Genomic DNA, 57,671 nt, shown 5'->3' with positions numbered 1-57,671 from the left:
TCGCCGCGCGGACCCTGGGAAGGCGCACCCGTCAACCCTCTGCTGTCCCACAGCGGTACTGGCCGCTCCATCCAGAACACCGGCCACGCCGACCTGGTGGAGGCCACCGACGGCAGTTGGTGGATGGTGCTGCTCGGCGTCCGGCCCCGCGGCTTCACACCCGACGTGCACGTGCTCGGCCGCGAGACGTTCCTGACGCCCGTGGAGTGGGACCAGAACGGCTGGCCCGTCGTCGCGCCCGTTCCCGAGAGTCACGCGGCCCCGGGCGGTGTCTGGCACCCCGTTCCGCCCCTGCCCGCCCGCGACGACTTCGACGAGTCCGCTCTCGCGCCGCACTGGGTCTCGCCGTTCACCCGCCCTGAGGGCTCCTGGTCACTCACCGAGCGCCCTGGCTGGCTGAGCCTCAGCGCCACCGGCGCCACGCTCGACCGCCCCGGGTACACCTTCGTCGGCCGCCGCCAGCAGCACCACGACTGCCGCGTCACCGCTGCGATCGACCCGGGGTCGGGACGCGGCGGCCTCTGCGTGCGCCTGGACGAAGCCCACCACTACGAACTGGAGGTCGGGAACGGAGAGGCCGGCGTCGTCGCCCGGATCGGTCCGCTGCGCCAGACCGTGGCCAGCCGACCGGTCCCGTCCGGGCCGCTGACCCTCACCGTCGCGATCCGCACGTCCGACCTTGTGCCCGCGTCGCCCGAACTCACCGATGGCGGGACCACCGGCCCTGACACCGTCGCCTTCTGGCTCGGTGATCCCGACGCCCCGGACGCCCAGCCACTCGTCGAACTGGACGGGCGCTACCTGTCCACCGAGGTAGCCTGCGGCTTCACCGGCCGCGTTATCGGCATGTACGCCACCGAGGGCGCGGTCGCCTTCGACTGGTTCGAATACACCCCGGCCCCGGTGCCCTTTGCTTGACGCTCGGCCTTCGGCCGCGTGCGACAGGCCGTGCCGGGTGAGGATGCGTTTCAGGTGGAGGCGGGCAGGCCCAGGATCGTCCGGTACGTGCCGGGCCCAGCTTGCGGTCCTGCCGCAGCCTCGCTTGTTGATCAGGAAGCGGCCGTAGACCGCCGGCGCCCGGCCGCACCGACCCAGGTGCCGGGCGCGGTTGAACCGGCCCGAGGGCGCCGGTGACGACGCCCCCGCGCTCGTCGATGTGAGCCTGGGGCATGCAGTCGTGGTCCGCGACGGAGGTGTCCGACCTGTTCAGCGGTTGAACGTCAGGCGCGGTACCGCATTGCGGGCCAACGTGTGGGCCTGGTCGGGCCACCACGTGCCGGCGGGCGGGTCGGCGATGCCGTATTCGGGGTCGATCGTGCCGCCGGTGTTGCGGGTGCAGCTGCCGTCGGATTCACCGGGGGTCTTGATCCACAGGTAGGCGTCGACGAGCGGGACGCCGGTGTCGGCGGTCGGGCGTGGGCCGAGACCGCGCCCGGGCGCGTTGCACCAGGTCTCCGGGTCTCCGCTGTACTTGCCCGGCGGTGGGGTCCAGGCGCCCCGGCCGTTGCGGCTGGTGTCGATCACGAAGTGGTGCAGCTCGTCGGTCGGCGGGGTGCCCACGTTCTGGTCGAACCAGGCGTCGGTCCACCGCCACGTGGTGGGGTCAGTGGGGGAGACGGCGTCGCCGGGTGCGCCGTCGTTGGGGGCGGCGGACGAGTAGTACTGGCTGGCACACCAGTCGGTGTGGCCGCGCGCCTGCTCGGGGCCTTCGGTGGCGTACCAGACGCACTTGGCGATCCAGGTGCCGTATCTGGCGTTGTGCTCGGTGGGGTGGTTGTTGGACACGTTCAGGGCGAAGCCGTCGCTGTGCTGGACCCCGGCGTCCAGCAGTCGATGGGCGATGTCTCCGACGGCCCGCCACTGTACGTTGCCGGCGTCCAGGTAGACCGCGGTGCGGGGGCGGGCCTTCAGGGTTTTCACGGCGTATGCGAGGTCGGCGATGCGGGCAGCCGTGAGATCGCCGGTCGGGTCGGTGGTGGGCCCGGAGTCACTGGGAAGGTTGGCCAGGCCGTCGGGTTCGACGACGACCACCGCTTTGGCGTCGCCGATGCCTGCGGTGAAGGCGTCGATCCACTGGCGGTAGGCGGCGGAGGATGCGGCTCCACCGCTGGAGTACTGCGAGCAGTCCCGGCCGGGTATGTCGTAGGCGACCAGGACGGGGGTCCGGTCGACGGCCCGGGCCCGGCGGACTAGCCTGTTCACCTTGACGCGCACCTCGTCGGGCGTGCCCTCGGTGAACCATTCGGCCTGCGGCCAGCTCGCGAGTGCGGCCATGTTCGCGGCGTCCTCGATGTCGCCCTTCCCGAAGTCGACGAGGGCCTGCTTCGCGGCCTTGCTGTGCGGGTCGACGTAGAACTTCGTGGTCGGAGTGATGACGTCCTGCGCGGGTGTGGCCCGCGCCTGCGTCGCGGTGAGGGCGGCGCAGACGGTGAGCGCCGCGATGACGGCGGCCGCGCGGCGCCGTAGGCTGCGTGTGTGCATGGCTGCTCCTGATCGGTGGATGGATGGGGGAGCGTCTGCCACCGGGGCGGTCTGTCGACCGCCTGTGCGGTAGGCGGCGATCGTCGGACCCGGCCGGGCTGTGACGGACGGTGCTCGTGGCCCGGTGGCGGGGCAGGGGCGTACCGGGCCCACGGGCCCCGGGCTCAGTAGCCGTAGATCATCTTGTAGGCGACCTCGGGGAGGAACTGTCCGGCCGAGGAGCCGGCTCCGACGCCGCAATCGCCGTCGGACTCGCCAGGGGTCTTGATCCACAGCAGCATCTCGGCGCCTCCGCCCGTCCGCGTCGGGGTGCCGGTGCGGCGGCCCGAGGGGTTGCACCACTGGCCGTTGGAGCCGTTGCCGTTGCGGCTGGTGTCCACCACGAACGGCTTGGTGTAGCCGTAGCGGGCGCCCAGTTCGCTGTTGACGGCGTTGCCGTAGGCGATGTTCTCGGCCGTGGTGTAGTAGTTCGAGATGTTGAGCGAGAAGCCGTGGGCCTGTCGCAGGCCGGCTTCGTTCAGGCGCTGGGCCATGGTCGCCGGGCTCGCCCAGCCCGGGTTGCCGGCGTCCAGATAGACCCAGGTGTTGGGTGTCTGGCGGTTGAATTGCGTGAGGGCGCCGGTGATCATGCTCTCGCGTTCACCGATCTGAGCCCCGGTCATGCAGCCGTAGTCCGCCAGGGAGTCCGGTTCGAGCAGGACGATGGACGGACGGTCGGCGATGCCGCCGGCGAACTGGGCGATCCAGCTCGCATAGGCGGACGGCGAGGCGGCTCCGCCGGCGGAGTGTCCGCCGCAGTAGTCGCGGTTGTAGATGTTGTACGCGACGAGAATGGGCAGCTTGTGCTGGTACTCCGCCGCGCCGACGTAGGCGCCCGTGGCGGTGCCGATGGTGCCGCTCCATGAGCCGAACCAGTGGGCCATCGGGGTGTTGGCGACGGAGGAGTTGATCGCCAGCGCCCGGCCGTCGCCGGGGTTGGCGGCCACCCACCGCTTCGCGCTGGAGTCAGGGTCCACGTAGAACCCGTTGGTCATGGTGGTCGGGTCGGCGGCGTGGGCGGACGGTGCGGCAGCGAGTGCCAGCGGCAGGGCGACGAACGCTGCCACGAGGCCGCGGAGTCTGCGGCGCATGACTGTACCTCGGTTTCCTGGCAGGGACGCGCCGCATGTTCTCGTCCCAAGGATGCGACGCGCTGAGGAAGTGCGGTGGTACGGCGTACGATGTGGGAGCGCTCCCAATGGAAGCGCTCCCTGTAGCGCTGGGAACGTTTTGGGGTGTGGCCGGTATCGTGTTGTGCCCTGATGAAGCTGTCAAGAGCCGCTGCGGAAGCCGCACTTCACAGGACGAGGGCAAGTCTCTACAGTTCAAAACGGGAAGCGCTTCCAGCCACACCGGGCAGGGGCGGGACGCTTTCGGCGAAGTCGGGAGGGAAAGGCTCGGAGTTCATGGCTGAGGATGTGTCACGTCGGCAGCCGACGCTCGACGAGGTGGCGGAACGCGCCGGCGTCTCCCGCTCGGTGGCCTCCCGTGTCCTCAACAACGCCCCGCACGTCAGCCGCGCCAAACGAGAGGCGGTCGAGCGGGCCGTCCGGCAACTCGGCTACGTGCCCGATCCGACCGCACGCGCGCCGGCCAAGACACCACCTCGGTGGGCCGCCGGTCAGTCCAGGCTGCTCAGCAGCCTTCGGCCCTCTTCCCGGGCGGCGGCCACCGCCGGCTCCCCGAGCCCGCACAGGCGCAGGCACGACGACGCGATGGCCTCCGTGTCAGCCGCGTCCGGCGCACGGGAGCGCCGTATCTGGATGACGACCTCCACCAGCTGGATCAGCAGTTCGCCGAGCCGCTCGGCGGGCAGGCCGCGCGCGACGTCCTCGGTCGCCGCCAGGGCGCCCAGCGTGCCGTAGCTCGACTGCAGACGGCCCCGCTCGGCCCGGAAGGCGTCGAACCGCTCGGCCCGCACTTCCGGCAGCAGATAGAGCGTGCCGATGTTGTACGGGGTGCGGGAGAGGGTGCGTACGTCCATGGCGGCCACGGCGTAGAGTGCGGCGGCCGCGTCCGCACGCTCGGGCACCAGAGCCCGGATCCGGTCCACCATCTGCAGACTGGGCCGCACGGACGTCGCCAGCAGCTCGGCGAGGATCTCCTCCTTGGTGGCGAAGTGGTAGTAGAGCGAGGCCTGCCTGATGCCGACCCGCTCGGCGATCATGCGGGTGCTGGTGCTGGTGATCCCGTGGTCGACGAAGAGCGCCCCGGCGGCGTCGAGGATCTGTTCCCGGGCGGAGGTGCCGGGGTCGGACGGCGGCGTGTGCCGGGGCCTGCCTTGACGGGGACGCGTCGTCGTCATGGTCCCATCCTGCCACCGGGTGTCCGCCCCGCGGCCTCCGGTCACGCGGACGCCGTGTACGCCCGCCAGCCACCGAAGCGGGTGATGTCGGGCGCGCCCTCGACGGCGTACGGCTCGACGAGGAAGCCGGAGACCTGCCGCCCGTCGGCCAGTTCGACGGTGCCGATGGTCATCGGCGCGGGCACGGCGGCGGTGAACGCCCCGAACCCGGAAGCCGGCAGCCGCCAGATCTCGCCTTCGATTCCCATGCCCACGTCGTCGCCTGACGCCGTGGCGTGCCCCGCCCCGGCGCCGGCGTCCCGCCCGCCCTCGGTGACCCGGAGCAGGCCGGGCTTGGGCGGCTCGGTGGCCAGGGCGTACAGCCGGTAGCCGTCTGCGGTGCGGGCCGGGCCGGTCAGGGTGCCGCCGGCCTGCACCAACTGGGCATTGAGGGGCTGACCGGTGAGGTGGGCGCCGACCACGAACAGGTCGACGCCGGGGTTGGCGAACCGCTCGGCCAGCGCGGCCAGGGCGCGGTCGGAGAAGGCCGGTCCGGTGAACATCACGCCGAACGGCAGGCCGTCCACGAACCCGGCGGGAACGGCGAGCGAGGCGCAGTCGAGGAGGTTGGCGAAGTTGGTGAACCGTCCCAACCGGGCGTTGGCGCCGACCGGGTCGGCCGCCACCTCGTCGAGGGTGGGATGCCCGGTGGTGGTCGGCGTCAGGAGAGCCGTACAGCCGTCGAGCACCGCGCGTCCGGCGGCGCCGAGCGCGGCGAGCCTGGCGGCGTCGGCGGCCCAGTCGGCGGCGGTCTTCTCCCGGCCTGCCAGCACGATGGCGGCGACGGTCGGATCGATGTCCGCCCCGATCAGGTCGCGGTGCTTCTCCAGATGCGCGCCCACGGCGGCGTACCGCTCGGCGACGAACGCGCCGCCGTACAGCAGTTCCGCGGCCTGGAGCAGCGGGGTGACGTCGGTTTCGACGATCTCCGCCCCGGTGCTCGCCATGCGGGCGACGGCGGCGTCGAAGGCTTCGCGCCAGCCGTCGGCCATGCCGTTCAGATGCTCACCGGCCGGTACGGCGATCCGCGGGCGCGCGGGGGGTGGCGGAAGCTGGGTGCCGGTGCGGGAGAGCGGATCGGCCGGATCGGGGCCTTCGACGAACTCCGCAGCCGTGCGGGCGAGTTGCAGGTCGCGGGCGAAGACGGTCACGCAGTCGAGGGTGTAGCAGGCGGGGACCACCCCGGTCACGGGCACCAGGCCCTTGGTGGGCTTGACGCCGACGATCCCGTTGAGGGCGGCGGGCACCCGCCCGGAGCCGGCCGTGTCGGTGCCGAGCGCGATGTCGGCGATGCCCAGCGCCACCGCGACGGCGGATCCGGAGGACGACCCGCCCGAGATGCGGGCCGCGTCCCAGGCGTTGCGCACCGCGCCGTAGGGGCTGCGGGTGCCGACCAGGCCGGTGGCGAACTGGTCCAGGTTGGTCTTTCCGAGCACCACCGCGCCGGCCGCGCGCAGCCGTGCCACGGCGGGCGCGTCGGCCTGCGGTTCGTAGGCGTACGACGGGGCGCCCGCGGTGGTCGGGAGGCCGGCCACGTCGATGTTGTCCTTGACGGCCACCACCAGGCCGGCCAGCGGCAGCGCCGGGTCGATCCCGGCCGCCTCGGCGAGGACCTCTTCGCACGGCCTGAGGCTGATCCAGATCTCGGGCCGGCCGGCGCCCTCGATGCGGTCGTAGGCGGCCTGGACGCGGGCGGCCGGTGTCATGGCGTTCATGCCCGCACCGCCGCGAGGATCTGGCCGGGGGCGACCTGTTCACCGGGCTTGACGTAGATCTCCAGCAGTGTCCCGGCGGCGGGGGCGTTCACGGTGGACTCCATTTTCATCGCCTCCAGGGAGAGGATCGCCTCGCCGCTCGCGATGGTGGCGCCCGGCTCGGCGGCGATCTGCCAGACGGTGGCGGTGAACGGCGCGGTGACGGGGACCGCGCCGTCCGGCACGGTGACGGCAGCGGGGGCGGTGGCGGGGCCGGGATCGTCGTCGCGGTCGAACTCTCCGGCGGCTCGCCAGCGTTGCTTCTCGGCCTCGAAGGCGGTGCTCTGCCGCCGGCGGAACGCGGCGATCGAGTCGGCCTCCGCGGTCAGGAAGGCGTTGTACTCGGCGAGGGAGAAGGTGCCCTCCTCGGTCGGAAAGTCGCCGCGGCCGGCGTCGGTCTCGGCCCGCAGTTCGAGCAGTTCCTCCGCGGTGACGGGATACCACTCGATGCGGTCGAAGAAGCGCAGCGCCCACGGCGAGTCCTGGAACAGGCCGCCCTTGCGGAACCGGTTCCAGATCTGCACGGTGCGGCCGACGAACTGGTAGCCGCCGGGGCCTTCCATGCCGTAGATGCACAGGTAGGCGCCGCCGATGCCGACGGAGTTCTCCGCGGTCCAGGTGCGGGCCGGGTTGTACTTGGTGGTCACCAGGCGGTGCCGCGGGTCGAGCGGGGTGGCGACGGGGGCGCCGAGATAGACGTCACCGAGGCCGAGCACCAGGTAGGAGGCGTCGAAAACGGTGCGGTAGACGTCGTCGGCGGTCCGAAGGCCGTTGACCCGGCGGATGAACTCGATGTTCCACGGGCACCACGGGGCGTCGTCGCGCACCCCGGCCATGTACCGCTCGATGGCGAGCCGGGTCGCCGGGTCGTCCCAGCTGAGCGGCAGCCGCACCGTGCGGGAGGGGACCACCAGTTCGTCGCTGGGCGGGACTTCGTCCTCCAGCTCGCGCAGCAGGGCGGTGAGATCACGGGCCTTCAGCCGGCGGGCGTCGGTGTGGATCTGGAGGGAGCGGATGCCCGGGGTGACGTCGAGGACGCCGTCGGGCGTGTGCCCGGCGAGGGTCTCCTGCAGGGCGTGGACCCGCATCCTCAGGCCGAGGTCGAGCACCATGGGGCCGTACTCGACCAGGACGTTGTCGTCGCCGTCCCGGCGGTAGGTGACGGCGGGGCGGGCATCGGTGGCCTCCAGGCGGCCGAGTACGCCGTCGTCGCCGTCTCCGCCCGTGCTGATCAGCGTGGGGGAGGAGCGGCGGGCGTCGAGGGCGGCAGCCTCGGCTTCCCTGACCGGTACAAAGCGGACGGTGTCGCCGGGGCGCAGCTGGCCGAGTTTCCACAGTTCGCCGCTGGCGACCACCGCCGGGCAGACGAACCCGCCGAGAGACGGCCCGTCGGGGCCCAGGATGATCGGCGTGTCGCCGGTGAAGTCGAGGGCACCCACCGCGTACGGAGTGTCGTGGATGTTGGAGGGGTGCAGCCCGGCCTCACCGCCGTCCTGGCGCGCCCACCGCGGCTTGGGCCCGATCAGGCGGATGCCGGTGCGGGCCGAGTTGTGGTGGACCTTGTAGTCGGTGGCGTAGAGGGTGTCGATGTCCTCGCGGGTGAAGAACTCGGGCGCCGCGTGCGGACCTTCGGTGACACCGATCTGCCAGTGCGAGGTGATCGCCGGCCGGTGCTCGGGCGGGGTGGGGCCGCCGTCCGCGGCCGACGAAGCTCCGGGTCGCAGTACGTCTCCGGCGCGCAGCGCCCGACCGGCGTGCCCGCCGAAGCCGCCGAGGGTGAACGTGGAGGCGCTGCCCAGGTATTGGGGTACGTCGATGCCGCCCCGGACGGCCACATAGCTGCGCAGGCCCGGCCCCCGGCAGGCGCCGAGCGCCAGAGTGGCGCCGGCCGTGACCGTGACCGGCTCCCACAGGGCTACCGGGCTGCCGTCGACCGTGACCGGGAGGGGAGCGCCGGTGACGGCGACCACGGTGGCGGCCGAGAAACGCAGGCTCAGCCCGCCCGCGGTGACCTCCAGGCCAGGGGCCTGCGCCGGGTTGCCGACGGCCAGGTTGGCCTCGGCGAAGGAGACGGCGTCGAAGGGGCCGCTCGGCGGCACGCCCACGTGCCAGTGGCCGAGCCGGCCCGGAAGGTCCTGGACGGTGGTCATCGCGCCCGGCACCAGGACGTCGATGCGCGGATCGGGGTCGGCCGTGGTGGCGAGCGTGCTGGTGCTGTGCACGGCCTCGCGCACCTCGGCCCGCGAGGTCAGCTCGCGCAGCAGGCCCAGGTTGGTGACGATGCCGTCGACCCGGCTCGCGGCCAGGGCCCGGCCGAGCACGTCGAACGCGGCCTCCCGGGTGGGCCCCTTCGCGATCACCTTGGCGAGCATGGGGTCGTAGTACGGCGAGACCTCCAGACCGGTTTCGGCGAAGCCGTCGACGCGTACGCCGGGCATGGTGTCGGCGCCCTGGCCGGGGAAGACCGCCCGGGTGATCAGGCCCGGGGACGGCAGCGAGTCCTTGCCGGGGTCCTCGGCGTAGACGCGGGCCTCCACGGCATGGCCGGCGGGCGTCCACTCCCGCTCGAACACCGCGTCCTCGACCTCGCCGTCGCGGGCCAGGACGAGCATCAGTTCGACGAGGTCGACGCCGTACGCCTCCTCGGTCACCGGGTGCTCGACCTGGAGGCGGGTGTTGACCTCCAAGAAGGCGGCCTCCTCGCGCACGGGGTCGTAGACGAACTCCACGGTCCCCGCGCCCCGGTAGCCGACCGAGGCGAGCAGCCGGCGGGAGGAGTCGTGCAGCAGGGCCCGCACACGAGGAGGCAGGGCCGGGGCCGGGGCCTCCTCGATCACCTTCTGGTTGCGGCGCTGCAACGAGCAGTCCCGGTCGCCGAGGACGGCGATCCGGCCGGTGCCGTCGCCGAAGACCTGCACCTCGACATGGCGGGCGGGGCGCACGAGGCGCTCCAGGAACACCCCTGCGGATCCGAAGTTGGACTCCGCGAGCGCCGCGACGCGGGCGAAGGCCCCGCGTACCTCGTCGGCGGTGGTGCAGGCCTGCATACCGATGCCGCCGCCACCGCCGGTGGCCTTGACCATCACGGGCAGCCCGATGGAGGAGGCCGCGGTGACGGCCTCCTCGGCACTCGCGAGCAACTCCGTCCCGGCCAGCAGCGGCACTCCGGCGGCCTTGGCCAGGGCGCGCGCGGTGTGCTTCTCACCGAAGGCCGTGATCTGGTCGGCGGTCGGTCCCGCGAAACGCAGGCCGGCCTCCTCCACGGCACGGGCGAAGGCGGTGTTCTCGGAGAGGAAGCCGTAGCCGGGGTGGATGATGCCCGCGCCATGGGCGAGCGCGGCCTCGATGATCGCCTCCCCGCGCAGATACGACGCGCGGGCGGGCGCCGGACCGAGGCGGACCGCGTGATCGGCCTCGCGGACGTGCGGGGCGGCCCGGTCGGCGTCGGAGAAGACGGCGACGGTGCCCAGGCCCATCCTCCTGGCGGTGCGGATCACACGGCGGGCTATCTCACCGCGGTTGGCGACGAGAACGGCGGTGGGGCGGCTCACGCGCCCTCCTTCGCGGTGCGAGCGGCTTGCGCGGACCGTGCGTCGACGTCGGCCGGTGCCGGCTCCACGACGATCATCCGCAGCGGGGTGGGGTTGAAGTCGTTGCACGGGTTGTTCATCTGCGGGCAGTTGGACACCATCACCAGCACGTCCGTCTCGGCGCGCACCGCGACCCGGCGGCCCGGCGCCGACATGCCGTCCACGATGCCCAGCGCGCCGTCCGCCTCGACGGGCACGTTCATGAACCAGTTGAGGTTGGAGACGATGTCCCGCACACCGAGGCCACGCCGCCCGGCCTCGGCGAGGAAGTTCTCACGGCAGCCGTGCTGGAACATCACATGATGGCCGTAGCGCAGGGTGTTGGACTCCTTGCCGCACGCGCCACCGATGGTGTCCTGGCGGTCGACCTCGTTGGCGACGACGGTCATCAACGGGCGGCCCTCGCTGCTGCGCAGCACGGTGCCGGTGCGCACATAGGCGTTGCCCTGCCAGGCCAGGGTGTCGGGGACGCTGTAGCGCTCCTCGGGATCGTCGGCGTTGTAGAGCAGACAGTCGGCCGACTGGTTGCCGCCGACGTCGACGATCGTCAGGACGTGCCCCGTCCGCACCACCGCCGACCAGGGCGCGTTGGGGGCCACCGTCTCGTCCAGGACGACGGCGCCCTCGACCAGGCTCGCACCCCAGTCCAGGGGGGAGCCCTCCGCGTACACGGCGCCCACGGGGACGGTGGAGGCGACTGTGCCGCCGGCGGCGGTCGGGTGGTTGACGGGCCTGGTCTCGGTCCGCGTGCTCGCCATGTCACAGCCCCCGGGCTTCGCAGTAGTCGACGGTGTTGAGGTAGGCCCGGTGCAGTTCCGGAGTCGCCGTGAACCGCGGCTCGCCGGGGCCGGTCGGGGCACCACGCCAGGCGTGCACCCGCAGTGGGCCGACCACATAGCCGGGGCGAGGATCCAGTGGGTGGGCGACATTCGCGACCAGCACCAGCAGGGGCATCTCCGCGACGAGTTCGACATGCGTGCCCGCCCCCGCGCTGCCCTGCCAGGCCAGGGTGCCGTCCGGCTCGACGCGCACGCCCTGGAAGAAGGAGAGACTGGGCGGGAGGTCGCGTCGGCTCAGACCGTGCTTGGCGGCCGCCTTGAGGAAGAGCCCGCGGCCGGACGGCGACGGCCCCTCGGGGCGGGCGTCACCGTACTTGCGCTCGTTCCAGGCGTCGGTGGTGGTGCCGCAGAACGCGTCGTGCCGGCCGGAGGAATCACCGCTGACCACGGCCAGGACCCGGCCGTCGCCGGAGAGCAGCGGATGGTCCTGGCCCGGATACGCCTGCCACGGCACCTTCTGGGTGTCGGCGACGTTCAGCCGCTCCACCGGCTCCAGGGCGTTGAAGAGCAGCAGGTGGGCGCAGGCGTCACCGCTCGGGTCGTCGAAGCGCAGCCGCGTACCGCGGGCGAGGACCTTGTGCGTGTAGCCGCCGGGTGCCACCGTCTCCGCCCACACCAGGGCGGCCGCGTCCACACCCGGCGGGCAGTACGGGCTGTCCGACGCCGGAAGGTACGGCATCCACGTGCCGGCCCGCCCACCCTGGGCGCGGGCGTCGTCGCGGGCGCTTCGGACGCTGTCGGTCAGGTGCAGATCACGGGCGCGGGCGGGAGCCTGCCCGGTCGGGTAGCCGCCGTGCTGCGGTACTGCCGTCGAGCTCTCGGTGGTGGTCATGGATGTCCCGTCGTCCCTTCGTCGGTACGTCATCGATGCGTCCCCTCGCGTCACACGGGCCCTCAGGCGGGCTCGGCGACGGCCTGCGCGTCCAGGGGCGGCTCGGTGTGCGTGTGCGGTACGTGCCTCAGCTCGATACGGCGGTGCAGCCGGCGGGCGAGGAAGTAACCGGCACCGGCGGCGAGGCTGAGCCCGATGAACAGCGGGGCGCTCCACCGCAGCCACCACGTGCCGCCGGTGAGGTCGTAGATCTCCGCACGGGGCCAGATCAGATTGACCGTCATGCCGGCCTGGTAGAGCACGGCGAGCGTGTTGACCGCCACTCCCCACCGGCCCAGCGAGAACAGGGGCCGGCCGGTCTCGTCGACGCCCGCCGGCAGCCCGCCGCTGCCCCTTCGCCGGATCCGGGTGACCAGCAGGGGCACCGTCACGCCCAGATAGGCCAGGTACAGCAGGGCGATGCAGAGACTGGACAGGGCGGTGAAGATCGCCGACTGGCGGATGTTGACCACGAGCGCGATCGCGGCGCCGACGCCCACCACGATCGACGTCGTGATCGGCGTACCGGTGCGGGCCGACACCTTGCCGAGGCGCCGGTGGAAGGGCAGGGCGCCTTCGCGCGCCATGGAGTACATCATCCGCGCCCCGGAGGTCTGCACGGCCAGGGTGCAGGCGAACACCGCGACCGCCACGCAGCACAGCAGCAGGCGGCCCAGAACCCCGCCGAGCCGGTCGGTGAGCACCCAGGACAGACCACCGGCCGCCAGTTTTCCGTCGGTCAGGCTGCGCGCCGCCATCAGCCCCGACAGGATCAGCAACGCACCGCCGACACCCGAGGTGATCAGGGCCCGCAGGATGGTCCGGGGAGTGGTCCGGCGCGGGCTGTGGGTCTCCTCCGCCAGCTCGCCCGCCGAGTCGAAGCCGACCATCACGTACGCCGCCATCAGTGAGGACGCGAGGAAGGCGCCGAAGTAACCGCCGTGACCGGCCCAGCCGGTGGGGTGGGCCACCACCCGCGGACCCCGCTCGGGCAGGAAGAACAGGATCAGCACCAGTGCGAGCACGCCGATGATCTCGACGGTGACGCCGAAGCTGGTGGCGGCGGCCATCTGGCGGATGCCCAGGATGTTCACCACCGTGGTGATGACCAGCAGGACGCATCCCAGCAGGACCGCGTTCTGCGCGCCGGTCGGGGAGGCGACCGACGGATCGGCGCCCGGACCGCCGACGATCTGGAACCCGGACCAGATACCGGGCAGCACCGCCTGTGCCGCGATCGCGGCCGCCGCGACCGTGAGTATCTGCCCGATGATCATGATCCAGCCGACGAACCAGCCCGTCGTGGTGCCGGCCAGCCGGCTCGACCACTGGTAGATGGCCCCGGATATGGGCCAGCGCGCGGCCAGTTCGGCGAAACACAGTGCGACGAGGAGTTGGCCCGCGAAGACCAGCGGCCAGGTCCAGAGGAACGCGGCGCCGCCGAGACCGAAGCCCAGCCCGAACAGCTGGAAGACGGTGGTGAGGATCGACACGAAGGAGAACCCCGCGGCGAACGACGCGAAGCTGCCTACGCCGCGGCGGAGTTCCTGCTGGTAGCCGAAGAGGGCGTGGCCGGTCGTGCCACCGCCGACAGGGTCCTGTGCAAGGGGGAGTTCGGGCCGGCTCATCGCCGCACCTCCGATCGGTCGACAGATACCTGTCGCTTGATAGGTATTGCGATCGTCGGCCGGACCGGTCTCACACCCGAGTCCGGGGAGTTAACTTCGTGTATCCGCGGGCCCGCCGGGGAGATGACTGCGTGCCGGCATCGGACTGTTCGGCTACTTCGTGGTCGCGGGTGGGCACGAGGGTGCCGTCCACGATCAGCACGGTGTCCTTGGGGAACCGGCGCCGTGGCCGCAGAGACATCAGCGGGCCGGGGTGGTCGGTGATCCGGTCTGCCGCGGACTCCGAGATGCCGGACAGCAGGGCCAGCTGGCGCATCGTCACGTTCGAGCGTCGGTGCTTGCGCTTTCCGTTGCGGCAACTTCTACGGTCATGTGGGTGGCCGGAGAGACCGGCCCGGCGAGGGAGGCACCGGTAATGGCCTGGTCGATCGCGGAGGTGGCGCGGATGTCCAAGGTGACATCGCGGGCGCTGCGGCATTACGACGAGATCGGCCTGCTGCCGCCTGCATGGATCGGGAGCAACGGGCACCGCTACTACGAGGAGGCCGATCTGCTGCGGTTGCAGCAGATCCTGCTGATGCGGGAGCTGGGCCTGGGGCTGCGCGAGATCCAGGCGGTGCTGGACAGCCGGCTCGACCGGGTGGCCGTGCTGCGTGAGCACCACGAACGGCTGCTCGCGGAACGGGACCGGCTGGAGACGCTGGCCCGTACGGTCGGGCGCACCATCGCCGAACTGGAAGAAGGTAGGGACAACGGGAAGATGACGAAGATCAACAAGCCGGAGAACCTGTTCGAGGGATTCCAGGCGCCCTCCGAGGCCGAGGCCGAGGTGCGGGAGCGGTGGCCACAGGCGTGGGAGCAGTCCCGGCAGGCCGTCGAGGCGATGAACTCCGAGGAGATGGAGAGCTGGCAGCGTGAGGTGACGGCGCAGATGATCCGTATGGCGGAGTTCATGGTGGCCGGCACGCCGGTCTCCGACCCTGCGGTACAGGCCGAGGTGGACGCCAACTACCAGGGCATCTGCCGGTTCTGGACCCCGACCGCGGCCGCGTACAAGGGAGTGGGCCAGACCTATGTCGACGACCCGCAGATGCGGGCGAACTTCGACAAGATCGCCGAAGGTCTCGCCGTCTACCAGCGCGATGCCATGATCGTGTACGCCGATGCCCGGCTGAGCTGACCGCACGCGCCCAAGGGCCGTGCGGGGGGTCATGAGCGCAGCCAGAGGCGAATGGCTGCGACGGTCACGGTGCCTTCGATGTCGAGGTCGACGGGGAAGGTGCGCGCATCGTGCTGCAGTACGAGGCGGAGGCGTGGCGAGCAGAGCACGCTGCCGCCTTCGCCGAGTCGCTCGCCTCCTCGATCAGGAGGCTGCCCGACGGAGGCAGGGTGAGCGACCGCACGCACACGCTGCGTCAGCTGCACCCTCTCGGCTGAATCCGCGAGTTGGCGATTGCGCGGTCCTCCTGACCATCCCGTCACGGACGACACCATCCCTGTGCCGGGTGGCCTCCGTGGGCGACCGAACCGGCAGGCCGGCGGGCACTCGACGTCCCCGTACGGCTGTTCTCCACTGCTGGTCGGCTCGCCCCAAAGGATCTGGTCCGAGCGACCCCTCGACCCATTCGACCGGGTAAATCCGTCTCTGAGGGAACTGGGTCCTCACCCCACCTCGCGCACTATGCGGTTGCAACGCCCAGGAAGCGCAGCACCGCCAGGACGCGGCGGTGGTCGGCGTCGGCCTTGGGCAGGTCGAGCTTGGTGAAGATGCTGTTGATGTGCTTGGCGACCGCGCTCTCGCTCACGACCAGCTCGGCGGCGATGCCGGAGTTGGACCGGCCGCCCGCCATCAGCTCCAGCACCTCCCGCTCGCGCGGTGTAAGCCGGTCGAGTGGATCGCTGTGCCGGCGGACCAGCAACTGCGCGACGACCTGCGGGTCGAGCGCGGTGCCGCCGGCCGCCACCCGGCGTACCGCCTCGGCGAACTCCTCGACGTCGGCGACGCGTTGCTTGAGCAGATAGCCGACGCCCGAGGTGTTGGCGGCGAGCAGATCGGCCGCGTACCGCTCCTCCACGTACTGCGACAGCAGGAGCACGGCGGTACGCGGGTACTGGCGGCGGATCACCAGCGCGGCGCGTACTCCCTCGTCGGTGAAGCCGGGCGGCATGCGCACGTCGACCACGGCGATGTCGGGCCGGTGCTCCTCGACGGCGGCCAGCAGTCCTTCTGCGTCGGCGACCTGCGCGCACATCTCGAAGCCGGCCGCCTCCAGCACCTTGACCACGCCGATGCGCAGCAAGAGGGAATCCTCGGCGATCACGGCGCGCACGGCAGCTCCACGGTGATGACGGTCGGGCCCCCGGCGGGGCTGCGGCAGGAGAACGTGCCGTCGACGGACGCGACGCGCTTGGCGAGCCCGGCGAGCCCGGTGCCACCGCCGGCCGCCGCGAGATCCGCGCCGCCCGCGCCGTCGTCCGCGACGACCACCAGCAGTGTCTCCCCGATCCGCTCCACGGTCACGTCCGCCCGGGTCGCCTGGGCGTGTTTGACCACGTTCGTCAAGGCTTCGGAGACCACGAAGTACGCGACGGCCTCGACCGTGGGTGAGGGGCGCCGCGGCAGGTCCACCGCCACGCGCACCGGGATCGGGAGGCGGGCGGCGACCCCGGACAGCGCGGCGTCGAGGCCGCGGTCCTCAAGGACGGCCGGATGCAGGCCGCGCACCAGGGTGTTCAGCTCGGCGATCGCCTCCTTCGCCTCGCGGTGCGCCTCGTCGATCACCTTGCGGGCGCCCTCCGGCAGGTCGCCGAGGGTGGACCTGGCCAGGCCCAGGTTGACGGCGAGTGAGACGAGGCGCTGCTGTGCGCCGTCGTGCAGGTCGCGCTCGATCCGCCGCCGCTCGGCGTCGGCGGCGTCGAGCACGCCGGCCCGGCTCTCGGCGAGGTCGGCGACCCGACGGGCCAGCTTCTCCGTGCGGCTGGGGCCGAGCAGGACCTCGGCCGCCCGGGTCTCCAGCCGCACCAGAGCGCCGGTCAGCCGGGGCCCGAGGAACAGGAGGGCGAGGCCGCCGACGGTGATGTACACGGCCTGCGTGGTGTACCCGAGGTCGGTGACCCGCCACTGCGGGGGCAGCGCCCAGATCCACACGTAGAGGGAGGCGGCCACGAGAGCGGCGGCCCAGACGGCGAGGACGGCGAGGTCCAGGACGGCGAGCAGCGGACCCGCCACGGCGTGGTAGCAGACCTGCCGCCACAAGGCCCGCGTGGTCAGCCGGCGCACCGCCGACTTCCCGTTGCGTCCCGGCCCGGGTGCGGCGGGGCGTGGGAGGTCCTTGCCGACGAGCGCCCGGTAGCGTCGCCGCTGCCCGACGGTCAGCAGGGGTGTCATCACCAGCGTGAGCAGCAGGGGCAGCGGAGTCACGGCCACCGCGCCGGGCGCGCGCACCAACGCCGCCATCGCGCCGAGCAGCCAGAGCCACAGTGGCACCACGGCGAGGTGGAGCGGCAGGCCGGCGGCGACGAGCGCGGTCCGGTGTCCCGCTCTGCGGAACGGCCGACCCAGCACCAGCCGCAGCCACGTTGTGAGTTGCATGCGTCAAACGGTAAAGCCGCAGGCCATCCCCGTGCCATGACGCTTCCGCCCGGTTCGGGGCTGCACTTGTCTCCACCCCGGATCGGAACCCTGCGTGACTGACGGCGCCCTGGTGTGCGGCGGAGGGTGGAGCACGTGAAGGGGAGAGTCGGCAGAGAGCGGGGGAAGGCGATGCGTCAACTGGTCTTGTGCGATGAGGAATTGGACGGCGCCGAGGGCTTCGACCGCGCCGAGGTCATCCCGCTCCACGAAGAGGCGGAGGAGCCGCGCCCGGCGCGGGGCATGCGGCGGGCCGGGTGGATGCTGGTCGCCTGCGGGCTCGCCCTGCTGCCGTGGCTGTACGTGCTGGCCACCGGCCTGCCGGCCACCGCGACCGTGGCGCACTGGCCGGTCGCCTGGGTCGGGCTCGACGCGCTGGAGGCGCTCGGCCTGATCGTCACCGGCCTCCTCGCCGCCCGCGGCGACCGGCGGCACGCCCTGGCAGCCGCCGCGACGGCGACGCTGCTTGTGGTGGACGCCTGGTTCGACACCACGACCGCGGCCCTGGGCGGCGACTTCGCCACCGCGGTCGCCATGGCGCTCGGCGCCGAGCTGCCGCTCGCCGCGCTGTGCGGCCGGCTGGCGCTGCGGGCGCTGAGCCGGCCCGCGTGACGCCGACCGCCCGACTACGTACCACGGACCGAATCGATCCACCGGAGAACACCATGCACCGCATCACCACCGCCCCCGTCGCCGCGATCCCGGCCCGGACCCGCTGGGCGGTCGCCGCCGGCGCGGGCGCCGCGTTGGCCGCCGCCTGGTGGCTGGGCGACACGGCGCCCTATCCGTACGCCCAACGCGGCCTCCTCGACGTGCCGTTGCCGTTCCTGACCGCCGGCCGGATGGACGCCGTACTGCGGCCGCGACCGGGGGAGCGGATGCTGGAGATCGGCCCGGGGACCGGCCTGCAGTCGATGCACGTCGCCCCGCAGCTCGGGCCGCAGGGACGGCTCGATGTGCTCGACATCCAGCAGGAGATGCTCGACCACGTGATGTGCCGCGCCGAGCGCGACGGCCTGGCGACGATCACGCCCACCCGCTCGGACGCACGTGAACTGCCCTACGCCGACGGGACATTCGACGCGGTATACGCCGTGACCGCGCTCGGCGAGATCCCCGAGCCGGATCGGGTACTGCGCGAGGCGGCACGGGTGCTGGCACCAGGCGGGCGGCTGGTGATCGGCGAGTTCTTCGACCGGCACTGGATCCCCTTCGGTCGGCTGCACCGGCTCGCCGACGCCGCCGGCCTCCACCTGACCGAGCGCCGAGGCCCAAGCCCGGCATACCTCGCCCGCTTCCGACCCTGCGGAGCCGACGCGCCAGGTCACCAGAGCGAGCGCCTCGCCCACAGCTCTCTGGTGTGGCCGTGGGCGCACCGGTAGCCGGAACGGTGGTGGGTCCAGCGGGATTCGATGCGCCGGCCCTGGACACGTAACGCAGCAGCCCTGTTGGGAGACAGATGTGCTCGGGAGCGCGCGCTCACTGCCTTCTGGGGTGGGTGGCTTGGGAGGTGTCCTGCGGATACGAGCCCGGAGAGCGGTGCAGGTCGGTCGGCTTACCGATCCTGCCTCAGCGGTCGTAGCATCGCCTCGCCGGCGCGCACGAGTGCGGACAGCGGTTGGCCGGCCCAGCCGGTGAGGTCACGTGCGAAGGTGAGGTCCAGTTCGACGGTCACCTTGACGTAGCGGGTATCCAGCCGAGTGACTCTGGTGGGAGCGGAAGCGGGCGCCGTCGTGTCCGGTCGACGCTGCAGTGCGGCCCGATAGGCGTCCTTGCGCTGGTTCATACCCTGCCCTGACGGTTGATGAGTTCCTCGGCGAGGTCCATGTACGCCGTTCCTCGCGCCTCGACGGGGCTGCCGAAGGACTGGGAGTACAGGTCGAGCCGCGGGATATGCGTGAGCAATACATCGAAACCCCGCTCGGTGAGGGCTTCGCGGGCGTCGGCGTCGGGACCGGTACGCGTGGCGTCGGGACGGTTCGTGCGGTTCAGCAGGACGGCGGCGCGGGCCGGGTGGGAACGCAGGGACTGCATGTCATCCATTTCGCGGTCGATCGGCGCCATGCGGTCCAACTCGATCGGGGCCGGGGTCACGGGCACGATCCACTCGCTCGCGTACCGCATGACGCCCCGGGCGATGTGGGCGTGGTCTTCCAGTTGCGGGGCGTCGAACACCACTGCCCTTCGGTTGTCGAGAAAGTCGTTGACCCGCCGGTGTACGTCGCCCACCGGAAGGGCGAGCACGGGGAACGGAAAACCGCCGGCCAGTTCGCTCCAACGCAACGAAGAAGAGGCGGGGTCGCTGTCCACGAGCAAGGGTGACAGGCCCGCTGCGTGCAGTGCGTGGGCCAACCAGACGGCGCTGGTCGTCTTCCCCACTCCCGGTTTGAGGTTCACGAATGCGTAGCTCGGCGGCACAGGAGCCGACGCTAACGGCCGAGCGCCGGCGCCTGCCGTTGACGCGGTGCCACCGTGCACGGTTCACCCAGGAGCACCGGTGAATCATTCCCGCGGGCTAACCTCCCGGTTCGAGGTGCAAGTGTGCTGCGTCGCCTCGCGTGCTTCGGTGAGGGCTCGCTGCCTGAGGTTGCCGCCGAACAACTGAATCGTGGTGGCGGCCAGGATGTCATCCCTGCCGATGGTCCGCCCGTCCCCCCTGTCGATGGTCCGCCCGTCCCCCCTGCGGGTGGACGGGGCCTGGAGGGGATACTTGAGGAACGGGGGTGGGGCCGGTTCGCCCGACATCACCGGGGTGGCCGTACCAAAACGTTCTACCCCGCCCTCGCGGACGACCGCGGCCGCGTCCCGGGCGAGGTCTGTCAGGAACACGCTCGCGATTCCGTCCAGGTCGCGGACCATCGCTGGGACGGCCGTCGCCCCCTGGCTCCGCAGCAGTTTCCTGACCCCGGCCTCGAACCTGTGGGCGCCGACCACAGCACTCGGTTTGCGCGACCTGCTGCGCCTACGAGAAGGCACGATGACCCCCTCGGCGTCGTACAGGACACCGGTCAGGCCTCGAAACGTCGGGCTGTGGTCGTACCACTTGTTCCCCACCTCGAGCTCGGCGTTCCGGTCGATCGCCGAGAGAAGGTCACCGGGTGTCAGCTTCTTCCGGGCCTCCTCCGCCGCCGCTCTCCTCGCGCCGTCGATGATCTCCGTCAGCACTGTCCGCGTCACCGACGCGGCGGCCCACGCGGCCGACCGGGAGACGTGCATCGAGGTCACGTCCCTGAACACCGCTTTGACGAGAGAAGGTTTGAACGGCGAGGCATCCATGACCGAGGCGGTCTCGGGACCGCTGCGCTCCGGGCGTGCGGGCTGTGTGGTCATCGGAAAGAACGCTCCCTGCTGTCACAGTTGTCAAAGGCCCACACTTCACCACGCAGACCCGCTCTCTTCCCTCATCCTCCGTCGAAGCGGCACCACCCGGTCAAGGGCCTGACGGGGACATCCCGACGGCCGGGCCGCTGACTACTGGACTTGAACTCGTGATGCCGGCTCAGGGTCTTGCTGTGCCGCGGGACGGCCAACTCCTTTTGGACACGCAGCGTTTACATGCGTTCGACCCGTCGACCCGGGGGACTTGTTATGGTGTTACTCATTGGTAGCAAGCTGAGTGGGGGGACGCGGGGAGACCTGCGGCCATCTCGCCGCCGGGCGAGTGGCGAGACGGATGACCTGGCAAGGGGGCCCGGTCAACGGCTTCTGCGCGTGCGCGTCACGCGGCCGTCGAACTCCAGTTCCCTCACCCGCTGACCCTGACAGGTGGGACTCGTCACATGGCTCGTTCCCTGGTCGAACTACTGACCGCGCACGCCCAGCAACAGCCCGACCGTACCGCCTACCGGTACCTCCTCACCGGCGACTGCGAGGGGGACATCCAGGAGATCTCCTACGGACAACTGGCCCACCGCTCCCGGGCCGTGGCCGCCTGGCTGCAGGACCGCGGCCTGGCCGGCTCGCGCGCCCTGCTGCTCCATCCGCCCGGCCTGGAGTTCGTCTCCGCCTTTCTGGGCTGCCTCGCCGCCGGCGTGGTCGCCGTGCCGGGCGTGCCCCCGCAGGGGCGGTCGCAGAACCACCGCGCTCTCCTGCGGATGAAGCGTCTGATGACCGACTCCGACGCCAAGGTGATCCTCGGCGGCCGCGAGGTCATCGGTGCCCTGCGCACATGGTCCGAGCACCTGCCCGAACTGGAGGTGGTCCCCGGCGTCGCCACCGAGGACATCCCCGACGACGCAGCCGGCTCCTGGCACGCCCCCGACCTCACCGCCGACTCGGTGGCCTTCCTGCAGTACACCTCCGGCTCCACCTCCGCCCCGCGCGGTGTGGCGGTCACCCACGGCAACCTGCTGGACAACGAGCGGATCATCACCGAGCGGATGGGGCACACCCCGGACGTCCTCGCGGAGCACGACCGGGAACTGATCCTCAGCTGGCTCCCCGTCTACCACGACATGGGTCTCATGGGCCCGGTGCTGAACACGCTGTACCTGGGCGCCACGGCCACGCTCTTCTCGCCACTGCACTTCCTGCAGAGCCCCGATCGCTGGCTGACCGCGATCAGCCGTTACCGGCCGCACACCAGCGGCGGCCCCAACTTCGCCTACGAGCTGTGCCTGAAGCACGCCACCGCCGACCTGGTCGACAGTCTCGACCTGAGCGCGTGGAAGGTCGCCTTCAACGGCGCCGAACCGGTGCGCGCGGCCACGCTGCGACGGTTCACCGAGACCTTCCGCGCGGCCGGCTTCCGCCCTGAGGCCTTCTACCCCTGCTACGGACTGGCCGAAGCCACCTTGATGGTCACCGGCGGTGCGGTGGACGTCCTGCCCACCCTGCTGGAGGCCGCCGAGACCGGCCCGCACGCCGGCGAGGCGGACGCGGCCGCCGTGGGCTGCGGCCGGCCCGGGGCCGGGGTCACCGTGGTGATCGCCGACCCCGAACGGCAGGAGGAACTGCCCGAGGGCGAGGTCGGCGAGATATGGGTCGCCGGCGCGAGCGTGGCCAAGGGCTACTGGCGCAACACCCTTGCCACCCGCGAGACCTTCCGCGCCACCCTGACCGGCCGCGAGGGCCGCTTCCTGCGCACCGGCGACCTCGGCTTCCTGCGGGACGGCGAACTGTTCGTCACCGGCCGCCTCAAGGACCTCGTCGTCATCGACGGGCGCAATCACTACCCGCAGGACCTGGAGCTGTCCGCGGAGTTGTCCCACCCGGCACTGCGGCCCGGCTGCACCGCGGCGTTCTCCGTGGACGACGGCGGTGCGGAGGGCGAACAGGTTGTCGTGGTGGCCGAGGTGGCGCCCGAGGCGGCCGGCGAGGCCGAGAAGATCACCGACCTGGTGCGCAGCGCGATCGGCGAGGCCCACGGCCTGTCGGTACGGGACGTGGTGCTGGTCCGCCCCGGGACCATCCCGAAGACGTCCAGCGGGAAGATCCAGCGCCGCGCCTCCCGGGCGGCCTACCTCGACGGCACCCTCGCCCTGGTGGACGTGCCCGTCACGGCATGACCCCGCCGCCGGCGCGCCCGCCCGCGCCGGCCGCACGTCCGTCGGCTCCGGCCGTACGTCACCCGATGTCAGCCGTACGCCGCTGCCGCATGCGGTCGTACGGAATCCGCCCGCACCACCGTTGCTTGAGGACACCTGCCCAGATGCCTGCGAACGAGCCCCGGAAGCAGTCCACCAACACGCACCTCACCACCGCCGAGGACGTACGGGCCTGGCTGGGGTCGGCCGTCGCCGAGGCCGCCGGGCTCGACCCGCTGGCCGTCGACCCGGACCGGCCGATCGCAGAATTCGGGCTGGGATCACGCCGGTTGGTGACGCTGGCCGCGGAACTCTCCGCACGGACCGGCCGGCCACTGGAGCCGTCGCTCGTCTTCGACCACCCCACGATCGCCGCGCTGGCCGACGCGGCCCTCGGCGAGCCACCCGCCCCGGCGGCCGGCCCGGTCTCCGCCGAGGCTCCGCCGCGGGCGGCGGACGACGACATCGCCATCGTCTCCATGGCCTGCCGCTTCCCCGGCGGCGCCGACGACCCCGAGGGGCTGTGGCGGCTGCTCGCCGCCGGCGAGGACGCCATCTCCGAGGTACCGGCGGGCCGTTGGGACACCCAGAACCTCTACGACCCCGACCCCGAGGCCACCGGCAAGGCGTACACACTGCGCGGCGGCTTCCTCGACGGCATCGACCGCTTCGACGCCCCCTTCTTCGGCATCTCGCCCCGCGAGGCCGACGCCATGGACCCGCAGCAGCGGCTGCTGCTGCAGACCAGCTGGGAGGCGATCGAGCGGGCCGGGATCGTCCCCGAGACGCTGCACGGCAGCTCCACCGGCGTCTACATCGGCCTGTACGACAGCGGATACCTCGCCTCCGCCTCGCTGGCCCAGCTCGACGGGCACGTCGGCACGGGCTCGGCACCCAGCGTGGCCTCCGGGCGCATCGCCTACACCCTCGGTCTGCAGGGCCCGGCGGTCACCGTCGACACCGCCTGCTCCTCCTCCCTCGTCGCCCTGCACCTGGCGGCCCGCGCGCTGGCCGCAGGCGAGTGCGACCTCGCGCTCGCGGGCGGCGCGAGCCTGCTGGTGACCCCGCGGGCACACGTGGAGTTCAGCAGGCTGCGCGGGCTGTCGCCGTCCGGGCGGTGCAGCCCCTTCTCGGCCGACGCCGACGGCGTGGTGTGGGCCGAGGGCTGCGGTGTGGTGCTGCTCAAGCGGCTCGCCGACGCCCGCCGCGACGGCGACCGGGTGCTCGCCGTGGTCACGGGCTCGGCCGTCAACCAGGACGGCCGCAGCCAGGGGCTGAGCGCCCCCAACGGCCCGGCGCAGGAACGGGTGCTGCGCGCCGCCCTCGACGCCGCCGGACTGGCACCGCACGACGTGGACCACGTCGAGGCGCACGGCACCGGCACCCGGCTCGGCGACCCCATCGAGGGGCGTGCACTGGCCGCCGTCTTCGGACCGGGCCGCCCCGCCGACCGGCCTCTCGGCCTCGGCTCGCTGAAGTCCAACATCGGTCACACTCAGGCCGCCGCGGGCATCGCCGGCGTGATCAAGACGGTGCTCGCCCTCGGGCACGAGCTCATACCGCCGTCCCTGCACGCGGAGAACCCCACCGAACACATCGACTGGGCGGGCAGCGGCCTGGCCGTGCACGGCAGCGCCCGGGCGTGGCCGCGCGGCGGCGACCGCGTACGGCGGGCCGGGGTGAGCGCGTTCGGTATCAGCGGCACCAACGCACACGTCGTCCTGGAGGAGGCACCGCAGGACGCCGCGGCACCGGCCGGGGCGGAGACGGAGTTGCCCGGCCCGACGCTCTTCCCGCTCTCCGCCCGCACGCTCCCCGCGCTCCAGGCGCAGGCCGACCGACTTCACGCACGTCTCGTCGCGCGGCCGGAGTCGCCCCTGCCCGCCGTGGCCGCGACGCTGGCCCACCACCGCACCCACTTCGAGCACCGTGCCGTCGTGCAGGCGGCCGGCCGGGACGAGCTGCTGACCGCGCTGCGGACCCTTGCGGAGGGCCGGCCCGACACCGCGCTGGTTGCCGGCCCCCGGCGGACGCTGCCCGCGGGCAAGGTGGCCTTCGTCTTCCCCGGCCAGGGCGCCCAGTGGGCCGGCATGGCCCGTGACCTGCTCGACCGCGATCCCGTGTTCGCCGACGAACTCGACCGCTGCGACGCCGCCCTGCGACCGTTCACCGGCTGGTCCGCGGCGGCGGTCCTGCGCGGCGAGGCGGGAGCCCCGTCCCTGGACCGCGTGGACGTCGTCCAGCCGGTGCTCTTCGCGGTGATGGTGTCCCTGGCCGCGGTGTGGCGGGCCCGTGGCGTCCGGCCGGACGCCGTGATCGGGCACAGCCAGGGCGAAGTGGCCGCGGCCTGCGTCGCCGGCGCGCTCAGCCTCAACGACGCGGCCGCGGTGGTCGCCCTGCGCAGCCGGGCCCTGACCGAGCTGTCCGGCACCGGCGCCATGGCCGTCGTCGCCCTGCCGCACGCCGAGGTCGCGACCCGCCTCGAGGGTCTCGGCGGCCGGGTCTCGGTCGCCGCCGTGAACAGCGGCCGGGCGACCGTGATCGCCGGTGACGTGGCGCCGCTGGAGGGCCTGCTCGCCGACCTCGACCGGGAACAGGTCTTCGTCCGCCGCCTCGACGTCGACTACGCCTCCCACAGCGCCGGGGTCGAGCAGGTGCGCGCGACGATCCTCGACGAGCTCGACGGCGTGACCACGTACCCCACGTCGGTCGCCTGGTACTCCACCGTCACCGGTGAGCCGGTCACCGAGGAGCTGGAGGCCGACTACTGGTACACCAACCTGCGCGAACCCGTCCGCTTCGCGCCCGCGGTGGAGCGCATGGCGGCCGACGGCTACCGCCACTTCGTCGAACTCGGCCCGCATCCGTCCCTGCTCACCGCCCTGCACACGATCGGCGAGGACTGCGGCCACGAGTTGGTCGCCGTCGGCTCCCTGCGCCGGGACGAGGACGGACCCGCCTGCCTGGACCGCGCCGCCGCCGAACTGCACGTCCACGGACGGCGGACGGACTGGCGGCGCCTGGTCGCGGGCACCGTCCGGACGGACCTGCCGACCTACGCCTGGGACGCCCGTCGCCACTGGATCGCACCCGAGTCCGCTTCGGGCGGGCCCGGCCTGTTCGACCGCGCCGCGCACCCGTTGCTCGGCGTCCAGCTGCAGTCGGCCGACGAGACCCGCTGGACCTTCCGCAACGAATGGTCCCCGGCCACCGCCGACTGGCTGTCCGACCACACCGTGTTCGGCCGGACCGTCGTGTCCGGCACGACCCTGCTGGAGCTGTGCCGGGCCGCCCTCGCTGTGGCCCGCCCGGACGACCCGGCCGACGTGACCGACCTGCTGTTGCTCGCGCCCCTCGTGCTGCCCGCCTCCGGCACGGTGGAGGTGTCCGTCGAGGTGGTCACCGCCGGCCCGGCACCTGAGATCACCGTGCACAGCCGCCCGCGCGGCCAGGAGACCACCGGCTGGACCCTGCACGCCACCGCCTCGGCGGCCGCGGCGACCGAGGTGGCGGGGCGGCCGCCGGTGTGGCCTCGGGCGGCGGAGCCCGCTTGGAGCCCGGACACCTACGAGCGGCTGACCGGACTCGGCCTCGGTTACGGTCCGGCCTTCCAGGGCGTACGGGAGGCGGTGGTGACCGGCGCCGGCGAGCTGCTGGCCCGGCTGGCGCTGCCCTCCGTGGCCCACGACCTGACCGACCCCTACCCCGTCCACCCGGCGCTGCTGGACGCCGCGCTGCACGTGACCGCGGCCCTCGAAGAGGGCGCCGCCTCCGACGGCCGGGTGCTCCTTCCGGTCGCCGTGGGCCGCGCCGCGCTGTCGCCGGGCGGCGCCGACGACCTCACCGTGTCCGTGCGGCGCACTGGTGCCATCGGCACGGATCCCACGCTGGACGTGACGCTGTGGGATGCCGACGGTCTCCCTGCGGGCCGGCTGGAAGGGGTACGGCTGCGGGCCGCGAGCCCGGCGGACCTCGCCGCCGGTTCGGGCAACGGGCGGCACCTGTACGAGGTGGTCTGGACGGCCGCGCCCGAACCGCCCGCCGAGGCACCGGCCGGTGACTGGACCGTCGTCGGTGACCCGTCCGACCCCGACGTCGACGCGGCCCTGCGCGGCCTCGAAGCCGCGGGGATCCGGTGCCGCGACACGGGTGGCGACGTGCTCGTACGGTTCTGGCCGCAACCGGCCGAGGACGCCGGGACGGAGGCCGCCGCACGGGAGGTGACCGAAACCGCGCTGGCCGAACTGCAGGCCCTCGCCGCACAGGAGGAGGCACCCGCCCGGACCGTCTGGGTGACCCGCGGCGCGGTCGCGGCCGACGACCGGGACACCGTCCCGGGCCTCGCCCGGTCGGCGCTGTGGGGCCTGGCCCGCGGCGCCCGTGCCGAGCATCCGGACCTCGGGCTGACGCTGCTCGACCTCGAGGACACCGATCCCGCGGCTGCCCTGCTCGCCGCCGTCGCCCACCGGGACGAGCCCGAACTCGCCGGGCGCGCGGGCACCTTGCTCGTGCCCCGGCTCGTGCGCGCCCGCGCCGCCGACACGGACCGTGCCCGGACACCCGTCGACGGCACCGTGCTGATCACCGGAGGCCTCGGCGCCGTCGGACGCCACATCGCCCGGCTCCTCGCCGAACGGGGCGTGCCCCGCCTGCTGCTGACGTCCCGGCGCGGAGCCGACGACCCGCGCACGGCCGAGGCCACCGCGGAACTGACGGCGCTCGGCGCCGAGGTCGAGGTGACGGCGTGCGACGTCGCCGACCCGGCGGCCCTGGCCGCCGTGATCGGTCCCGTCGCGGGCGAACTCCGCGGCGTCGTGCACTGCGCCGGCGTCCTGGACGACGGGGTGGTCGCCGAGCTGACCCCCGAACGCCTCGCGCGGGTCATGCGCCCCAAGGCCGACGGTGCCGCCCACCTGCACCGGCTCACCGCGGACGCCCAGCTCGACCTGTTCCTGCTGGTCTCCTCCGCCGCCGGTGTCGTCGGCAACGCGGGCCAGGCCAACTACGCCGCCGCCAACGCCTTCCTCGACCAACTCGCCCACCACCGGCGCGCCTTGGGGCTGCCCGCGGTGTCGATCTCCTTCGGCGCCTGGGCGGGCGAGGGCCTCGCCGCCGAACACGCCGACCTGGAGCGGATGGCCCGCCTCGGTCACCGCGCTCTCACCCCGGAACAGGGCCGCGACCTCGTCGAACTCGCGCTGCGCCGGGACGCCCCGCACCTGGTCGCCTGGGCGCTGGACCTGCCCCGCCTGCGCGAGACCACGGCCGGCGCGGGCGGCGCTGCGGCCGCCCTGTGGCGCTCACTGCTGCCCGCGCCCCGCACCGGGCAGGACGGCGCGGACGGCCTGGCGGACCGGCTGGCGCGGCTGCCGGAGGCCGAGCGCGCCGACCGCGTCCTGGCCCTGGTCCGCGAGGAGGCCTCCCGCGCCCTCGGTCTGCGCTCGGCGGAGTCCGTCCGCGCCGACCAGCCGCTGCGCGACCTCGGCATGGACTCGGTGACGGCGGTGGAGCTCCGTAACCGCATCGGTGCCCGCCTCGGCTCCCGGCTCCCGGCCACCCTGCTGTTCGACCACCCCACCCCGGGCCGCCTCGCCCAGCACCTGCTGGCCACTGTGATCGCGACGGGCGGCCCCGCCGCCCGCCGTCCCGCGCCCGCCGCGCCGCACACCCGCACCGCGGCGCACGACGAGCCGGTCGCCCTGGTGGCCATGGCCTGCCGCCTGCCGGGCGGCGTGGGCGACCCGGAGGAGCTGTGGCAGCTGGTCGCCGAGGGCCGTGACGCGGTCGGCCCGTTCCCGGCCGGGCGCTGGGACGTCGAGTCGCTGTACGACCCCGACCCGGAGGCGCCGGGCAAGTCGTACGCCCGGGAGGGCGGCTTCCTGGACGACATCGAGTCCTTCGACGCGGGTTTCTTCGGCATCACCCCGAAGGAGGCCGCCGCCATGGACCCGCAGCAGCGGCTGCTGCTGGAGACCGCGTGGGAGGCGCTGGAGCGCGCCGGGATCGTCCCCGCCGAACTGGCGGGCAGCACCACCGGCGTGTACGTCGGCATGTTCGGCAGCGACTACCTGTCGGGCTCCCGGCTCGACCAGCTGGACGGGTACGTCGGCACCGGGTCGGCGCTCAGCGTGGCCTCGGGCCGGCTGGCGTACGCGCTCGGGCTGCACGGCCCGGCGCTGACGGTGGACACGGCGTGCTCGTCGTCGCTGGTCGCGGTGCACCTGGCGGCCCAGGCACTGCGGTCGGGCGAGTGCGACCTCGCGCTGGCCGGCGGTGTGACGCTCATGGTGACCCCGCAGACCTTCGTGGAGTTCAGCCGGCTGCGGGGCCTGTCCCCGACCGGCCGCTGCCGCTCCTTCTCCGACGACGCCGACGGCGCCGTCTGGGCCGAGGGCGCCGACATGCTCGTACTGAAGCGGCTGAGCGACGCGCGGCGGGACGGCGACGAGGTGCTGGCGGTGCTGCGCGGCACGGCCGTCAACCAGGACGGCCGCAGCCAGGGCCTGTCCGCCCCCAACGGCCCGGCGCAGGAACAGGTGATCCGGCGGGCCCTGGAGCTGTCCGGTCTCGAACCCGCCGACATCGACCACGTGGAGGCGCACGGCACGGGCACGACGCTGGGCGACCCGATCGAGGCGAACGCCCTGATGCAGGTCTTCGGTGACTCCCGTGCCCCGCACCGCCCGCTGTACCTGGGCTCGCTCAAGTCCAACCTCGGGCACACGCAGGCCGCCTCGGGCGTCGCCGGGCTGATCAAGGTGGTGCAGTCGCTGCGCCACGGGATGCTGCCGGCCACCCTGCACGCCGGCACACCCAGCCGGCACGTCGAGTGGGACGGCAGCGGCCTGCACCTGCTGCGGGAGGCCGTGCCCTGGCCGGCGGCGGGGGAGCGGGTGCGGCGGGCCGGGGTCAGCGCCTTCGGGATCAGCGGGACCAACGCCCATGTGATCGTCGAGGAGGCCCCGCCGCCTGCGTCAGAGCCCGAGCCGGCAGACGAACTCCCTTCCGGTAAACGGCTGTTCGTGCTGTCCGGGCGGAGCGAGGCCGCGCTGCGCGGGCAGGCCGCACGGCTGGCCCGGCACCTGACCGGGGACACCGCGCTGCCGGACGTCGCCCACACCCTGGCCCGGCACCGCAGCCACTTCGCCCGGCGGGCGGCGGTCACGGCGGGCGACGTGGACGAACTGCGCGCCGCGCTGGACGCGTTGGGCAGCGGGCGGGTGCAGCCGGCCGGGCCACGCGAGGAGGAGACGGGCAAGGTGGCCTTCGTCTTCTCCGGGCACGGCGGCCAATGGCCCGGCATGGGCCTGGAGTTGCTGGCCGGTTCCCAGGCGTTCCGCGAGGAGCTGACCCGGATCGACGAGGCGGTCCAGCGGCACGTCGGCTGGTCGGTGCTCAACGCGCTGCGGGCACCGGAGGAGTTCTCCCCGCTGCACCGGACCGAGTGCCTGCAACCGGTGCTCTTCGCGGTCAACGCGGCGCTGGCCGCCGCGTGGCGGGCCCTCGGCGTGGTCCCGGACGCCGTGGTCGGACACAGCCTGGGCGAGATCGCCGCCGCCTACAGCGCGGGCGCCCTCGGCCTGGACGACGCCGTGACCGTGGTGACCGGACGGGCCCGGGCCGTCGTCCCGCTGGTCGGGCAGGGCGGCATGGTCGCGGTGGAGCTGCCGCGGGCGCGGGTCGAGGAACTGCTCGCCCCCTACGCGGACCGGCTGTTCGTCGCCGCGGTCAACAGCGCGGGCGCCACGGCCGTCTCCGGCGCCGCCGACGCGCTGGCCGAGCTGCGCCGCCACCTCGAGGAGCGGGGGATCACCGTACGACCGCTGTCGACGCCGTTCGCCTCGCACACCCCGCTGATGGAACCCCTGCGCGAGGAGTTGCTCGACCGCTTCTCCGGCATCCGGGGCGCACAGGCTCCGACCCCGCTGTACTCGACGGTGCTGGCCGAACCCGTCTCCGGTGACCGGCTGGACGCCGACTACTGGTACGCCAACCTCAGCCGGCCCGTGCGCTTCGCCGACACCGTCCGGCGGATGCTGGACGACGGCTACCGCTACTTCGTCGAACTCAGCCCGCACCCGTCGCTGCTGTCCTCCATCGAGGCGGTCGCGGCCGAGGCCGGGATCGACGTGGCCGGCGTGGGCTCGCTGCGCCGTCAGCAGGACGGATCCGACCTCCTGCTGCGCAGGGTCGGCGAGTTGTACGTCGCGGGCCACACACCCGACTGGCCGGCGCTGTTCCCGCGAGGCCGACGCGTCGACCTGCCGACGTACGCCTTCGCCCGCGAACGCCACTGGCTCACGCCCGCCCCGGCCACCGCCACGGGCTCCTCACCTCTCCTCGGCACGCACGTCGAGTCCAGCGACGAGCCCGGCCGGCACCTCTTCCAGAGCGACATCGACCTGCGCGACAGCCGCTTCGCCTATCTGAGCGACCACCGGGTGGACGGCGAGGTCTGGCTGCCCGGCGCCGTCTTCCTCGACATGGTGCTGGAGGCCGCCACCGCGGTGCAGGACGGCCGCCAAGTACACCTGCACGAGATCGAGTTCGTGCAGCCGTTGCGGCTGGATCCCGAACGGCCCGTCCGGGTGCAGCTGGTGCTGCGGCCCGCCCGGGACGGCTTCCGGTCCTTCACCGTCGCCTCCGCGGCCGCCGGTGAGCGGCGCCCGCGGTGGGAGCGGCACGTCGGCGGACGCGTCGCGGTGACCGGCGAGCAGCCACCGGCCGACGTGCGCCCCGACGACGTGCGGTTCGACGAGGCGCCGCTCGACACCATGCGTGAGCGGTGCACGCAGGACGTGGACCTGGCCGCGGTGTACGCCGGGCTGACCGCCCTCGGCATCGACTACGGCCCCGCCTTCCGGGGCCTGGAGCAGGGCCGCCGCGGCCACTCGGCGGCCCTGGGCCGGCTGGCCGCCAGGCCCGCCGCGGGTCATCTGCTGCACCCCGCGGTCCTCGACGCCGCGTTCCACACGGCCGCCCTGCCCCAGGGCGCGCCCGAGGGCCGGGCGTTCGTGCCCGCCGGGGTGGGACGGCTGCGCTTCACCGGCCTGCGCACCGCGCCTGCCTGGACCGGCTGCGAACTGCGTTCCGTGTCCGGCGACACCGCCACCCTGGACCTCAGGATCTGGGACGAGGAGGGGCAACTCGTCCTGGAGATGGAGGAGTTCCGGCTGGCCGCGCTCTCGCCGCTGGACGGCGCCCTCTTCGAGACCCGCTGGCGCCCGCGCCCGGTGGCGCAGGAACCACCGGTGAAGGGCAGCTGGCTGATCCTGGCCGACGACACGGGGGTGGCGGACGCGCTCGGCGAACGGCTCGGCTCCTCGGTGCCGCACGTGGTCGCCCGCAGGGGCAACGCCTTCGCCGTCGAGGCACCGGGACGCTACGTCCTCGATCCGGCCGACCCCGACCACCTGGCCCGGCTGCTGGAGGAGGCCTTCGCGGACGGACAGCCCGAGCGGGTGGTCCAGTTGGCCGCGCTCGACGCCCCGGCGATCGGCGATCCCGGATCGGCGGAGCAGGCGGCGCGCCTGTGCTGTCTGAGCACCCTGCACCTGGTGCGCGCCCTCGCCGGCCGGCCGCAGGGCCGGGCTCCGCGCCTGTTCGTGGTCGTACGCGGCAGCCAGGCGGCCGGTGACAGCACCTGGGTGACCAACCCGCAGCAGGCGCTCGCCTGGGGCTTCGGGCTCACGGTGGCGCAGGAGTACCCGGAGCTGTCGACCACGCTGATCGACCTGCCGCCCACCGACGGCGTCGACGCCCTGTGGACCCAGCTCAGGCACGCCGACGACGAACGGCTCGTCGCGCTGCGCGGCACCGGCCGCCTGGTGCCGCGCCTGGCCCACACCCGCCCGGACGACGGCGGTCACGGCGAGACCTCCGTCGACGGGGTGCACCTGATCACCGGCGGTCTGGGCGGCCTCGGCCGCGTCGTCGCCGAGCGGCTGGTCCGCCGCGGGGCCCGCCGACTGGCTCTCATGAACCGGGGCACGCCCGACGCGGAGGCCAGGAACTGGATCACGGGTCTGGAAGAGCGAGGCGTCACCGTGCACCTGGCCCGGGCCGACGTCGCCGACCGGGACAGCCTCACGGCCGCCCTGGACGCCGTACGGCACGCCTGCGGGCCGGTCGCCACGGTCGTGCACACCGCCGGTGTGCTCGACGACGCCACGGTGGCGAACCTGACCGACGAACGCGTCCTGCGCGTCCTCGCCCCGAAGGTCCTGGGCACCGCTCTGCTCACCGAGCTGGTCCCGGAGGCCCGGAACCTGGTGCTGTTCGCCTCCGCGGCCGGACTCCTCGGGTCGGCCGGGCAGAGCCCGTACTCGGCGGCGAACGCCTTCCTCGACGCCTGGGCACACCACCTCTCCCGCTCCGACCGCCGGGCACTGAGCCTGGACTGGGGCGCCTGGGCCGGTGTCGGCATGGTCGCCGGGTCCGGCACCCGGGCCGCCGAGACCAGCCGTTCGGGCCTGATCGCCTTCTCGCCGCAGGAGGGAGGCGAGCTGTTCGAGCGGGTCCTGGCCACCGCCCGCCGCCAGCTCGCGCCGATCGCCCTGGACCGGGAGATGCTCACGCTCGTCCCCGACGCCGTGCGCACCCGCCCGATCCTGGGCGACCTGGTCACCGTCCCGACGGGCACGGCCGCCTCGGACGACCTGGTCAAGAAGGTGTTCGCGGCGACGACCGACCAGGACCGCGCCACCTGGCTCGAGGCGTACGTCCGGGCCCGGGTCGGCGAGGTCTCCGGCGGAGCGGTCGACGTGTCGGCGACCACGGCCCTGAAGGAACTGGGCCTGGACTCCCTGATGCTGGTGCGGCTGCGCAACGCCTTCGTCCGCGAACTGGGCGTGGAGCTCCCGGCCGCGGACGTGTTCGCGGCGTCCGACATCCGCGGCCTCGCCCAGGCCCTGGCCGAGGGCCTTCCGGAGCGGGGCGCCGTGCTGCGGCAGGACCCCGGCGACCTCGCCGGGGAGGTCCCCCAGACCGAACTGCGGCCCGCGACGCGCGACGTCGTACGACTGCTGCGCAGCGCCCGGCCGGGCATGCCCGGCGCCGCGCACGGCATCGGCCTCGCCCTACGCCTGACCGCGCCGACCACCCCCGAGACGCTCACCGGCATCCTCACGCGGCTCGTCGCGCGACACGCGGCCCTGCGCACCGCGATCGTCACCGGGGAGGAAGGCGTCCGGCAGCTGCGGGTGGACCGGGAGCCGGCGGAACCGGTGCTGCGCTGCACGGCCGTCGAAGGCCCACTCGACGGCGCGGAGCGCCTGCGCGCCCTGCTGGAGCCGCCGTTCGACCTGGCGACGACACCACTGTGGCGGTTCGAGCTGGTGGACGGCGGCGCACACGGCCAGATCCTGGTGTTCGGCGCCCACCACGCGGTCAGCGACCTGCAGTCGCTGCTGCTCGTGGCCGGCGAGATCGACGCGGAACTGTCCGGCACCCCCCTCGACACCGCCGTCACCAACCGCGACATCGCCCTGCTCATCGAGGCCCAGCAGGGCGGCGAGGGGGCGGGCGCGGAGTGGCGCGAACACTTCCACGGCAGCGAACGGCTCGACCTGGAGCTGTCCCGGCCGCGCCCGGCGACCCGGTCGTACCGGGCCGGCAGCGTGACCGTGACGATTCCCGACGGGCTGACGGAACGGGTCGCGGCGGCCGCGAGCAGGCTGGCCGTCACTCCCGCCGCCTTCTGCCTCGGCACCCTGACGGTGCTGCTGGCCAGGAAGCGGGAACGGGAGCGGTTCGTGCTCGCCGTGCCCGTGGACACCCGCATCCACGCCGACGCGTACGAAGCGGTGGGCTTCTTCGGCGTGCCGGTGCCGTTCCCCGCCGAGGCCCGCGCGGGCGAACAGGTCGCCGAGGTGCTGCGCCGCACCGACGCGCGCCTGCAGCGCCTCCTCGCCAAGGGCGCCGTGTTCTCCGACGTCCTGGCCACCCTGGCCCGGCAGGGCCTGCACCAGGAGAACGCACCGCTCGTCGAGGTCTACTTCAACTACGTACGGTCCTCGCGCCGGCTCACCCGGCTGGAGGTGCTGCCGGCCGGCACCGGCTACTCCGACCTCGACCTGATGATCACCATGACCCCGGACGCGGCCCGCATCCGGCTCGACCACAACCTCGACATCCTGGACGCCGCGACCACCGCCGAGCTGGGGGAGGAGTTCCTGCGGTTGCTCGCGGAGACGGCCGAGGACCCCGCGGTGCCGGCGCGCGCCGGCACCCGGGCCTCCGCGGTTACGGCGCCCGCACCTCGCCGGTCCCTGGCCCTCGCCGCCACCTTCGCCCTCGGCAACCTCCCGCTGATGTGCGAGGCGGCCGTCGGGAACGGGGCCGGGGACGACGGAACGGCGATCGCCGAGGCGCCGTACCACCACGTGCTCGCGAGCCTCCAGGATCCCTCGGGTGTCTTCGCCGACCCGTCGACGGCGGTGGGTGCGGTACTGCTGCGGGCGGTGGACCTGGAGCGCTTCGGCCCGGTCGACGACGCGCTGCTCGCCGAGCTGCGCACCGCCTACCCGGCCGCCCTGAAGGCCCTGTCCGAACGCACCGGCAAGCCGCTGCTCGTCGGGTTCCTGCCCGCCGCCCGTCAGGAGGACCGACTGGCGCAGTGGGAGCGAGACGTGGCCGCCGACCTGGCCGGCCTGCCCGGCATCGCGGTGCTCGGCCCCGACGACTGGACCCGGCACCACCCCGTCGCGGAACGCTTCGACGAGCGGACCGAGCGGCTGGCCCACCTGCCCTTCACCCCGCCCTTCCAGGCGGCCGTGGCACTGCGGCTCGCCGAGGTCGTACGTGCGGTACTGCGCCCCGCGCCCAAGGTGATCGCGGTGGACGGCGACGAGACCCTGTGGGGCGGGGTCGCCGGCGAGACCGGCCCCGAGGCCGTGGACCTGACCGGCCCGCGTGCTCTGCTCGCGCGCAGGCTGCTGCAGTGGCGCGAGGCGGGCGCGCTGCTGGCACTCGTCAGCAACAATGACGAGGCCACGGTCCGCGCCGTCCTGGACCGCCCGGACAGCCTGCTGAAGGCGCAGCACTTCAGTGTCCTGTCGGCCGCCTGGGGACCGAAGCCGGGCCGCCTGGCCGACGCCGCGCGCACGCTCGGCCTCGGCCTGGACAGCTTCCTGTTCCTGGACGACAACCCGGCCGAGATCGCCAAGGTGCGCTCCGCGCTGCCGCAGGTGCTGTCGGTGACCTGCCCGCCCGCGGACGAACTGGAGGAGTTCCTCGGCCGGTTGTGGCCGCTGATCCCCGCCGCGGCGACCGCCGAGGACGCGCTGCGGGCACGGTTCTACACGCAGGAGCGGGAGCGGGAGACCGTACGCGAAGGCGCCGGGTTCGAGGAGTTCCTCGCACAACTGGGGCTGGAGGTCGACATCCGGGCGCTGGCCGAGGCCGACGTGCCGCGGGCCGAACAACTCGTCCGCCGCACCAACCAGTTCACGCTCCGCCACCGGTCGGCCGACGGCGGCGACGTCGCCCGGTGGCGACAGCGGGGCGAGGTGTGGACGGCGGTGGCCCGGGACCGGTTCGGCGACTACGGCCAGATCGCGGTTCTCGCGCTCTGCGCTGAAGGCGATCAACTGGACGTTCCGGGCTGGCTGATGAGCTGCCGGGCGCTCGGCCGAGGGGTGGAGGAACACCTGTTGCGGTGGCTGGCCGGCCGTGCCGAGGAACTGGGCTGCGCGAAGGTCCGGCTGACGGCGGAGCGCACGGAGCGCAACGTACCGGCACGGCGACTGGTGGCCGCGCTCGGCGGCGGTGACCAGGACGACGAGCGTCTGGAGGCCGTGGTCACACCGGACCACCTGAGGGCGTTCCGGTCCTGGGAGCAGCAGTGAGGACGTCCGCAGCAGCAGGTGAGGACCTCACCGGAGGCAAGGACCTGGTCGGAAGGCACGGGCCTCGCCGGAAGGCGACGGAAAGGACGGGGACATCGTGGAAGGGCTCTCATGCGTGACGTGACGGAGGACTCCGGGCAGCGGGCGACCGCCGAGGCGATCGAGCGCGGTGGCGGTGGGCTCGGCGTGGACGACCTGCTGACCAGGGTGATGCAGGCCGCCACCGGTGCGGACCCCGGCGCCACCGGCGCCCCGCCGGTCCGGGACGTGGCCGAGGTGGCCGCGGCCATCGCCGCCGCGGCGGGCCGCTACCTGCCCGCGGGACACCTGCCGCCCGACGCCGACTTCTTCGACGCGGGGGGCACGTCCGTGCACGCCGTGGAGCTCGTCGCGGAGCTGGAGGGCGAGCTGGGCATCGAGTTCGATCTGGACGAGGTGTTCGCCGACGCCCGTCCGATCAGCCTCGCGCGGCGCTGGCTGGAGGCGACCGGGGCCGAAGCGTCGCGCGAGGCCGCCGCGCCCGCCGTGCCCGCAGGCACTCCGGGGCCCGCCCCCGGCAGCGATCCGTCGGCCCCGACCGCGAGTGTGCCTCCGGGCGCGCTTTCGCCGTCCGCCGGCACTGTCGCGGACACCGCCCCCGGCACGCTTCCGCTCGCCGCGGCGGCCGCTCCTCCGGCCCCGGCCCCGCACACCCTTCCGACGGCGACTCCGCGTACCCCACCGGCGCTCCGCCCCCGTGCCGGCAACGGCGACGACCGGTATTCCAGGGCCCGCCGCGAGGACCTCGACCAGATCCTCGCCGACCTGGCCCTCGCCGACCGCCTGCCGTTCGCCGACGTGCCCGAGCCGCTGCCGCCCCGCCGGATCCTGCTGACCGGCGCCACCGGCTTCCTCGGCGGTCACATGCTGCTCGACCTGCTCCGGCACAGCGACGCGCACGTCCATTGCCTGGTGCGCGCGGACGACGAGGAGGCGGCCGTCGCCCGGCTCGGCGAGGCGCTGAAGAGCTACCGGCTGCCCTGGTCGTCGGAGGTGCGGCGCCGGGTGACCGTGCTGCCCGGCGACATCCGGCGACCGCGGCTCGGCCTGTCCGACGACCTGTGGCACACGCTGGCCCACGAACTGGACAGCGTCGTCGGCGTGGCCGCGGCCGTGGACTTCCTGCGCGGCTACCAGTCGCTGCGGGCGAGCAACGTCCTCGGCGCGCTCACCCTCGCCGAGCTCGCGGCCACCGGCCGGCCCAAGCCGCTGCACCACATCTCCTCGATCGCCGTCTTCAACGAGGTCGGCATCACCTCCATGGGCGAGGACGACCCGCTCGCCCACGCCGACCGGCTCATCTCGGGCTACGACCAGTCGAAGTGGGCCGCCGAGGTCGCCCTGCGCCGTGCCCGCGACCACGGCCTGGTCGTCACCGCGCTGCGCCCCGGCGGCATCGGCGGCCACACGAAGACCGGCGCCTACAACCCGCAGGACCTCAGCAGCGGCCTGATCTCGGCCTTCGGCCGCTTCCGCACCGTACCCGCCTTCCGCCACCTGAACGCGGCCCCGGTGGACTGGGTGAGCCGGGTCGCCGTCGCCGCGATCTGCGAGCCCGACGCCTGGGGCTACGACTACAACCTCAGCGGCGTGCCCAACACCCTCGACGACGTCGTACGCGACATGGCGCTCGGCGGCATGCACGTGCGCGTCCAGGACTGGGACGAGTGGCGCACCGACGCCCTGGCCCGTCTGGCGGCCGAACCGGTCCCCGAACTCGCCTTCCTGTCCAGGGTGTTGCAGAGTCCCACCGCCCTCAAGCTGTGCGAGGCGACCCTGAAGGGCCCGGCGGCGGAAGGCGCACGCACCGCCGCGCTGGTCGCGGCGCTGGGGCTGCCGCCCGCGGCCCGCTACGACGCGCAGGCCCAGCTGAGGACCTTCGAGCGGCTCGCCGAGGACGGCCTCGCCCGGCTGCCGCACAAGGACGACCAGCCCTACCTGTGGTTCCCGGAGACGACACAGGGCAGCGTGGGACCGGTGGGCGCCCCCGCCGACAGCCCCTGCTCCATGGCGCTCACCCTCTCCATCGCGAGCATGTACCAGCTGGTGAAGGAGCGCCGGGTGGACGTGACCGGCGAGGTCGTCTGCGCCGCCGTACATCCCGATCCGCTGACCGTCGAGCGCGGCGACGTATGGATCCGCCCCGAGGAGGGGATCCCGCAGCAGCACGGGCTCAGGCACCAACTCCTGCGCTACCGGCTCCGGTTGCGCGACGCCGACGGCGGCCACTGGTGGCTGGAGGGCCACAAGTACGCCCGGGCCCGCCGCGACCTGTGGCGGCAGACCCGCACGCTGACCGTGCGGATCGGCCGGGAGGGCGAGGTGGCGAGCCTGGAGGGCGAGGTCGTGGTGCCCGCGGACTCCTACGTCCGCGACCAGATCGACGGCATCAAGGTCGACCCGCGTCTGACCAGCCAGGAGAAGCGGGCCGCCAAGCTGACCTGGCTCGCCTGGTTCGGCCTGGAGACGGGCCGAGGCCTGCTCGGCCCCTTCGCCCGCGCCGCCGCGGACCTGCTCGACCTGCGCCGCACCCCGACCCTCACGGAGCACCACCGATGATCTTCAGGACGACCACCTCGCGCCCGACCCGGCCGGCGCTGCGCCGGGTCAGGACCACCGCGGCCCTGCGCCCGCTCCACCACCGTCTCGACCCGGCCCGCGTCGAGGAGATCCCCTTCCGGGCGGACGACGGCGTCCGCCTCGGCCTGACCCGCGTCGACACGGGTGCCACGGATCGCCCCGCCGTGCTGCTCCTGCACGGACACACCGCGTCCGCCGACATGTTCCTGCTGCCGGAGACCCGCAATCTGGTCGACGTCCTCCTCGACGACGGCTACGAGCCCTGGCTGCTGGACTGGCGGGGCAGCTGCCGGCTGCCGTACAACGAGACCGGCCAGAGGTACACGTACGACGACGTGGCCCTGTACGACATCCCCGCAGCCGTCGCCCGTGTCCGCGAACGCATCGGCGACCGCCCGCTGTTCGTGGTCGCGCACTGCATCGGCTCGCTCACGCTGTCCCTGAGCATGGCGGCGGGACTGGTGCCGGGCCTCGCCGGCGTGGTGTCCCAGGGCGTGTTCCTGACGCCGAAGCTGGCCGGCCGCACCTCGCTGCGGATGTCGCTGGCGGGGGAGCTGCTGAAGACGCGGATCGACCACATCCCGGTCGACTTCCGCAAGGTGGGCCTGTGGTCGAAGTACACCCCGCTGTTCGCACTGGCGTCACGGAAGGCGAGCTGCCCGGACCCGACCTGCCAGATCCTGCACAACTCCGCCTGGGGCACCGGCGCCTCGCTCTTCCGGCACGAGAACCTCTCCGAGACCACCCACGCCCGCCTCGCCGACCTCCTCGGCCCCGCGCCCCTGTGGATCCTGCCCCACCTGCGCCGCATCGAACTGGCCCGCAGCGTGGTCCGCTGGCACGACACCGACCACCGCTACCGCGCCCTGCCGCCCAACGCGCTGGACGCGGCCGGCCGCATCGACACGCCCGTGCTGCTCCTCGCGGGCAGCGAGAACGGCCTGTGGCTGGACTCCCAGCGCCTCTGCCACGACGTACTCGCCCGCCGCCAGCCCCAGTTGGACGTGACCTACACCGAGATCCCCGGCTACGGCCACCTGGACACATTCCTCGGCCGGGGCGCCGCCCTGGACGTCTTCGGTCACATCCTCGATTTTCTCGGCGGACGGCGGTGACGGTCGACGCCGGTGTGCCGTCGCGGTGGGTGACCGGTGACGAGGTCAGTCGATACAGAATTCGTTGCCCTCGATGTCCAGCATGGGGATGCACGATTCGTTCTCCTCATCGGCATACAGCGTTCGCACGTGGGTCGCACCGAGCGCGACCAGTCGTGCGCACTCGGCTTCGAGCGTGGCGAGGCGCTCGTCCCCCACGAGCCCGGTGCCGACCCGGACGTCGAGATGCACCCGATTCTTGACGATCTTGCCTTCGGGGACGCGCTGGAAGAACAGGCGCGGACCCACACCTGAGGGATCACTGCAGGCGGACCACGCACCCTGCTTCTCAGGAGGCAGGGTGCGGTTGAAATCCTCCCAGGTGGTGAACCCCTCCGGCGGCGACGGTACGACGTACCCCAGGACCTCGCACCAGAAACGAGCCAGGCGCTCAGGTTCTGCGCAGTCGAAGGTGACTTGGAAGTTCTTGATCGCTGACATCGGCGCACCGTACCGCGTACCACGGGGACCCTGCCGCTCATTTCCGGCATCGGCGGCACCGCTGTCGTGCCGCTGTCGGACGGCGCGGTTACCGGACCCAGCCGGAGTAGACACCACCGGACTTGTAGGACCGGCCCGCCGGGCATGCGGCGTAGGAGCCGCGCCGGTCGCCCGCCCAGCGGTGGGGCCCGAAGTAGCGGGTGTTGCCGGAGCAGTTGACGTAGCCCCAGTACTGCCAGTTGGGACCGTTGCCGTCGCACCATCCACCGGCCCAGTTCGTGCCGGCCTTGTGGTACGGGTGGCACTTCCCGAGCCAGCTGCCGGCCGGTTTCCTGTCCTGGCTGCCGGTGTCCGGAGCTGCCGGGGACAGGGCTCCGCCGGGCAACGTCCTCGGCGCGCCGAGTGGGCTGTCCGCCGCTGCTGGGGTCGCTGCCGACGTGCGTTGCTGATGAGCCTGTGCCGAGCTGGAGAGGACGGCTCCTCCCCCGAGTGTGAGAGCGGCGATCGCGGCTGCGGCGGCGATGCTGTTGCGTGCCTTCAAGGTTCACCTTCCTGGCCGTGGTGGGGCGGCGCGACCGGCGCCGCTCGCTTGCGTCACCGAGGTTGCAGGCCGCGATCCGCGGCGTCGAGCGGCTGAGCAGATGTGGGGTGATTGCGGGACGTCCCGGCCTGCGATCTGCGGAAACCGTCGACGAAGTGACGTTCTCCCGGGACGTCCCGGACCTTCACCCGCCCCGGGACGAGCAGGCCGGCGCTGCCATGGCGACGCCGACACGGGCGGCCTCGACCCGACGGTCGCGGTCCTCGTCGCGTTCCGGTGCTGCGGCCCGCGGGCACGTCATGCCTGCCGTGGGGCCTCCTGGATGCGGCGGAAGAGCGGGGTCGCGGTCGGCAGGACTCCGTTCACCGGTGTCACCTGGTCCTCGATTCGCGCGGCGGACCCGGGGATGAAGGGGCGCAGCTCCACGGCCAGGACCCGGCACGCGCTGACCAGCGCGGCGAGGACCGCGTCGAGGCGTTCCGCGGCGTCGGCGTTGCCGTGGCGTTCCGCCCGGGCCAGTTCCCAGGGCCGGGTGGTGTCGATGCAGCGGTTGGCCTCCTCCACGATGTTCCAGGCGGCGGCCGTGGCGCGGCGGAAGTCGAAGGCGGCCAGCGCGGCGTCGATCCGGGCGGGCGCCTCCCCGCACGCGTCCAGCAGCGTCGCCACTGCGAACCGGTCGGCACCGAGCGCGGGCACCTCCCCGCCGCGGTAGCGGTGGACCATCGTCACGATGCGGTGCACGAGGTTGCCCAGCCCGCCGGCGAAGTCCGCGTCGGCGCGGGCGATCAGCCGCTCTGTGGTGAAGTCCGCGTCACCGACCCTCGGGACCTCCCTGAGCAGCCACCAGCGCACCGCGTCGGTTCCCCACGCCGCGGCGAGCGTGACCGGATCGACACTGACCCCGCCGGACTTGCTGATCTTGCGGCCGTCGACCGTGAGGTAGTCGTGGACCAGGATGTCGGTGGGCAGCGGCAGACCCGCCGACAGCAGCATCGCCGGCCAGTACACGGCGTGGAAGCGCACCACGCCCTTGCCGGCCAGGTGGATACGGCGCTCGCTGGTCACCCACCACCTCTCGTACGCCTCCTCGTCGCTGCCGTAGCCGAGGCTGGTGACGTAGTTGCCGAGCGCGTCCCACCACACGTAGACGACCTGGGAAGGGTCGTCGGGCACGGGGATGCCCCAGCCGCGGGCGCGGGTGTGCGAGCGGGAGACGGAGAAGTCGTGCAGCCCGCCCGCGATCAGGGCGAGGACCTCGTTGCGCCGGGCGGCGGGTTCGATGCGCAGGGTGCCGTCCGTGATCAGCTCGTGGAGCCGGCCGGCGTACCGGGAGAGCCGGAAGAACCAGTTCACCTCGGCGACGCGCTGCGGTGTGCTTCCGTGCTCGGCACAGCGCCCGTCGACCAGCTCGTCCTCGGTGTAGAACTGCTCGCAGCCGACGCAGTACAGACCCTCGTAGTGCTTGCGGTACAGGTCTCCCGCCGCAGCGCACCGACGCCACAGCCGCTCTACGCCGACGCGGTGGCGGGGGTCGCGGCTGGTGCGGATGAAGTCGTCCAGTGACAGCGTCAGCGGACCGCGCAGCGCGGCGAACTGCTCGGCGTTCCGGTCGACCAGAGCCTGTACGTCGATGCCCTCGGCCTCGGCGGCGAGCACGTTCTTGAGCGAGTTGTCGTCGGTGCCGCTCAGCAGGCGGACGTCATCGCCTCGAAGGCGGCGGTGCCGCGCCAGCGTGTCCGCCTGCACGAGCTCCAGGGCGAAGCCCAGGTGCGGGCGGGCGTTGACGTACGGGATCGTGGTGGTGATGTAGTGGCGGGGTGCGGTCATCGCGAACCTCCTCCTGTCAGGGAGACGGGCCCGCTGTCACACCATGTCGAGGCCCCGTCCCCGGGGCCTCGGATGTCTCACGCGTCCATGCTCAGCAGCCCCGTCGACGGGGCATCATCCGGTGCTGAGGCAAGGGCGTGATCATGGAGCCGATGCTAGCAACCGGGTCTGCCGCGGGGCCCGCGGTTTTCGTGAGGTCTCATCCCAGGTCGAAGGTGTTGGGCAGCCCCAGACGATGGCGCACCTCGTCGACCCGCTTCAGGGGCTCCAGCTCCGGAGGACGGAACAGCTCCCAGACGCGGCACCGCTCGGCACCCGAACCGTCCGCGTCCAGAAGCGCGTTGACCGCCCGGCGTGCGGACTCGTTGGCGCCCTCCATCGTCGCCAGGTCCACGTCCGTACGGACGTAGTCGCCGGCGAGGAAGAAGTTCGGCACCCTGGTGCGGGCCGAGGGCCGGTTGTAGAGGGTGCCCGTGGGGTGGATGAGGAGCTGCTCGCGGTTGCGCGGGTCGGGGCCGCCGAGACCCGTCACGGCCGGGTCCATGAACCAGCCGAGTCGGTCCTCGTCGGTGAGGGTCGTCTTGCCGGAGTCGTTCAATGCGTCCTTCAGCTGGGCCCAGAGTTCGGCGACGATCTCGTCCTTGGTGCACTCGCGGGCGGTCTTGCCGTACAGGATCCCGGGCTTGTCCCATTCGGAGATGATCGTGGACAGGCATTCATGGGCCCGTCCGTCCCCGTAGTCGCGCGAGAAGTCCCGCACGTCCCAGAACTGGGACTGCCCGATGCCGGTCACCGCCCAGGGCGAGTCGAGGCAGTTGATGTGCCCGTGCACGACGGGGGTGGGCGTGCGCAGATAGAACATCACGCCGGTCATCCAGTCCGTCTTCAGCGCGTCGCACCGGCCGAGTTGCGGGTCGGCCGCGCGCAGGGCCCGGCCCCAGGTGGCGCGGGCGTGTTCCACGGGCATCGCCGAGACGTAGTGGTCGGCGGTGACCGTGCGCTCGGGGCCGCCGTCTCGGGGCGCGACCCGGACACCGGTCACGCGGCCGCCCTCGTACAGCACCTCCCGGACCTCCGTGCCGAGCACGAACTCGACGCCGAGTGAGCGCAGACACCGTTCCCAGGGATCGATCCAGGCCTCGCTCGTCGGGGCGTCGAGGACCCGGTCGACGTCCGCGTCGCCGTCCATGCCCCGGCCGAGCAGGCCCCACAGGAGCAGCGCCTCGATGATGACGCGGCCGACCGTGCGCGTGGAGGCGATCTCCGCACGGGTGGCGACCAGGTTGCGGGTCTGGCCGATGCCGAGGAGCACCTGGTACTCGGCGCTCATCTCGCCGGCCCGGATGAAGTCCCACCACGGGGTCTTCTCCCACTGGTCCTCACGGCGGGCGTCGCAGCTGGTGAGGTGGACCAGCACACGGTCGGCGAAGTACGCCGCCTCATGGGCGGGCAGCCGGGTGCCGAGGTCGAGGACGGACAGGATCTGGTCGCGCAGCCAGGCCGGGGTGATGTCACCGGGCGCGGGCGGGGTGGTGACCCGGCGCAGGGGGAAGTGCAGGTCCGGGCGGCCGGAGCCGCGCGCGAACAGCGCCTCGGTTCCGCTGCGCAGGTTGTCGTGGACGCCGCCGGCATTGCCCGGGAAGGGGATGCGCCGCATGGTGTCCGGCAGGTTCCGGTAGAAGCCGGGGAAGAAACGGAAGCCGTGCTCTGCGGGCAGCGGTGCGCGACCGCCGGCGGCCGTGCCGGGGACGTCCATGGAGCGGGCCTTGCCACCGAGGGCGTCGTAGTACTCGTAGACGGTGACGGCGTAGCCCCGTTCGGCGAGTTCATGGGCGGCGCTGAGGCCGGAGACGCCGCCGCCGAGGACAGCGACGCGTTTGCCGGACGACGCGGCCGCGGCGGTGCCGGCGGGCCATAAGGCGGTGGCCGCGACCGCCCCACCGGCGACCGTCGCCCCGGCGGCGGCCAGGAAGCGTCTGCGGGAGTGTCCGGCGTTCTCCTGGGAGTGCTGCGCGTGTTCTGTTGTCATGTGAACCGGAGCGTAGGGAGGGCTCCTGGAGCGGGAAAGCCGTTTCCCCCGCCACCCACAGCATCCTCACAATCGCAAGGAGTGTGGCGTCCGCGCAGGCGGCGGCAGTCGTCTCCCGGCCGGCAGGCTAGACCTTCGGGCCGGCCTTCCAGTCCCGGACGAGGAGTCCGAGCAGCACCTCGTCCAGGAACTCGCCCATCACCCAGGCCGAGGAGCGCAGCACGCCCTCGCGGACGAAGCCGTTGCGCTCGGCGGAGCGCAGCATCGCGGCGTTGTCCGACAGCGTCTCGATCTGCAGCCGCTGCAGGCCGCGCACGACGAAACCGTAGTGGCACAGCACCGCGACCACGTCGGTGCCGTAGCCCTTGCCGCGGGAGGACGGCAGCAACCCCAGCCCGATGTGCGCGGACCGGTTGTGGTTGTCGATGCCCCACAGTGACGCGGTGCCGACCAGGGTGCCGCCCTCCAACTCCACCACGGAGAACGGGACGTGCCCCTGGTCCTTGTCGTCCACCACGAGCCGCGGATCCTTCGAGCCGGGCGTGACCGGCCGCCACGGCCCGCTTTCGGCCCGCGAGGAGTTGACCACGTCGTCGTAGAGCTCGGCCCGCAGGACCGGGATGTCGTCCTCATGCCGGGCCCTGAGCCCGACCTTGCCGCCTTTGAGCATGCAGGCTTCCTATCCGGCCGGACCGGCCGGCGGCAAACCGATAAGCGGTCGCCTCAGGGGGTCACGGCGTCGCGCTGCCCGCGACCCACTCGCTCCACGGCATGTTCCAGTCGCTGAGGCCGTTGTCCGGGGCCAGCGCGGTCTTGTCCTCGGAGTTCTTGACGATCACGACGTCACCGGTCATCGAGTGGTCGAAGAACCACGCGGCGGGCTGCCTGGCGTCGCCGCCGCCCTTGACGTCCTTCAGGCCCACGCAGCCGTGGCTGGTGTTGACCTTGCCGAAGACCGAGTCGGCACCCCAGTAGTTGCCGTGGATGAACGTGCCCGAGTCGGTCAGGCGCATGGCGTGCGGTACGGCGCCGATGTCGTACGCGGGCTTGCCGTCCTTCTTCTTGAGGCCGACGCTCGCACCGTTCATGTGGATCTGCCGGTACTTCTCGGAGATGACCATCCGGCCGTTGTACGTCGGGTGCTCGGGGCTGCCGGACGAGATCGGGACGGTCTTGATCGTCTTGCCGTCCCGTACGACGGTCATCTGCTTCGTCCTGGCGTCGACGGTGCTGATCTGGCTCCGGCCGATCTTGAACGTGACCGTCTTCCGGATGCCGTGGCGGGTGAGCTCGACGGTGACCGTGGAGCCGGGCTTCCAGTAGTTCTCGGGCCGGAAGTCCAGGCGGTGGTCGTTGAACCAGTGACCGACGACCCGCTGGCCGCTGCTGGAGCTGACCTGGATCTCCGACTGCACGGCGGCCTTGTCGCCGATCGCCTTGTCGAAGTCGAACGTCACCGGCATGCCCACGCCGACGGTCGAGCCGTCCTCGGGGGAGAGGTGGCCGATGAAGTCGTTGGCCGGGGAGACCGTGGTGATCGTGGCGTTCCCGGTGACGGCACGGCCCTTGGCGTCCTCGGCCTCCGCGGCGACCTGGTACCTGGTGGCCCGCTCCAGCCGGCCGTCCGGCTTCCAGGACGTGCCGTCCGCGGACAGGGTGCCCGGGATCTCGGTGCCGGTCGCGACGGCGGTCATGGTCACCTTGGTGAGCTTGCCGTCGCTGACGGTGACCGCGACGGGGCCGTTGATCCCGACGGCGTAGGCACCTTGCCCGGGCGTGATCGTTATTCGGGCGTCGGAAGCGTCCTGGGCACCCGCCTGATCCGCCTGCGTCTGCGGTTTCGGGTGGTCCCCGGTGCCGTTGCCGCTGGTGGCAGCGTTGCTGGTACCGCCGAGGGCCGTGAGGGCGAGTACGCCGCCGAGGGCGCCCGCCGTAGCCATCAGTCCGGTGCGTCGCTTACGTGCCGTGATCAAACGCTTCTCCCATGCCACTGGTCGTCGAGTCCGTGGAACCGGTCACCGGCGGAGTACCACCGGCGCCAAAGAGCCACTTTTACGCATTCATCCCTCTTAAGGGAGAGAATTGTGGCGGATTCCACGCGTGGCGAGAGCCTCGCCGAGGCGCCTGCCCGGGGCTGCCCGGGGGCGGAACCGGCGCGGCACCGAGGCAGCGGCGGTGCAGCGGCGGAGGAGTCAGCGAGACGCCGCGGCCGATGCCGCCGTGAGCCTGTCCACGGCCGTCGCGACCGCCTCGGGACTGGAGATCATCGTCAGGTGCCGGGCGCCCGGGACGAGCGTCGCGGGTGGTGCGCCGATGCGCCGGGCGGTCTCCTGCGGCGTCCGCCGGCTGAAGACGTCGTCCTGGGCACCGAACACCACCGACTTGGGCAGACGCACCCCGGCGAGCCGGGCCACCCGGTCCGCGGGCAGACCCGGCACACCCGCGGCCAGCATGCTCCAGAGCGCGCCCTCCGCGCCCGGCACCCGGAGCGGGCGTCGCCACTGATCGACACCGGCGGCGTCCAGACGCGGACAGGCGGGGCCGCACTGTGCGTCGTACACGCTGCGGATCACCGCGTCGATGCCGAGCCCGAGCCTCAGCAGCGTGGTGCGGTACGGGTCGATGAGCACGTACCTGAAGGCCGGCGGCGGCCCCGCACCCGTGTCCAGGGCGTCACCGTCGAGGAGCATCACGCCCCCCAGCCGGCCAGGGGCCCGCAGCGCCGCCTCCGTGACCACGGCGGCTCCACTGGAGTGCCCCACCAGCAGCGGGCGCTCGCCCGGCCCGCCGAGGTGCATGGCGTCCAGGAAGCCCAGGAGCTGCCGGGTGAAATGGTCGACGGTGTACGGGCCGTGGCGCTCGCTGTATCCGTCGCCCGTCAGGTCGAGCGCGTACACCCGGTGGTCACGGGCGAGCAGCGGGGCGAGGCGCGACCAGGTGTCCACAGACTCGAAGGCGCCGTGCACCAGGACGACCGGCGGGCCCGCCGTACCCCAGGTCTGGTAGCGCGTGCGGATGTCGGCGGCCTGCACGTATCTGAGCCCCCGCGGCGGCGCGGCGCGCCGGGCCGTGACGCCGTTGTAGACGAACGAGGCCGCTGTGACGACCACGAGCGCGACGGCACAGACCAGCGCGGCGCGCCGCAGCCAGCGCCGCAGCCGGGAGCGGAGTGGCCGGTGTGCCTGCCGGGCCGGGAGCGACGGCGGAGCGGACGCCGGACGGGCGCCCGCGTCTCCGTCTCCGTCTCCGTCCCGGGCTCCGGTTCGGTGAAGATCAGCTGTCACGGCCCACAGCATCGCCCATGGCACACCCGCGGTCGACCTGCTGAGGGAGCCATCGCGACTACTCCGCCGGGTGTAGGGGAGTGCGGGGCGCCGCCGGTGCCTCAGAGCAGCGGCGGAAGGCTCACGAGGGCCGCGCCGCTCGCTCCGAGCGCTGCCAGGAGTGTGGCCGGCCAGTTGCGGCACTGCGCGTACGTCAGCAGTCCCGTCAGCAGTCCCGCCACCACCGAGGCCAGGAGGATGAGCGCCCAGCGCAGTGACAACCGCTCCGGCGGTGGCGTGGGCGGCGGGGTCTGTTCGGGCATACGGCTCTCCTGCGGCTGCGTCGGAGCGGGACGAGGCAGCCCTGCGTCAGCTGCCGCGCGCCGATACCGGCCCGGCGACGGCACGTGCCCCCTCGCCCTGGCCGATCCTCGGTATCACCGGAACGCTTCGAATGAGCGACCACCGTACGCAGGTGAGCGAGATCAGAAAAGGCTTCTGATGCCCCATCGATCGCCATGGGGTGCGTGCGGGGGCGTTCACAGGCGGAAGCGCGCTCCGGTGTGCGCCCCCGAGGCCTTTTGTGCTCCCGGGGGCGGTGCACGGACGGCTGACCAACTCGCCGCTGTGATTTAGCGTCCTCGCCATGACTGGTCCCGAAGCCGACCCGATCGAAGGTCCCGAGGACGCGTCACGGGGGTCCACCGCCAAGGTGGTGGAACAACTGGGCTGCCAGATCGTGGAAGGCGACAAGCCCCGCGATCACCACCTCACCGTGGACGCCGTCACGCATGAGTTCGACATCACCCGGCCCATGGCCCGCGAGGTCCTGCAGACACTCCACCAGAAGGGCCTGGTCAATCTGCAGCCACGGGTCGGGGCGACCGTTCAGCCGCTGGAACGGTGGGACCTGTTGGACCCCGACGTGATCGCCTGGCGTCTGGAGGTGGCCCCCGACAGCCAGATGCGGTCACTCACCGAGTTGCGGGAGGTGATCGAGCCGCGGGCGGCCAGGCTGGCCGCGCTGAGCCGGTCCGCGGAGATCTGCCACGACCTGACCGGCCACGCCCGCACCCTGCTCGCCCTGAGCCGGGACCCGGACTTCGCGCAACCGCGGGAGGGCGCGGCCATCCGGCAGCGCTTCCGGGACGTGGACGCGGCCTTCCACCGGACCCTCCTCGCCGGCTCGCGCAACGAGCTGTTCCTGCGCCTCTCCCATCCGGTCGTCATGGCGCTGAACCACCGGATCGACCGGGACTGGGCAGGCGCTCACCAGGAGTCCGTGGTCACGCCGGCGCGGGCCGTCGTCGGTGCCGACGACGTCCAGCGGTACCCGACCCGGCCGGAGCCGATCGCCATGTGGCTGCACATGGGGCTGGCGTACGCCGTCGACCAGGGGCTCGCCACGGCCGCCGAGGCGTTCGCGGAGGCCCTGCTCGCCGAGATCCGAAGCGGGCGACTGCACGATCCCGGCGTGCGCGACCGACTGCGGGCCGGTCTCGAGCAGTTCAACGTGAGCGGCCTGCCGTCCGCTCATCGGGCCGGCTTCCAGGACGCCATGGCCGCCTTGTGCCACGCCCGTCGTGCCCCCGTCGTCGTCATGGGGGTCAGCGGATGCGGCAAGACCACCGTGGGCCGGTACCTGGCGGACTCGCTCAGGGTGCCGTTCGAAGAGGGTGATCGCTTCCATCCCCGGCGCAACGTGGAGGCCATGGAGAACCGCACCGCTCTCGACGACCGCACCCGCAGTCCGTGGCTGGCCGCCGTCGCGGGCCGTATGCGCAGGGCGGGCGCGGAGGAAGGGCTGGTGATCACCTGCTCGGCCCTCAGACGCATCTACCGCGAACTGCTTCGGGTGGCCCGGCCCGACGCGTTCTTCGTGCACCTGACGATCGAACAGGACGAGGCCACGTCCCGCGTGGCGAACCGGACCTCGCACTTCATGCCCGCCTCGCTGGTGTCGTCACAGTTCGAGGACCTGGAACCACTGGAGGACGACGAGGCCGGGACGACCATCGACGCCACCCTGCCGGTCGAGCGCATCGTCGCCGAGGTGCAGACCGAACTGGCCCGGCGCACCTGGAGCCGCTGACACACGGAGCGATCACGGTGCGCTGCGCCGGCCGTCGCCGTAGGCACCGAGCAGACCGGCCGAACCGACCCGAAGAGGGGGATCCACCATGCAGATCGTGTCCGCCGAGGTGATCGTCACCAGCCCGGGACGGAACTTCGTGACCCTGCGCATCACCACCGAGGACGGCGTCGTCGGACTCGGCGACGCCACGCTCAACGGCCGCGAGCTGGCCGTCCAGGCCTACCTGGACGGCCATGTCGTGCCCCTGCTCCTGGGGAGGGACGCCTCCCGCATCGAGGACACCTGGCAGTACCTCTACCGGGGTGCGTACTGGCGGCGCGGCCCCGTGACCATGGCGGCCATCGCGGCCGTGGACACGGCGCTGTGGGACATCAAGGCCAAGTACGCCGGCATGCCCCTCTACCAGCTCCTCGGCGGAGCGTCCCGCACCGGCGCGCTCGCCTACGGACACGCCTCCGGCCGCGACGTGCCCGAACTGCTGGACTCCATACGCGCACACCGCGAGCAGGGCTTCCGCGCCCTCCGCGTGCAGACCGGGATCCCCGGCTTCGACTCGGTGTACGGCGTGGCCGCCTCCAGCGCCGGCGGCGGGGAGCGCTACGACTACGAGCCCGCCCGCCGCACCGCCGGTGACCGGCTCCGGCCCACCGTCGAGACCTGGGACACGCGCGCCTACCTACGGCACCTGCCCACCGTCTTCGAGGCCGTGCGGGCGGAGTTCGGTCCCGAGCTGCCGCTGCTGCACGACGGACACCACCGGATGACGCCGATCGAGGCCGCCCGACTGGGCAAGGCCCTTGAACCGTACGACCTGTTCTGGCTGGAGGACGCCACGCCCGCGGAGGACCAGTCGGCGCTGCGCCTGATCCGGCAGCACACGACGACACCGCTGGCGATCGGCGAGGTCTTCAACTCCGTCCACGACTACACCACGTTGCTGAGCGAGCGGCTGATCGACTACGTGCGCTCCGCGGTGACCCACACCGGCGGTGTCACCGCGATGAAGAAGCTGCTCGACCTCGCGGCCGTCCACGGCGTCAGGTCCGGGATGCACGGCCCCACCGACATCTCCCCGGTGGGCATGGCAGCCGCACTCCATCTCGACCTCGCCGTGCACAACTTCGGCATCCAGGAGTACATGCGGCACTCCGAGCGGACCTTGGAGGTGTTCCGGACCTCCTACCGGTTCGAGGAGGGGCTGCTGCACCCGAGCGACGCCCCGGGGCTCGGCGTGGAACTCGACCTCGAAGCCGCCCGCCACTTCCCGTACCGGCAGGCCTACTTGCCGGTCAACACGTTGCACGACGGGACCGTGCACGACTGGTGAGGCCAGAGGCCCCGGGTAGCGACCCGAGCTCCTAGTGCCGCCTCCCCGGCGCGGTCCGCTCGACTCCCTCCCGGCCGAAGGCAGCGTCGCCGCCGGAGCGCCGGTCGGCCGGCTGGGGCGGCGACCCCGCAAGCTGTGCCGTGATCGCCCCGGGGACCGCCGTACTCCCCGGCGGGTGTGGCGAGTTCGGCCGGGTCGGTGAGGCCGCGGGCCGGGCCCTCGCCGCCCACGCCCGGGCCCCGCGGTACGGGCAGCTCAGCAACTGCCTGCGTGCTCTCGCCCGTTTCCTGGCCCGGCAACCGGGTTCGCGAGGGCCCGGCCGCCGCCCTCGCCCTCCTCGCCGGCGCGGGCAGGAGCGCCGACGAGGACCACGCCGGCGCGTGGGCCGAGTGCGTCCGCCTCGCGGGTGCGGTGGAGGACATCCGCCTCGAACGCCCCGCGCCGCCCGACCGCCTCGACACGGCGGTCTCCTGGGCCCGTCGAACGCCGACGGCGCCGGGCTCGCCGTCGTGTCGCGGGGACGGGCCCGGCAGCACCGGAGCCGTCCTTCCCGGTCTCCGGTACGGCGATGGCGGCGATTCGTGACCTACCGCCCTGAACCGTGATCCTCCCGGCCGCGGACAGTGCCGCAGGAATCGGGGGTTTGCGGATGCACCGGGCAGTGGCCCCTTGTGCATCCGCCTTCGCCGGGTAGGGTCTGAGACCGGCTCGGCCGGGCGGTCGTGCCTGTTGGACGGTGAGGCTGTGTGGCCCGGGCCGGAAACTCGGCCCGTGTGGCTCGGACTTCCGGCTGTCTGCCCGCGGAGGTGGCATGGAGCGACAGGCTGCTCACCGGCTGAACCCGGGGCCCACGAGCCCCACTTCGGCGGTCTTCGACGGCTTGGCGAACGGGACGGGCGGTGAGCTGCCCGAGGCCGGGGGACGGGTCGGCTCGTGGCACGCTCGTGACGCCGTCCGTCCGGACTCCCGGCCGTGATCCACGGCGGGGCCGGCACCCCTGCGCGGGCCGGTCTCCCCCCTGGCGGTCACGGCACGGCTCCGCCGTAGAACCGGTCGCGGCCACGCCCGGCCACGGCACCAGCGTCTGAAGGAGACACAGAGGAACGTGGACGGTCACCTGAACCTGGACGGGCACCCCGGCGGGGACCGGAACGAGGACCTGGGCCGAGAGCCTGCCCCGGACCCCGCCACGGGGCGGCGTGGCGGGACGGAGCCGGGTCCCGACGGGAGGGACGCGTCCCGCCCGGGAGCGGACCCGGGGCCGGCGCGGGCCGGGCAGGACGGCGAAGGGGCGGTCGCGCCCGGTGCCACGGGCGCCGGCCCGGTTCGTGGCGACGACGGCACTCCGATCCAGCACCAGCGGCTCCACGTGCCGGACGCCCGCCGCGTCCGGCCCCCCTCCCGCCCCGACCGCCCCGGCAGTGACGGCGAGCACCGGCTCCAGGAACGCATGGGCACCACGGACCGCGCCGACAAGTTCTACGACGAGCAGGTGCTCGACCGGCTCAACCCGCGGATGCGGGAGTTCGCGGCGCGGCAGGAGATGTTCTTCCTCGCCACCTCCGACCGCCACGGGGAGTGCGACAACACCTTCCGGGCCGGCCCTCCCGGCTTCGTGCAGGTCCTCGACGACAGGACGCTGGCCTACCCCGAGTACCGAGGCAACGGTGTCCTCGCCAGCCTCGGCAACATCCAGGAGAACCCGCACGTCGGCATCCTCATGATCGACTTCCTGCGGGACCGCATCGGGCTCCACGTCAACGGCCGGGCCCGGGTCCTCGCCGACGAGGAGATGCGCCGCGAACGCCCGGACCTGCCGGTCGATCCCGTGCCCGGCCGCCGTGCCCGGCTGTGGGTGGAGGTCACGGTGGAGGAGGCGTACGTCCACTGCGCCAAGCACATCCCGCATCTGCAGAAGGTGCCGGCACGCGGGGACCGCGCGTGGGGCACGGACGACTCCAGGCGCAAGGGCGGTGACTTCTTCGGCGCGGCGGCCGAGGCGGCCGGCCGCGCTCCCGACGAGCGCCCGCACCGCGAGGCGGGCGAGCCGCCGTCGAGGGCGTCGATCCCGGCCCACGCCGCCCGGCCGGCCGGAAGGGCCTGGTGACCGGAGTCGTCCGCACGCGGTCACGACCGAGTCGCCGGAGACCGGGTCTCCGCTGAGCGATCGCCGGCGCCGCAGCCCGGGTGGGCGGCGCAAGGGCCGCCCAGCCCGGGCTGGAGGGTGGCGGCGGTGGTCAGTCGCCCTCTTCCGCGAGCGCCGCCAGTTCACGGTCCACGGCGCGCTGGTGCTCCATCGCCTCGTCACGGGCCTTGCGCGGGCTCCAGCGGCCGGACATGACGAAGATGAACGGCAGGAAGACCAGCTGTCCGGCGACACAGATCAGCCACCAGGTGCGCCACTGTTCGGGGCCCTGGGCCGCGGCGCTCTTCACCTGGGATCCGTAGCGTTGCAGCAGCGCCAACTGCGGCTGGGCCTTGCGCACGGTCGCCAGGCCTTCGCCACCGACCTCACGCGCCGCCTGCGCCGCCAGTGCCGGCGGGACGGCGTTCGGGGGGTACGCCTCCAGTTTGGCGAACAGGCGCGGGTGCGCGTCGATGACGGCGAGAGCGGGGGCGGCCTGGACCGTTGCGGCCTTCACCTGGGCGCCGTGCTCGACCAGTGGCGTGGCCGACGTCACCACGACCGGGACGAACGCCGTGGAGATCGCGACCACGGCCCGGATGATCCATCCCCACACGGCCAGACCGGTGGCCGTGGCGGCCGGGTTGTGCTTCTCCACGGTCTCGGTGAAGCTCGCCATCCAGGGTGCGTAGGCGACTCCGGTGAGCACACCGATGGCGACGAAGAGCGCGGCAAAGGTGTAGTAACCGGTGTGCGGGTCCGTGGCGTGCAGGGCGAAGAGGGTGGTCACCGCGATCGAGCCGATGGCGCCGACGATCATGAACGGCTTACGCACCTTCAGCTTGTCGGAGAGCAGCCCGGCCGCCACCAGTGCCACCGCGTTGGCTGCCCAGTACCAGTTGGCCAGGCCGTTGGTGCGCTGTTCGCTGTAGCCGAAGGTCGCGGCGAAGTAGACGACGAAGTTTCCTACGGCGCCGAAGTAGAGGAGGAGGAAGAGGCTGACGGCCGTGGCCGAGCCGACGACGTCCAGCCGCAGCATCTGCCGCCAGTGGCCCGCGGTCGCCGTCCTCGGATCCGTGCCCTTGGCCCGCGCTTCGACGAGCGCACGGTCGCGGAGGCTGACCATGATCTGGTCGCGCAGCCGGGGCGACAGCTCGCGCAGTCCGAACAGCGCCATCACGAAGACGGCGAGCCCGGCCCAGCCGGAGTAGCGCAGCTCGTCCTGCCAGCCGGCGAAGGACAGGGTGCTGCTGGTGACGACGGTGACGACCAGGCTCCCGATGACCGGGCCCATGGTCCAGTAGCCCATCGCGGTGGCGCGGCCCAACTGGGGGGAGAAGTCCCGGATCAGTGCCGGCGTGGCCACCAGCACGATGCCCTCGATGAAGCTGAGGGCGGCGAAGAGCACCAGGTAGGTCGCCTTGTCAGGGGCGTTGGGCAGGCCGAGGAGGCTGAGCAGGGCGGCGATGAGCAGCCCGTAGACCACCATGTTGGCCCGGCCCCAGCGGTCGGCGAGGCCCGCCACGAGCGAGGCGAAGGCACCGATCGCGTTGCCGATGACGGAGACCCACACGAAGTAGCCGTAGGTCATGTGGAAGTGCGTGATGATCGACGTGGCGACCGCGTACTGCACGTAGAGGGCGTAGTACAGGACCACGGTGGTCAGCACCACGATCGCCAGGTACGCCATCCGGCGTGAGGTGACGGGGTAGTGGTTCAGCTCGCGGCGCCACAGGCGGGCGGCGCGGCGGGGGGTTTCCGGCGCGTCGGTGTCGGCCGGTCTGAGCTCGGTGTCGTCGGTCGAAGCAGGCCTGGCAGTCATGCGGCGGCTCCTGGGGGCGGGCCCATGGGCCCGGTGCGGTGGGTGCGGACAGTGCACGCCTTGCGGCGCGGCGGGCACGAGCACTGTTCGGCCGGGTGGGCCGAACCCCGGGGTCTCGGTGTCCAGACGGGGGAGGTGTGCGCTGAGGCTAGTACCGACCAGTCGGTACGACCTAGGGGTGTGCACGGCGTTGCCGAAACGTGACCTTGCGCCGGAGGGATTGCGGTGGCCCGGAGACGCCGGCGGGGCGTCGCGCCGCATGTCGTCAGGAAGCGGTGGCGCGGTGCTGCCCGGGCCCGTCAGAGGCCGGCCGCACACCGCCGGCGGCCGGGACCTCCCACTCGCGGCGGCCGCGCTCCCCGTGAAGGTGAGGTCAGCCCTTCCACCGCACCGGCAGCTGACGCGGGCCACGGATGAGCATGCCGTGACGCCAGGTCAGGGCGGCCGGGTGGGCGTCGAGTGCGAGGTCGGGGCAGCGCTCCAGCAGGGCGTGGACCGCGATCCGGGCCTCCAGCCGGGCTAGCGGCGCGCCGAGGCAGTAGTGGATGCCGTGGCCGAAGGCGACGTGGCCGCCCGCGGACCGCCGGATGTCGAAGCGGCCGGGGTCGGGGAAGCGCGCCGGGTCGTGGTTCGCGTCGGCCAGGGCCACGAGGACCAGCTCACCCCCGCCGGGGATGACCGTCGTGCCGATCTCGACCGGCTCGGTGGTGAACCTGAACGTCGGCGTCTCCACCGGCCCGTCGTAGCGCAGCATCTCCTCCACCGCGTTGTCCATGAGCGTCATGTCCTGGCGCAGTGCGGTGAGTTGGTCCGGATGGGTCAGCAGGGCCAGTACGCCGTTGGAGATCAGATTGACCGTGGTCTCGTGCCCGGCGACCAGCAACAGCCAGGCGGTACCCCGCAGTTCGTCCGGGGACAGCCGGTCCCCGTCCTCGTCGGTGGTACGGATCAGGGCGCTCATCAGGTCCTGGCCTGGGGCCCGGCGCTTGTGCTCCAGCAAGTCGGCGAGGTACGCGGCCACTTCGTCCGTCGCCGCCGACCGCGCCTTCGGGTCGGGGTCGGTGAGGATCGTGCCGGTCCAGGCGCGGAACGCGTCCCGGTCGAGCATCGGCACACCGAGCAGCTCGCAGATCACGGAGATCGGAAGCGGGAACGAGAGTGCCTCGACGAGATCGGCCCGCCCCTCCGGAAGCGCCACCATCGCGTCGAGCAACTCGTCGGTGATCTGCCGCACGCGCGGCGCGAGCTGCTCGATCCGGCGTGGCGTGAACTCGCGTACGACCAGCTTGCGCAGCCGCTCGTGGTCCGGTGGATCGGAGTTGAGCATGTGGGGGCCCGCGGAGGGACTGGGGATCGGAAAGGAAGGCGAGGCGTTCTTCCACAGCTTGGACAACCGCGGATCCACGAGCGCGGCCCGGCCGGCCTCGTGCCCGACCACGAGCCAGGCCTCCGTACCCTCTGGAATCCGCACCTTGTGGACGGGGCCGCGCTCCCGCAGTGCCGCGTAGACCGGATAGGGATCGCGGACGAAGTCCTCGCCCATCGCGACCAGATCGATCACCTCGGCTGCCATGGCCTGCCCCCGTCTCCCCGATTCGCCCGACGCTAGCAGTGGGCGGTGCCCGGGCGAAGGACGCATTCAGCCGAACCCGGGCGTCGCGTCCAGCGGGACCCACACCCGCCGGCGGAATGCGCGGAGGCGGTCCCGGACCCCGTGGTGCAAGCTTCGAAGAGCAGGCGGCGCCGCGCCGGTGGGCGGCGGCGCGAGGTTTGCGCCACCTCGGCCTGCCTCGGCCGGGACGACCTGTGAAAGGTGATCATGAGCGTGAGGGATCCGAGCGCCGGGCACGCGGAGGCCGCGGACCAGGGCGTCACGGAG

36 protein-coding genes and 3 pseudogenes (2 of these 39 cut by a window edge) are annotated in these 57,671 nt (G+C 72.8%); 15 read left to right on the top strand and 24 right to left on the bottom strand.

The window, feature by feature from the left end:
- A protein-coding gene (locus AB0D93_RS27820; protein ID WP_362124600.1) for a glycoside hydrolase family 43 protein crosses the window boundary here: on the top strand, positions 1-918 show its 3' portion. The gene continues 618 nt to the left of window position 1, outside the view; 918 of the gene's 1,536 nt are visible here — the last part of the coding sequence; its start codon lies beyond the left edge, outside the window; the stop codon is at positions 916-918.
- A 288-nt stretch (positions 919-1,206) separates the two neighbouring features.
- Here AB0D93_RS27820 and AB0D93_RS27815 read toward each other — a convergent pair whose 3' ends face one another.
- Both AB0D93_RS27815 and AB0D93_RS27810 read right to left on the bottom strand, forming a co-directional pair.
- Complete coding sequence (locus tag AB0D93_RS27815) at positions 1,207-2,481, bottom strand: glycoside hydrolase family 6 protein (protein WP_362124597.1); 1,275 nt, start codon at positions 2,479-2,481, stop codon at positions 1,207-1,209.
- Between the two features lie 164 nt (positions 2,482-2,645).
- A complete protein-coding gene (locus AB0D93_RS27810; protein ID WP_362124594.1) occupies positions 2,646-3,611 on the bottom strand; it encodes a glycoside hydrolase family 6 protein in 966 nt (321 codons plus the stop codon).
- Between the two features lie 315 nt (positions 3,612-3,926).
- Between AB0D93_RS27810 and AB0D93_RS27805 the strand changes: the two are divergent.
- A pseudogene (locus AB0D93_RS27805) lies at positions 3,927-4,109 on the top strand (LacI family DNA-binding transcriptional regulator); the annotation flags it as partial.
- Positions 4,110-4,141: 32 nt separating this feature from the next.
- On the opposite strand, the gene AB0D93_RS27800 reads toward AB0D93_RS27805, so the two are convergent.
- The 7 genes and pseudogenes from AB0D93_RS27800 to AB0D93_RS27770 all read right to left on the bottom strand — a co-directional run.
- Positions 4,142-4,825, bottom strand: a complete 684-nt coding sequence (locus AB0D93_RS27800) for a helix-turn-helix domain-containing protein (protein ID WP_362124591.1) — start codon at positions 4,823-4,825, stop codon at positions 4,142-4,144.
- Between the two features lie 41 nt (positions 4,826-4,866).
- Complete coding sequence (locus AB0D93_RS27795; protein ID WP_362124690.1) at positions 4,867-6,570, bottom strand: allophanate hydrolase; 1,704 nt, start codon at positions 6,568-6,570, stop codon at positions 4,867-4,869.
- A 5-nt stretch (positions 6,571-6,575) separates the two neighbouring features.
- The gene (uca, locus tag AB0D93_RS27790) at positions 6,576-10,169 is read right to left on the bottom strand and encodes an urea carboxylase (protein ID WP_362124588.1); all 3,594 of its coding nucleotides are present in this window, start codon (positions 10,167-10,169) and stop codon (positions 6,576-6,578) included.
- Positions 10,166-10,966, bottom strand: a complete 801-nt coding sequence (locus AB0D93_RS27785) for an urea amidolyase associated protein UAAP2 (RefSeq protein WP_362124584.1) — start codon at positions 10,964-10,966, stop codon at positions 10,166-10,168. Before AB0D93_RS27785 ends, uca begins: the two co-directional genes overlap by 4 nt.
- Position 10,967: 1 nt before the next feature.
- Entirely contained in the window at positions 10,968-11,879 is a 912-nt protein-coding gene (locus tag AB0D93_RS27780; RefSeq protein ID WP_362124581.1) for an urea amidolyase associated protein UAAP1, read from the bottom strand.
- 62 nt (positions 11,880-11,941) lie between these two features.
- Positions 11,942-13,546: an amino acid permease gene (locus AB0D93_RS27775; RefSeq protein WP_362124578.1), complete on the bottom strand. Its 1,605-nt coding sequence runs from the start codon at positions 13,544-13,546 to the stop codon at positions 11,942-11,944.
- Positions 13,547-13,694: 148 nt separating this feature from the next.
- Positions 13,695-13,883: pseudogene (locus AB0D93_RS27770) on the bottom strand (IS5/IS1182 family transposase); the annotation flags it as partial.
- A 78-nt stretch (positions 13,884-13,961) separates the two neighbouring features.
- Here AB0D93_RS27770 and AB0D93_RS27765 point away from each other — a divergent pair.
- Together AB0D93_RS27765 and AB0D93_RS27760 are read left to right on the top strand one after the other, a co-directional pair.
- A complete protein-coding gene (locus AB0D93_RS27765) occupies positions 13,962-14,726 on the top strand; it encodes a MerR family transcriptional regulator (protein ID WP_362124575.1) in 765 nt (254 codons plus the stop codon).
- Between the two features lie 110 nt (positions 14,727-14,836).
- Positions 14,837-14,983 (top strand): hypothetical protein, encoded by a 147-nt coding sequence (locus tag AB0D93_RS27760; RefSeq protein WP_362124572.1) that lies wholly within the window; start codon positions 14,837-14,839, stop codon positions 14,981-14,983.
- A gap of 242 nt (positions 14,984-15,225) precedes the next feature.
- On the opposite strand, the gene AB0D93_RS27755 is transcribed toward AB0D93_RS27760, so the two are convergent.
- On the bottom strand, positions 15,226-15,876 hold the full coding sequence (locus tag AB0D93_RS27755; RefSeq protein ID WP_089100675.1) for a response regulator transcription factor: 651 nt from the start codon (positions 15,874-15,876) through the stop codon (positions 15,226-15,228).
- On the bottom strand, positions 15,864-17,138 hold the full coding sequence (locus AB0D93_RS27750; protein WP_362124569.1) for a histidine kinase: 1,275 nt from the start codon (positions 17,136-17,138) through the stop codon (positions 15,864-15,866). The genes AB0D93_RS27755 and AB0D93_RS27750 overlap by 13 nt, the downstream gene beginning before the upstream one ends.
- A 171-nt stretch (positions 17,139-17,309) precedes the next feature.
- Here AB0D93_RS27750 and AB0D93_RS27745 point away from each other — a divergent pair, with 171 nt between their 5' ends.
- Both AB0D93_RS27745 and AB0D93_RS27740 read left to right on the top strand, forming a co-directional pair.
- Complete coding sequence (locus AB0D93_RS27745) at positions 17,310-17,789, top strand: hypothetical protein (RefSeq protein WP_362124567.1); 480 nt, start codon at positions 17,310-17,312, stop codon at positions 17,787-17,789.
- A gap of 53 nt (positions 17,790-17,842) precedes the next feature.
- On the top strand, positions 17,843-18,559 hold the full coding sequence (locus AB0D93_RS27740; protein WP_362124564.1) for a methyltransferase domain-containing protein: 717 nt from the start codon (positions 17,843-17,845) through the stop codon (positions 18,557-18,559).
- Positions 18,560-18,732: 173 nt separating this feature from the next.
- On the opposite strand, the gene AB0D93_RS27735 is transcribed toward AB0D93_RS27740, so the two are convergent.
- The 3 genes from AB0D93_RS27735 to AB0D93_RS27725 all read right to left on the bottom strand — a co-directional run bounded on the left by AB0D93_RS27735 (position 18,733) and on the right by AB0D93_RS27725 (position 20,507).
- The gene (locus AB0D93_RS27735) at positions 18,733-18,963 is read right to left on the bottom strand and encodes a hypothetical protein (protein ID WP_362124561.1); all 231 of its coding nucleotides are present in this window, start codon (positions 18,961-18,963) and stop codon (positions 18,733-18,735) included.
- A complete protein-coding gene (locus AB0D93_RS27730) occupies positions 18,960-19,574 on the bottom strand; it encodes a ParA family protein (RefSeq protein WP_362124687.1) in 615 nt (204 codons plus the stop codon). The genes AB0D93_RS27735 and AB0D93_RS27730 overlap by 4 nt, the downstream gene beginning before the upstream one ends.
- Positions 19,575-19,679: 105 nt before the next feature.
- Entirely contained in the window at positions 19,680-20,507 is an 828-nt protein-coding gene (locus AB0D93_RS27725; RefSeq protein WP_362124558.1) for a hypothetical protein, read from the bottom strand.
- Positions 20,508-20,956: 449 nt separating this feature from the next.
- On the opposite strand from AB0D93_RS27725, the gene AB0D93_RS27720 reads away from it, so the two are divergent.
- The 4 genes from AB0D93_RS27720 to AB0D93_RS27705 all read left to right on the top strand — a co-directional run bounded on the left by AB0D93_RS27720 (position 20,957) and on the right by AB0D93_RS27705 (position 40,283).
- Entirely contained in the window at positions 20,957-22,684 is a 1,728-nt protein-coding gene (locus AB0D93_RS27720) for a fatty acyl-AMP ligase (RefSeq protein ID WP_362124555.1), read from the top strand.
- Between the two features lie 143 nt (positions 22,685-22,827).
- The gene (locus AB0D93_RS27715) at positions 22,828-36,549 is read left to right on the top strand and encodes an SDR family NAD(P)-dependent oxidoreductase (RefSeq protein ID WP_362124552.1); all 13,722 of its coding nucleotides are present in this window, start codon (positions 22,828-22,830) and stop codon (positions 36,547-36,549) included.
- Between the two features lie 111 nt (positions 36,550-36,660).
- The gene (locus AB0D93_RS27710; protein WP_362124549.1) at positions 36,661-39,147 is read left to right on the top strand and encodes a thioester reductase domain-containing protein; all 2,487 of its coding nucleotides are present in this window, start codon (positions 36,661-36,663) and stop codon (positions 39,145-39,147) included.
- Positions 39,144-40,283, top strand: a complete 1,140-nt coding sequence (locus AB0D93_RS27705; RefSeq protein ID WP_362124545.1) for an alpha/beta fold hydrolase — start codon at positions 39,144-39,146, stop codon at positions 40,281-40,283. The genes AB0D93_RS27710 and AB0D93_RS27705 overlap by 4 nt, the downstream gene beginning before the upstream one ends.
- Positions 40,284-40,328: 45 nt before the next feature.
- Here the strand turns inward: AB0D93_RS27705 and AB0D93_RS27700 are convergent, their stop codons facing one another.
- The 8 genes from AB0D93_RS27700 to AB0D93_RS27665 form a co-directional block, all read right to left on the bottom strand.
- Positions 40,329-40,763 carry a VOC family protein gene (locus tag AB0D93_RS27700; RefSeq protein WP_362124542.1) on the bottom strand — a complete coding sequence of 145 codons (435 nt, stop codon included), beginning with the start codon at positions 40,761-40,763 and terminating at the stop codon, positions 40,329-40,331.
- Positions 40,764-40,851: 88 nt separating this feature from the next.
- Positions 40,852-41,304 (bottom strand): hypothetical protein, encoded by a 453-nt coding sequence (locus AB0D93_RS27695; protein ID WP_362124539.1) that lies wholly within the window; start codon positions 41,302-41,304, stop codon positions 40,852-40,854.
- 297 nt (positions 41,305-41,601) lie between these two features.
- The gene (locus AB0D93_RS27690; protein ID WP_362124536.1) at positions 41,602-43,131 is read right to left on the bottom strand and encodes a methionine--tRNA ligase; all 1,530 of its coding nucleotides are present in this window, start codon (positions 43,129-43,131) and stop codon (positions 41,602-41,604) included.
- 199 nt (positions 43,132-43,330) lie between these two features.
- The gene (locus AB0D93_RS27685) at positions 43,331-45,160 is read right to left on the bottom strand and encodes an FAD-dependent oxidoreductase (RefSeq protein ID WP_362124533.1); all 1,830 of its coding nucleotides are present in this window, start codon (positions 45,158-45,160) and stop codon (positions 43,331-43,333) included.
- A gap of 127 nt (positions 45,161-45,287) precedes the next feature.
- On the bottom strand, positions 45,288-45,830 hold the full coding sequence (locus tag AB0D93_RS27680) for a GNAT family protein (protein ID WP_362124530.1): 543 nt from the start codon (positions 45,828-45,830) through the stop codon (positions 45,288-45,290).
- 61 nt (positions 45,831-45,891) lie between these two features.
- Positions 45,892-47,100 carry an Ig-like domain-containing protein gene (locus tag AB0D93_RS27675; RefSeq protein ID WP_362124683.1) on the bottom strand — a complete coding sequence of 403 codons (1,209 nt, stop codon included), beginning with the start codon at positions 47,098-47,100 and terminating at the stop codon, positions 45,892-45,894.
- 252 nt (positions 47,101-47,352) lie between these two features.
- The gene (locus AB0D93_RS27670) at positions 47,353-48,444 is read right to left on the bottom strand and encodes an alpha/beta hydrolase (protein WP_362124527.1); all 1,092 of its coding nucleotides are present in this window, start codon (positions 48,442-48,444) and stop codon (positions 47,353-47,355) included.
- Between the two features lie 101 nt (positions 48,445-48,545).
- On the bottom strand, positions 48,546-48,746 hold the full coding sequence (locus tag AB0D93_RS27665) for a hypothetical protein (RefSeq protein WP_362124524.1): 201 nt from the start codon (positions 48,744-48,746) through the stop codon (positions 48,546-48,548).
- A gap of 323 nt (positions 48,747-49,069) precedes the next feature.
- Here AB0D93_RS27665 and AB0D93_RS27660 point away from each other — a divergent pair, with 323 nt between their 5' ends.
- The 4 genes and pseudogenes from AB0D93_RS27660 to AB0D93_RS27645 all read left to right on the top strand — a co-directional run bounded on the left by AB0D93_RS27660 (position 49,070) and on the right by AB0D93_RS27645 (position 53,952).
- Positions 49,070-50,515 carry a gluconokinase, GntK/IdnK-type gene (locus AB0D93_RS27660; RefSeq protein WP_362124521.1) on the top strand — a complete coding sequence of 482 codons (1,446 nt, stop codon included), beginning with the start codon at positions 49,070-49,072 and terminating at the stop codon, positions 50,513-50,515.
- 88 nt (positions 50,516-50,603) lie between these two features.
- Positions 50,604-51,845, top strand: coding sequence for a D-mannonate dehydratase ManD (manD, locus tag AB0D93_RS27655; protein WP_362124518.1), 1,242 nt, complete (start codon positions 50,604-50,606; stop codon positions 51,843-51,845).
- 104 nt (positions 51,846-51,949) lie between these two features.
- A pseudogene (locus AB0D93_RS27650) lies at positions 51,950-52,430 on the top strand (hypothetical protein); the annotation flags it as partial.
- Positions 52,431-52,950: 520 nt separating this feature from the next.
- A complete protein-coding gene (locus AB0D93_RS27645; protein ID WP_362124515.1) occupies positions 52,951-53,952 on the top strand; it encodes a pyridoxamine 5'-phosphate oxidase family protein in 1,002 nt (333 codons plus the stop codon).
- Between the two features lie 130 nt (positions 53,953-54,082).
- Here the strand turns inward: AB0D93_RS27645 and AB0D93_RS27640 are convergent, their stop codons facing one another.
- Positions 54,083-55,792 carry an MFS transporter gene (locus AB0D93_RS27640; protein ID WP_362124512.1) on the bottom strand — a complete coding sequence of 570 codons (1,710 nt, stop codon included), beginning with the start codon at positions 55,790-55,792 and terminating at the stop codon, positions 54,083-54,085.
- 373 nt (positions 55,793-56,165) lie between these two features.
- Positions 56,166-57,365, bottom strand: coding sequence for a cytochrome P450 (locus AB0D93_RS27635; RefSeq protein ID WP_362124509.1), 1,200 nt, complete (start codon positions 57,363-57,365; stop codon positions 56,166-56,168).
- Positions 57,366-57,611: 246 nt separating this feature from the next.
- Here AB0D93_RS27635 and AB0D93_RS27630 point away from each other — a divergent pair, with 246 nt between their 5' ends.
- A protein-coding gene (locus AB0D93_RS27630; protein ID WP_362124506.1) for an SDR family NAD(P)-dependent oxidoreductase crosses the window boundary here: on the top strand, positions 57,612-57,671 show its beginning. It continues 774 nt past the right edge of the window; only the first 60 of its 834 coding nucleotides appear in the window; the start codon lies at positions 57,612-57,614; its stop codon lies beyond the right edge, outside the window.

It is taken from the genome of Streptomyces sp. NPDC048191 (genome assembly GCF_040652655.1).
Lineage (GTDB): Bacteria > Actinomycetota > Actinomycetes > Streptomycetales > Streptomycetaceae > Streptomyces.
Note: the sequence above shows the minus strand (reverse complement) of the source record. Positions and strands in the feature narration are given on the sequence as shown.

Excerpts from the sequence above, each read along its gene's own strand:
- AB0D93_RS27765 (WP_362124575.1), top strand. The coding sequence starts at position 13,962 with ATGGCCTGGTCGATCGCGGAGGTGGCGCGGATGTCCAAGGTGACATCG.
- AB0D93_RS27700 (WP_362124542.1), bottom strand. The coding sequence starts at position 40,763 with ATGTCAGCGATCAAGAACTTCCAAGTCACCTTCGACTGCGCAGAACCT.
- AB0D93_RS27675 (WP_362124683.1), bottom strand. The coding sequence starts at position 47,100 with ATGGCTACGGCGGGCGCCCTCGGCGGCGTACTCGCCCTCACGGCCCTC.
- AB0D93_RS27745 (WP_362124567.1), top strand. The coding sequence starts at position 17,310 with ATGCGTCAACTGGTCTTGTGCGATGAGGAATTGGACGGCGCCGAGGGC.
- AB0D93_RS27725 (WP_362124558.1), bottom strand. The coding sequence starts at position 20,507 with ATGACCACACAGCCCGCACGCCCGGAGCGCAGCGGTCCCGAGACCGCC.
- AB0D93_RS27680 (WP_362124530.1), bottom strand. The coding sequence starts at position 45,830 with ATGCTCAAAGGCGGCAAGGTCGGGCTCAGGGCCCGGCATGAGGACGAC.
- AB0D93_RS27780 (WP_362124581.1), bottom strand. The coding sequence starts at position 11,879 with ATGACCACCACCGAGAGCTCGACGGCAGTACCGCAGCACGGCGGCTAC.
- AB0D93_RS27660 (WP_362124521.1), top strand. The coding sequence starts at position 49,070 with ATGACTGGTCCCGAAGCCGACCCGATCGAAGGTCCCGAGGACGCGTCA.
- AB0D93_RS27665 (WP_362124524.1), bottom strand. The coding sequence starts at position 48,746 with ATGCCCGAACAGACCCCGCCGCCCACGCCACCGCCGGAGCGGTTGTCA.
- AB0D93_RS27740 (WP_362124564.1), top strand. The coding sequence starts at position 17,843 with ATGCACCGCATCACCACCGCCCCCGTCGCCGCGATCCCGGCCCGGACC.
- AB0D93_RS27635 (WP_362124509.1), bottom strand. The coding sequence starts at position 57,365 with ATGGCAGCCGAGGTGATCGATCTGGTCGCGATGGGCGAGGACTTCGTC.
- AB0D93_RS27800 (WP_362124591.1), bottom strand. The coding sequence starts at position 4,825 with ATGACGACGACGCGTCCCCGTCAAGGCAGGCCCCGGCACACGCCGCCG.
- AB0D93_RS27775 (WP_362124578.1), bottom strand. The coding sequence starts at position 13,546 with ATGAGCCGGCCCGAACTCCCCCTTGCACAGGACCCTGTCGGCGGTGGC.
- manD (WP_362124518.1), top strand. The coding sequence starts at position 50,604 with ATGCAGATCGTGTCCGCCGAGGTGATCGTCACCAGCCCGGGACGGAAC.
- AB0D93_RS27710 (WP_362124549.1), top strand. The coding sequence starts at position 36,661 with ATGCGTGACGTGACGGAGGACTCCGGGCAGCGGGCGACCGCCGAGGCG.
- AB0D93_RS27720 (WP_362124555.1), top strand. The coding sequence starts at position 20,957 with ATGGCTCGTTCCCTGGTCGAACTACTGACCGCGCACGCCCAGCAACAG.
- AB0D93_RS27735 (WP_362124561.1), bottom strand. The coding sequence starts at position 18,963 with ATGAACCAGCGCAAGGACGCCTATCGGGCCGCACTGCAGCGTCGACCG.
- AB0D93_RS27705 (WP_362124545.1), top strand. The coding sequence starts at position 39,144 with ATGATCTTCAGGACGACCACCTCGCGCCCGACCCGGCCGGCGCTGCGC.
- AB0D93_RS27715 (WP_362124552.1), top strand. The coding sequence starts at position 22,828 with ATGCCTGCGAACGAGCCCCGGAAGCAGTCCACCAACACGCACCTCACC.
- AB0D93_RS27640 (WP_362124512.1), bottom strand. The coding sequence starts at position 55,792 with ATGACTGCCAGGCCTGCTTCGACCGACGACACCGAGCTCAGACCGGCC.
- AB0D93_RS27690 (WP_362124536.1), bottom strand. The coding sequence starts at position 43,131 with ATGACCGCACCCCGCCACTACATCACCACCACGATCCCGTACGTCAAC.
- AB0D93_RS27685 (WP_362124533.1), bottom strand. The coding sequence starts at position 45,160 with ATGACAACAGAACACGCGCAGCACTCCCAGGAGAACGCCGGACACTCC.
- AB0D93_RS27810 (WP_362124594.1), bottom strand. The coding sequence starts at position 3,611 with ATGCGCCGCAGACTCCGCGGCCTCGTGGCAGCGTTCGTCGCCCTGCCG.
- AB0D93_RS27795 (WP_362124690.1), bottom strand. The coding sequence starts at position 6,570 with ATGACACCGGCCGCCCGCGTCCAGGCCGCCTACGACCGCATCGAGGGC.
- AB0D93_RS27785 (WP_362124584.1), bottom strand. The coding sequence starts at position 10,966 with ATGGCGAGCACGCGGACCGAGACCAGGCCCGTCAACCACCCGACCGCC.
- AB0D93_RS27815 (WP_362124597.1), bottom strand. The coding sequence starts at position 2,481 with ATGCACACACGCAGCCTACGGCGCCGCGCGGCCGCCGTCATCGCGGCG.
- AB0D93_RS27750 (WP_362124569.1), bottom strand. The coding sequence starts at position 17,138 with ATGCAACTCACAACGTGGCTGCGGCTGGTGCTGGGTCGGCCGTTCCGC.